The sequence below is a fragment of the Streptomyces sp. NPDC001507 genome (genome assembly GCF_042894765.1).
GTDB lineage: Bacteria > Actinomycetota > Actinomycetes > Streptomycetales > Streptomycetaceae > Streptomyces.
In genome coordinates this window covers 1-43089 of the sequence record NZ_JBIAVV010000021.1, presented here as the reverse complement: position 1 = coordinate 43089, position 43089 = coordinate 1, and the positions used below count along the sequence as shown (strand labels likewise).

Sequence of the window (43089 nt, the reverse complement as noted above, 5' to 3'; positions counted from 1 at the left end):
CACCCCCCAGGTCATCCGCTCGACAGGGGGGAACAGTCATGCCGGGCCCGGAGGCCAGCGGCCCTCTTGCAGGACCGCGGAAAACATAACGGGGGCGGGACAACCTGGTGGCCAGTGGCCTGGGGGCGGCGAGATCGGCGACGACTCCGCGCTGGACCAGGTGATGGCGAGCCAGGGCCCGAGCCCGCCCACCTTCGCCGAGAACGAAGAGCAGATGCGACGCTGCGGGGCCGAGTTGCTGGACCGTATCGGACCGGCCGTGCTTCGGCTGCGCGAGGCGGGGGCGACGGGCTGCAGGACTGTCTCGTCCAGGACGAAGAGGCAGGCGCCGTGCGGTCCCTGCCAGGGCTCCAGGGCTTCCCGATCGCCGTGGTCGCGGCCCACGCCTCGCCGTTCGCGGCGTTCCAGCACGGTGTCGCCGACTACCTCGTCCAGGCCGGTGCCGACGTCGAGTTGCTGCGCCTGGCGGACCTGGGGCTCACGGGCAACGGTCACCTGCCCATGGGCGAGAAGAACTCCGACGACGTGGCCGAGGCACTGATGACCTGGCTGAACAAGCGACTGGCGGATGGGGAGGACACGTCCCGATGACAACCGTGCCGACCGTCGAGACCGATGTGCTCATCATGGGAAGCGGGCCCGCGGGAGCGAGCGCCGCACTGGCGCTGAGCACCTCTGGCGTGCCGAACGTCATGGTCACCCGCTACTCACGCCTCGCGCCACGCCGCCCGGGCGCACATCACCAACCAGCGCACCATGGAAGTGCTGCGTGACCTGGGTGTCGAAGAGGATGTGATCGCCCAGGCCACCCCGCAGCATCTGATGGGCAACACCGTCTTCTGCACCACCATCGCGGGCGAGGAGTTCGGCCGGCTGAGGTCCTGGGGCAACGAACCGCTCGTGCAGGCCGCGCACGAGCCGGCGAGCCCCACCCGCATGTGCGACATGCCTTCAGCGCCTCATGGAGCCGGTGCTCGTGAACGGGGCCATGGCACGCGGAAGCCAACTGCGTTTCGGCACCGAGTACCTGTCGCACGAGCAGGACGCCGAGGACGTGACCGCCCTGGTCCGCGACCGGCTGCGCGGCGACACGTACACCATCCGCGCCAAGTACCAGATCGGCGCGGACGGCGGCCGCAGCAAGGTGGCCGAGGACGCCGGGCTGCCGATGGGCGGCCAGATGGGCGTGGCCGGCACCATCAACATCGTCTTCGACGCGGACCTCACCAAGTACGTGGCGCACCGACCCGCCGCCCTTTACTGGGTGCTGGCGCCCGGCGCGACCGTGGGCGGCATCGGCGCCGGCCTGGTGCGCTGCGTACGGACGTGGAACGAGTGGCTGATCGTGTGGGGCTACGACGCCGACGCCGGGCCGCCGGACCTCACCGAGGAGTACGCCCTGTCCGTCGTCCGCAAGCTGATCGGCGACGACGAGATCCCGGTGACCATCGAGTCGTCCTCCGCGTGGACGGTCAACGAGATGTACGCCGAGACGTGCTCCAGCGGCCGGGTGTTCTGCCAACGGGCTGGGCTCCAACACCTCCATCCAGGACTCCCACAACCTGGCGCGGAAGCTGAAGCTCGTCCTGGACGGCACCGCGTCCCCGTCCCTGCTGGACACCTGCAGTGACGAGCGGGCACCGGTCGGCGAGCAGGTCGTCACTCGGGCCAACCAGTCCATCGGTGAGACGGCACCCGTCTTCGAGGCGCTCGGCGGCCTGGCGCCGCAGACCCTCGAGCAGCTGTGGCGGAACATCGCCGCCCGCAAGGACGCCGCTACGGAGGCCGAGGAGCAGCGGGCGCGGCTGCGGGAGGCGATCGCCTTCAAGGCATACGAGTTCAACGCCCATGGCGTGGACCTCCAGCGCTACGCCTCCGCCGCGATCGTCCCGGACGGCACCGAGTACCCGGCTTCGCACGCGACCCCGAGCTGCACTTCCAGCCGAGCACCCGCCCCGGCGCCAAGCTCCCGCACGCCTGGCTCTCCGCGGGCACCCGCAATCCGTCCACCCTGGACCTGGCCTGGACCTGGGCGGAAACGGCCGGTTCACCCTGATCACCGGCGTCGGCGGTGAGCCCTGGACGGAGGCCGCCCGCATCCTCGGCAAGGAGTTCGGATCAGATGGGAGCCCGTACACGACTTCTCAGGACGCAACCCGGCGGCGTCGGTCAGGTACCGGGAACCCCGACGCGACCATCTCGCACGACGTGTCCCCAATCGTGCATCCCCCGAAGGAGCGAATGTGGTGTTCGGGGGATGCGGCCGGCTGGTGGTCCACCGATGTCAGCGTCAGGCCGACTGCGGCACTGGCTCCGCTGCGGTGGGCTGCCGTGCCGCGCGGCGGGCCGGGACGAGTAGCGCGACGAGCGTGGCCGCCAGGCAGGCACCGGTCAGCAGGGCGAAACCGTGGGTGTAGCCGGAGCCGTACGGCAGGCCGGAGGGCTGCAGCCGACCGGTCACGAGGCTGCTCATCACAGCGGCTCCGATGGCACCGCCGATGGTGCGGATGTTGGCGTTCATGCCGGTGGCCGCACGGTCTGCGCCGGGGGGACGCGCTTCGGACGTCCGCCCCGGGCCGTGCAACCAGGCCTGAGGCCAGAACCGGCAGCACCGCGCGGATGACTGTCACCCCGCCCCTGTCATGTCAGAGCCATGCCGCCGGTATGCGATCCGGTTGTCCGCCTATTGCCGGAACCTGTGCGAAGTAGTCGCCCGCAGGAGACGGCGAGTTTGGTCTGTGTGGGCGAGAGCGCGTGCATCTGTGCCGCCAGGGCGTCCGGAACCGCTCGTTGGCTTCAACGACCCCGAGCTACCGCGGGGTTGTGCGCCGACTCGCGATTACCTGGGCTGTCACACGGTGACGGCCCTGTCGTCGGGGCCGCCCCTGTCGTCGTCGGCCAGTCCCGGTCCTCTTCCCGCCACACTTGCAACCGGAACCAGTTCCGCTTATGGTTCAACCGGAACTGGTTCCGGATGGCAGGGTACTGCGACATCGGGCTTCTCCGCGAGCGGCCGCACTCCGGCCCGTCCGGCGGTGTCATGCATGACCGGCTCCTTGCCGCCATCGGAACCCGAAGCAACCACCACAGGGGCGCGGGCGACGCCCACCGGCAGGTCTCCCGCGACGTGATCGAGGTCACCCGGGACGATCCCGCCGACGCGCTCCCCGGCTCCGGCCTCACTGAAGAGCTACGCCACCCGAACAGGATCAGGCAGGGAAGACAGGAAAGAGATCATGGACAAATCTTTCGAGGGCACCACGGCGCTGGTCACCGGCGGCGGCACCGGTATCGGCCGGGCCTCGGCACTCGCCCTGGCCGCGGCCGGCTGCACCGTGACGGTCGCCGGACGCACGGTGGCCACTCTGGAGGAGACCGTTCGGATGATCACCGAAGCCGGTGGCACCGCCCGCCACGTGGCGTGTGATGTCAGCGACGAGCAGTCGGTCGCGCAAGCGGTCGAGGTGGCTGTCGGAGACTCCGAGCGGCTGGATTTCGGTGTCAACAGCGCCGGGATCAGCGGCGGAGACGATCTGCGGAAGTTGGCTGACTACCCCAGCGAGACCTTCGACCGCATGATTGCCACCGATCTGCGGGGGACGTTCCTGTCGATGAAGTACCAGCTGCGTCAGATGCAGGCGCAGGGCTTCGGCTCCATTGTCAATGTCGGCTCCGGGGCGAGCGTGGTGGGAGTGGCGGGCTTCGCCGGATACACCGCGGCCAAGCACGGCGTCATCGGGCTGACCCGAACCGCCGCACTCGACTACGGGCCGAGCGGCATCCGGGTCAATGCCCTCGTCGTCGGCCTGGTCAACACGCCGCTGATCGTCGAAGGACGCTCGCCGGAGGTGATGGCGGCCCGGGTGGCAGCCCATCCGATCGGCAGGATCGCCGAACCCGAAGAGATCGCCGACGCCGTCCTGTGGCTGTGCTCCGACCGGTCCACCTTCGTCACCGGCGCGGCCCTCCCGGTCGACGGCGGATACACGGCGCGCTGACCGGTAAGGCATTACAACTGGCCATGTCCACGGTCTCCTTTGATCACATCGGGCTGTCGGTCGCCGACCTCGACCGGCAACGCCGCTTCTACATCGAGGCGTTCGGCTTCCACGACAGGTACCGGACCGAGTTTCCCGAGGCCGGTATCCGCATCGTGCTCCTCATCGGCCCCGGCGGCGCCTCGGTCGAACTGACCGAGCGCGTCGGCTCGGCACCGCAGCACTTCGCCGATCTGGTCGAGGGCGCAGGCGTCCAGGGCTACTTCCACTGGGCCCTGACCGTGGACGACCTGGAGGCGGCGGTTTCCAACGCGGTCGCCTGCGGCGCCCGCACTATCTCCCCGCCGGCACCGGCCCGGCGGCCCGGGATCCGCTTCGCCTACATCGCCGACCCCGAGGGCAACCTCGTCGAACTGCTGCAACACACCCACTGAACCGCCACCACCCACAAGCCCTCGCCCGCACATCGGCGGCCGCAACTGGACCACGGGCAGCCTCTTGCGCGCCCAGGCCGCCCCGCACGGGGGCCGAGATCGAGGGGTCGGAGCGGCGGCACTTCCCACCGCACTCGGTACGGCGACAACGCGGGCCCGCGCTTGGGCCCCGCCCAAACGTCCGTCGGCCGCGGCCCGCTACAACCTGCGGCCTGTCAGGCCGCGATCACCACACATGGAGGAAGACATCATGACTGGACGACTGCAGAACACGGTGGCGCTGGTGACCGGCGCCAGCAGTGGCATCGGCGAGGCGACGGCGCGCAGCCTCGCCGCTGAGGGCACGGCCGTCGCCGTCCTCGGACGGCGGCGCGAGCGGCTGGAGGAACTCGCGGACAAGGTCCGCGCCGATGGCGGGCGGGCCTTCGTGGTCACCGCGGACATCACCGACCAGCAGCAGGCCGCGGCGGCAGTGGAGGCTGTGGTGGCCGAGTTCGGGCGCCTGGACACGGTCGTCAACAACGCCGGAACCATGGGCGTCGGGCAGGCGGTGGACTCCCCGCTCGAGGAGTGGGAGCGCATGCTGGAGATCAATGTCCAGGGCCTGCTGTATGTCACCCACGCTGCGCTGCCGCACCTCCTGCGAGCGGCAGAGGACTCCCCGCGCCGGGTGGCGGACCTGGTCAACATCAGTTCCACCGCGGGCCGGGTGGCCCGGCCCGGGACTGCCGTCTACAACCTGACCAAGTTCGGCGTCAACGGATTCACCGAGGCGCTGCGGCAGGAGGTCATGCAAAAGCGCGTGCGGGTGAGCGTGGTCGAGCCCGGCACCGTGGCCACGGAGCTCAGCTCGCACCTGCGCGACGGGGTGCGGCAGACGATCGAGAAGCAGGTTGAGGGCATGGAGATGCTGCGCCCCGAGGACATCGCCGACGCGGTGTCCTACATCGTCACCCGGGACCGCCGGGTCGCCGTCAACGAGATCCTCGTCCGCGCCGGCGACCAGACCTGGTAACAGACCACGGACGAAACCGCTGGACGGGCCCTCCCTCCGGCAATCCCCTTGCGAGGCCCCTGTGCCGGCGCCGACGATCCCGCGCCGGTACGGGGCCCGCAGCACGCCGCCCCCCGCAGCCTCGCAGCTGAGGCGACATCAGAACGTTAGGGCCGGTGGCATTCCATTGCCTGTGATACCCAGAGAGTGACATCAACATGGAATATGTGAAGCTCGGTCATACCGGTCTCGACATCTCACCCATCTGCCTGGGCTGTATGACCTTCGGTGAACCGGAACGCGGTTACCCGTCGTGGAGCATGCCCGAGGAGGAGAGCCGGTCGATCCTCAAGCAGGCGATCGAGGCGGGTATCAATTTCTTCGACACGGCGAACGTCTACTCGGATGGCTCGAGCGAGGAGATCCTGGGGCGCGCCGTCAGGGATTTCGCCCGCCGCGACGAGGTCGTTGTCGCGACCAAGGTCTGTGGCGTCATGCGTCCGGGGCCGAACGGCAGCGGACTGTCCCGTAAGGCGATCTTCACCGAGGTCGACGCCAGCCTCACCCGTCTGGGCACCGACTACATCGACCTCTACCAGATCCACCGTCTGGACCCGAAGGTGCCGATGGAGGAAACCCTCGAGGCACTGCACGACGTGGTGAAGGCCGGCAAGGTCCGCTACATCGGCGCCTCGTCCATGTACGCCTGGCAGTTCAGCAAGGCCTTGTACCTGCAGAAGATGAACGGGTGGGCGCGCTTTGTGTCCATGCAGGACCACTACAACCTGCTGAACCGCGAGGAAGAGCGCGAGATGCTGCCCCTGTGCGCCGACCAGGGGGTCGGTGTCATCCCGTGGAGTCCGCTGGCCCGTGGGCGCCTCACCCGGGACTGGGACACGGTGACCGACCGGTCCTCGGCCGACGCCTTCGGCGACACCCTGTACAACGCCACCGAAACCGCCGACAGGGCGGTCGTCGAGCAGGTCGCCAAGATCGCCGCCGCGCGGAGCATTCCTCGGGCGCAGGTCGCGCTCGCGTGGCTGCTGCGCAACCCGGTGATATCCGCCCCGATCGTGGGTGCGGGCAAGCCCGGCCACCTCAACGACGCACTGGCCGCGCTGGAAGTCAGCCTGACCGACGACGAGGTGGCCCAACTCGAGGCACCCTACGTCCCGCACCCTGTGGTAGGGAACTTCTAACCGACGCGCCTCCGGCCCCGGGGATGCGCGAGTCCTGGCGCACCCCCGCGCCAGGACCACACCGGCGCAGGCGCGCTGCCCATCGAGTCCGGAACCAGGCGCGCGCCTGGCCGATATCAGCGTCGACCCTGCCCGAGCCCGCCGTCGCGCAGCGGCGATCGGTGCCCGCCCCGTATCTCGCTGCTCCACCGCACGCAGGGCACTACCGCGGTGCCTGACTGCCAGTCGCGACGGCGACTGAACTCGGAACGCGCCGTCGCGCTGGCCCGCGCGGTGCTATTCGCATGATCGCACAAACACTTGCCATGGAGGACAGTTGAGCACGTCAGCTACGGAGACCCCCCAAGCGGACGCGGCGGTGGACGCCGCCGGGCCGCCCCCGATCCACGTCCCGCACCGGGTCAGCGGGCCGAGACGCTGGTGGGACTGGGTGCTCGCCGCAGACCCCGGGCTACTCCAGCTCCAAGCGGGCTGGCGTGCACTGGTGTCCATGTCGGTCGCCTTGACGGCTGGCTACGAGCTGTCCGACCCGCTGGGCGTGCCCGTGTTCTTGAGCATGCTTCTGGGCGGCCTCACGGGATTTCTGAGTTGCTTCCTGGTTGCCGAGAAGACCCCGCTGCGTCTGGCCCGCGCCATCTTGTGGATGCCGCTGCCGTTCTCCGCGGTATTGCCGCTTGTCCTGTGGCTGCATCCCCACCGGATACTCAGCATGTGCCTGATAGGGCTGCTGGCGGCCGTGATCTTCGTGCTGGCGCGCTTCGGTCCGATCTGGCTGACCGCCGGCACCATGATGTTCGCCGCCAGCATGTTCGGCATGGTAGCGCCGATCCCGTTGGCCCTGTGGTGGCGGATCCTCATCCTCGGCATCGCCACCACGGTTGCCATGCTGGTCGCCTGGCTCGTGCTGTGCTATCCCATGCCGCGCGAGGACTTGCTGCGCATCCAGCGCGCCTTTCTGGTCGAGGCGCGGCGGGTCACCGAAACCGCATCGGTCGCCCTGACTCCGGACGCCAACCGGGCCAGGGCGGTGAGGCGTATGCGGCGCACGCTGCGGCGGCTGAACATCACCACGCTGACCATCGACGGCCACCTCGACCAACCCGCGGTGGCGGCCGATCCGCACACCGCCGAGCTCCTGCACCAGTACCTCTTCGACGCTGAGCTCGCCCTGCAGGGCATCGGAAAAGCCGTGCAGCAGCTGGCGTCCCGTCACGTGCCCACCCGGTTGCGCGAGGCGATGGTTGTCAGCCTGGTCATCGCTCGGGACACGCACCTGGGCCGGGCCGACGCGCTGCGCCCGGCCGCCGACCTGATCCGGCAGCAAGCCGGTGCCGGTCAGGAAGGCATGAGCGCCGAGGAGGCCGAGGTCCGCGCGCTGGCCCGCCGGGTCGGCGATCTGCTCGATGCCTTCGCCGACGCACTCGCGTGCTGGCTGAACCTGGGAGAGAACTCACCCACGGAGCGCGCCAGGGTCCCGTTCCGAAAGACCGTGGTGCTGGTGCAAAACCGCCCGGCCGGAACCGCGCTGGTCGCACAGCGTGCGGGGATGGTCCACGGCGCCAGGGGCTGGCGGGGTGCCGTGCCCTCTCTGCGCACACCGCTGCAGACCGCGATCGCCATCGCCATCGTCTGCCCGATCACCGACGCGATCGACCCGGGCCACTTCTACTGGGGCGTCAGCGGGGTGATGCTGTCCTTGTTCGGTGTCAGCACCACACCGGACCGGCTGCGCAAACTCGCGCACCGGCTGCTCGGAACGGTCGTCGGGGCGGTGCTGGGGATCGGCGCGCTCCATCTGATCGGTCCGGGCCACCTGTACCAGACCACGGCGTTCATCGCGGTTGCGATGTCCCTGTGCGTATGGGGGATGCAGCGGCAATACGCCTACTTCGTCGTCGGGCTCGTCGCCGCGCTGACCCAGCTGTACGGCCTGAGCATGCCGTACTCCGACATGAACTGGCTGTTGACAAAGCGGCTGATCGACAACGGCGTGGGCATCGTGATCGCCACCGTGTGCGCCGCCGTCATCTTCCCTGTGTCGAACAGGAAGATCGACCGCGAGGCCAAGCGTGGCTACCTCTCCGCACTGGAGCAGCTCATCGCTCAGGTCGCCGAGCGCTGGCGGGACCCCGAGGCACCGACCCGGCTGCGTGGTGCGGCCCGCGGCGTGGATGCCGCCCTCTTTCAACTGCGAGACGCGCTAAAGCCGCTGGTCCGCATGCCGCTGGGGGTGCGCGGGCGCCGCAACGAGAACCTCCTCGCCCTGTTCGGCACCGCAACCCAGCACGCACACGCCCTGGCCACCGCCGCCGACATCGACCTCGCCGCCCCACTGCGTGCCCGAGCGGAGCAGATCACCGAGGTCTTCACCGATTCCCTGCACGCCCTGCAGGAGCAGATCACGACGGGGCGGCGCAGCGGTGGGTGGACCCGGGTCGGTCCGATGATCCGCGAAACCGAATCCCTCCTGTTGAACGCCCCTACCGGGCGGGAAGCTGAGCGGCTCGGTGTCGCCCTTCGGGAACTGTCCGCCCTGGATGAGGTGCTGGCGAACCTGGCAGACACCGTCGGCCTGAGCGTGACCATCGCGCCGCAGTCGGCGGCTGCCGACCCCACCGCCGCCGGCCACTCGGACGTGGCATCCCCCACCCCCCGGGTGGCCGCACAGGGACACGGCCGCCATCGGGCCGGAGGGGCCGCCGGCCCGTCCCGTCCCGCCGACAGGGCCGACGCACCAGAACGAGCCGCCCACGCGCTGGACCCGGCGCACACCGCTGACACGGTCACTGTCAGCGGCACGTTGCGCTGCCCGTTGCACCCCGGCGGCTGCGAGGCGTGGATCACCGTGGTGACCGGCCAGGGCAAGCGCTGGACGCAAGGCAGGACGGTGCACGGCCGCTACCAGATCACCGGGCTTCCCCCGGGGGCATACACCCTGATCGCCTCCTCCTCACAGCACGCACCGTATGCCCAGTTCCTGCTCGTGGACCGGGCCGGCCAGCAGCTCGGACACGACATCGCACTCGGCCCCGCCCACTGACAGCCCCTGCTGTCCTTCTTGATCAGGTAGCAGGCTCTCCCGGGCGGTGCATGAGCGCGATGCGGGTCGCCGATATGGGGTCGCGGAACGCGGTCTCGTCCGACCGCCAGGCCGCACAGCTGCGGATCAGCTGCGTGCGGGTCGGATTGCGCACCAGTCGGAAGGCCTCACGTAGCCGGTCGACTTCAGCCTCGACGCTGCGCTGGCGGCCGGCCTTCATAAGGAGCGGCCGCAGCGGCCAGGACCACACGCGCGAGCGGGGAGCACAGTCCCTCGCATGAGGACTGGAAGGCGGTGAGGAAGCCGGTGAAGTATTCGCACAGGTGGGAGCGGAGATAGTTGGCTGCCTGAGTGCGGTCCCAGACGGCGTCTTGCTGTGCTCTGGCCAAGACCGCGACGGCCTCGGCGAGTTCATCGTTGTGAGGCAGCGGCCGGTGGGCGGCCATGTCGGGCGCGAAGGATGTTTGCTAGGACCATCGCGTCGAGGTGGTCGGACTTGTTGCGGGCGACCGCGTGTCGGTCGCGGTAGCGGGCGGCGGCCATGGGGTTGATTGCGTAGACGGGGCGCTGGGTGGCTCGGAGGCAGGCTACGAGCAGGCCGCCGGAGGTTTCGATCGCGACCGCGGGCGGGGTGCCTGCAGCGTCGCCGTGCTCGCCGAGCAGCAGCTGCAGACCAACAGCGTCGTCGGTGATCCGGGCCCGGGCTAACAGGGCTCCGCGGTGTCGACCAGGGCGACATCGTGGTGGTCGCCGGCCCACTTGGTCCCGCAGAACAGACTCCGCACTCGCCCACCTGCCCTCGGGCAAGTTCACCGCGAACGCCGCCTGGCTCACCCTCGCCGCCACCGTCTACAACCCCACCCGCGCCGCCAGCCACCTCGCCTCCGCCTTCCACGCCAAGGCACGGACCGGCACCATCCGCCGCCACCTGGTCGACATCCCCGCCCGGACCGCCACCGGCGCCCGCCGCCTCACACTCCACCTGCCCGAACACTGGCGCCGGGAAGCCGACTTCACCGACCTGTGGACAGCGACCGGACAACGCATGCTCACCTGACAGCGCAACCCCTCCGCCCGCCCATGACTCGAAAGACCTTGGAGACCCCGCGCCGGACGGCCACCCGACAACCGCCGCTGCCCACACCCCGAAAGATCACCCTGAACAAACCCGAAGGCGACGATCGGAATTCATGGGGTGGATCGAGGGTCAGGCGGGGAGATCGTGTCAGTTCTTCACGATGCCGTGCAGGAGTAGGTCGATGAGTCGGGTGGCCAGGTCGCGCTGGTTCTCGTTGCCGGCCATGAGGCTGATCCCGCCGAGGGCCATCAGGATGTCCTGGGCCTTGATTTCCGGCCGTGCCACCGACGGGCCCCCTGCCGGTGTGAGCAGGTGGTCGATGGCTTCGGCGAGCATGGCCCGGGTCTGCAGCTTCTCACTGTCGTCGGTCAGCACCACGCGGAGCGCGTCGGCCATCCCCTGCTTGGCGGCCATGAAGTCGATGAAGCGTTCCATCCAAGTCCGCAGCGCGTCCACGGGTGCCTGTGTGGTCGCCAGGTGCGGCGCCGCTTCGCACAGGCGCTGTACCTCGAGTCGGTAGATCGCCGCGACCAGTAGTTCCTTGGACGGGAACCGGCGGTAGAGAGTGCCGACGCCGACTCCGGCCGCTTTGGCGATGTCCTTGACCGAGGCGCCCGCCCCCTCGCGGGCGAAGGCGGCCGCTGCCGCTTCCAGCAGTCGGTCCTCGTTGCGTTGTGCGTCGGCCCGCAGCGGTCGGCGGGAGCGTGCCGTGTCCCCCTTGTTGCCGGTCAATGCCGACTCCCTTCGTGCAACTGGCAACCGGAACCAGTTCCGGATAAGAGTACGACAGCCTGCCGCCTTCGCGCCACTGGCTGCGCATTCACCGTCCCGTTCCGCCACCTTCCCGGAGAGGATGTATCAGGCTGCGCTGCGCGCAGAGAGACGCCGCGGGCGAACGTCCGTGCTTTCTCCCGCTCGCCGACATCGATCACCGCCGCCGCCACACCCAGGACGGCCCCTTGCCGGTCCCGAAGGCGGAATGCCGAGAGCCCCACTACCCGAACGCTTGGGGAGGCATCCGCAGGGCGCACACGCAACTCGCGCTCGGGGGCAGACATGCCGCTGTCCAGCACACCGCGCAGCATCGCTTCTACCTCGCCGGGACAGATAAAACCGTACTTGCCTTCGGCGACGTCCGAGCGGAGCTTGAACAGGACGTCAGTGAAGCGGATGCGGACGGGGCAGACGTCGTTGCAGGCGCCGCACAGTGTGGAGGCGTACGGCAGTGAGGCGGTCTGGGGGTCGTCGGGCCCCTTGAGCAGGGGATTGAGGATCGCGCCGATGGGTCCGGGTTAGACCGAACGTAGGAGTGGCCGCCGGTGCGTTCGTAGACGGGACAGACGTTCGTGCAGGCACCGCAGCGGATGCAGCGCAGCCCTGCCGTCCGACCGGGTCGGCCAGCGCGCGGGTGCGGCCATTGTCGACCAGGACCATGTGGAAGGTGCGCAGCCCGTCGCCGTCCGTGACTCCGGTCCAGCTGCTGGTGTAGGGGACCATCGGCTCACCGGTGGCGTTGCGCGCCAGCAGTTGCACGAAGACTTCCAGGTCGCGCCAGATCGGGACCGGGCTCACCTGGCAAAAACCGACTCAGCGGGCGCCCACCTACGCAGAGGACGGTCGGCGTGCCACGGCCCCCCGCACCGGCGCCGCATCCGCGGCGCTGGCCGGGGTGGGCAGTGGTGAAAGCTGATCCAGGACGAGGTGGCCGACGCGTTCGGCCCGGGCGTCGCGTCGAAGTCGGTGTACAGCGCCCGGCGGGGCGGTTGCCGACACACGCCACCGCCGAAGCCCTCACCGGCTGCCCCGGCGCCGGCACCTGGCAGGTCGACGAGCTGATCGCCGGCGGCGCCGGCCTCGACGGCCCCTGCGACCGCCAGATCGGCATGCGCCTCCCGTGCCCCCGGTTTCCTGCGACGGACCTGCCCTCCGGCCGCGTAGAGCAGACGACGGATTCGCCACGGAGGGGACGGAGGGGACTGCACAGTGACAGCGCGTGCACTCAAGGGGGCACTGAGGGGTGCCAGGGGTACGGCGATCGCGGCGGCGGCGATGGCCGTGCTGGCCGCGTCGCAGGCGCCGAGGGCGGTCTCGGCCGAGGCCGTGGAGCCCGCGCGTGCGGCGGCTCCCGCCGAACACGGCCTCAGCGTGTCCGGCGACACCCCGTACCGCCCCGGCCTTCCTCCGCTGCGGACGCGGAAGAAGGGCTCGGCACAGGGAGTGACGGGCGGCGGTGCCCTGCCCGCGAGCGTCTTCGCCGCGTACCGGCGTGCCGAGGAGGAGCTGGCGCGCAGCGCGCCGCGCTGCGGACTGCGCTGGCAGCTGCTGGCCGCGATCGGCCAGGTGGAGTCCGGGCAGGCACGGGGCGGCCGGGTGACCCCGGACGGGACGACCGTTACGCCCATTCTCGGCCCGCGGCTGACCGGCGGCGCCTTCGCCGTCGTGGCGGACACCGACGGCGGCGCGTACGACGGGGACAGGCTGTACGACCGCGCGGTCGGCCCGATGCAGTTCATCCCGTCCACCTGGGCCCGCTGGGGAGCGGACGGCAACGGCGACGGACGGACCGACCCGAACAACGTCTACGATGCGGCGCTCGCCGCCGGCCGCTATCTGTGCGCGGGCGGCCGGGACCTGTCGAACCCCGCCGACCTGGGCCGGGCGATCCTGGGCTACAACCACTCCGACGCCTATCTGCGCACCGTCAAGGCGTGGTACGCGTACTACCTGACCGGACACCGCGTGGTGCCGGACGCGTCCGGCGGATCCCGGTCAGACCGGCCGAAGCCCGACCGCCCGAAGAACCCGAAGAGTCCGAAGCCGTCGGACGACCGGAAGCCGGGCCCTGGTCCTTCGCACACGCCGTCGGCCCCGCCCGCCTCGCTCACCCCCAGCCCGTCCCCCAAGGCCGGCGTCCCCACGGAGTCCGGGCCGCCGCTGGTTCCCGTCCCCGAACCGACCCTCACGCTGCCCGGCGGCGGTGTGCTGCCCGACGCGGGGCCGCTGACCACCGGCAACGGCTGGAACACGATGGACGTCTCCCCCTCCACAACTGCCACTACTCGGGGGTAATGTCGCGACCCGCCGGAAGCACAGGATCGGCGGGTGAGTGCGAAGGGGCTCTCATGGCGACGGACATGCCTGCGGACACAGCGGCCGACGACGAGCGTTGGCTGCGCATGTGGAGCCAACGCGAGCAGCTGCTCAGGGTGGCCAGGCGGCGGTCGGTGAGCCAGGAGGACGCCGAGGACGCCGTGCACGAGGCGATGCTGCGGGCCGCGGAGCGCCCGGACCTCGACGACGAGCGGCTCGGGGCCTGGCTGACGACGGTGACGATGCGGCTGTGCGTCGACCGGCACCGGCAGGTCAACCGCGAGGCCGAGGTGGGCAGCCGCCCCACACTCGTCGCGCCGAGCCCGGTACCCGTCGAGGATGCGGTGTGCGACCGGGCCGAGGCGAAGTGGCTCGCCGTGCGCAGCGGCGAGCTGCCCGCCCGGCAGGCGGAGGCGCTGCGGCTGAAGTCGGAGGGCCTGGACGTCGGCCAGGTCGCCGTGCGTATGGGGCTGAGCTACCGGACCGTCGAGTCCCTGCTGGCCCGCGCCCGGCGAACGCTGCGCGCCTCGCTGGCCGGGACGCTCGGGCTCGTGCTGTTCCTGCTGGGACGCGGCCGGCCGCACGCGGGCGGCAAGGCGCAGGCGGTGGCCATGGCCTCGGCGGCGGCGACGCTGGTGGTGGCGGGCTTCGCGCTGCCGTACGCGCTGGGCGGCGGCGGGAAGGGGCCGGCGCCCCGGCCGGCGGTGTCCGCCGGTGCCGGGGCGATCCGGTCGGACAGCACGGCCCGGGTGCGGGTCCCCGGGACGCCCGAAGGCGCACGCGGGCCGGCGGGCCGTGTGCACCGGCCGGCCGCGTCCACTGCCGACGGGTCGTCGGCGAAGATGTCCCTGCCATCCGTGCCGGCCCTGCCTGCCCTGCCTGCCGTCCCGGCGGCCTCGCTTCCGAGCGTGTCGGTTCCCGCGGTCCCGCGGGTTCCGGACCTTCCGGTTGCGTCGGCCGTCCCCTCGCCGCCGTCGGTCGCGCCGGTCCCGGCCCCTGACGCCGTGCCGTCCGCCCCGCGCTTCGTGCCCACCGCGAGTACGCCTCCCGTGAAGCTGCCGTAGGGCCCGCGAAACCAGTCCGAAAAAAATCCGGGTCCGCCGCGACGGACGCCCCGCCCCTCCCCGTAGAGCAGTCGTCGGAGCTGTTCACGGGCGAGGGCACGGGCGAAGGGCGGGACCGGATGGGTGTCGAGATCTGTGTGGAAGGGCTGACCAAGTCCTTCGGTCACCAGGTCATCTGGCAGGACGTCTCACTGACGCTGCCCGCCGGGGAGGTCTCGGTCATGCTCGGCCCATCCGGGACGGGCAAGTCGGTGTTCCTCAAGACGCTCGTCGGCCTGCTCAAGCCGGACCGCGGCTCGGTCACGGTGGCCGGGCGGGACATCACCAAACTGCGTGAGCACGATCTGTACGAGGTGCGGAAGTTGTTCGGCGTGCTGTTCCAGGACGGCGCGCTGTTCGGCTCGATGAACCTGTACGACAACATCGCCTTCCCCCTGCACGAGCACACCCGCAAGTCGGACAGCGAGATCCGCCGGATCGTGCTCGAGAAGATGGAGATGGTCGGGCTGCTCGGTGCCGAGGCCAAGCTGCCCGGCGAGATCTCCGGCGGTATGCGCAAACGCGCCGGGCTCGCCCGGGCGCTGGTCCTGGACCCGGAGATCATCCTCTTCGACGAGCCGGACTCCGGCCTCGACCCGGTGCGCGTGGCCTACCTCAACCAGCTCATCGTCGACCTCAACGCGCAGATCGACGCGACCTTCCTCATCGTCACCCACGACATCGCCTCCGCCCGCCAGGTCCCCGACAACATCGGGCTGTTGTTCCGGCGCGAGCTGGTGATGTTCGGGCCCCGCGAACAGCTGCTGACCAGCGACGAGCCCGTCGTCCGCCAGTTCCTGAACGGCCGGATGCAGGGGCCGATCGGCATGGCGGAGGAGAAGGACGCGGCCCAGGTCGAACAGGAACTCGCCCAGATCCAGGAACCCACCAGCCCTCCCGGCGGCAGGCCCCTGACCCCCCGCCTGCTGCCGGGCCCCGGCATCACCCGACCGCCCCGCTGGGAGGCGATCGCGACACGGGAGGCCGAGCTGCAGCGCAGGGAGGTGGCCGACGCATGAGCCTGTCCCCCACCGGTGCGCTGCGGCGCTCGGGCAACCTGTTCGCGATGGCCCTGGACGTCGTCCGGACCCTGCCCAGACGGCCTTTCCAGGCACGGGAGTTCATCCAGCAGGCGTGGTTCGTCGCGAGTGTCACGATCCTGCCCACCGCCCTCGTGTCCATCCCCTTCGGCGCCGTCATCGCGCTCCAGATCGGCAGCCTGACCCGGCAGCTCGGCGCCCAGTCGTTCTCCGGGGCCGCGTCCGTGCTCGCGGTGCTGCGCGAGGCCTCGCCGATCGTCACGGCGCTGCTGATCGCGGGCGCGGGAGGCACGGCGATCTGCGCGGACCTCGGGGCGCGCAAGATCCGGGACGAGATCGACGCGATGCAGGTGCTCGGCATCGACCCGATCCACCGGCTGGTGGTGCCGCGCGTGCTGGCCTCGATGGTGGTGGCCGTGCTGCTCAACGGTCTGGTGTCGGTCGTCGGCGTCGCGGGCGGTTATTTCTTCAACGTCATCCTGCAGAACGGCACACCCGGCGCCTACCTGGCCTCCTTCACCACCCTCGCCCAGCTGGACGACCTGTGGGCGGCCGAGCTGAAGGCGCTGGTGTTCGGGGCGATCGCCGCGATCGTCGCCTCCTACAAGGGGCTGACCGCGCAGGGCGGGCCGAAGGGCGTGGGCGACGCGGTCAACCAGTCGGTCGTGATCACCTTCATGTTGCTGTTCGTGACCAACTTCGTGATGACCGCGGTGTACTTCCAGGTCGTCCCGCAGAGGGGTTAGCCAATGCGACTTCTCAGCCGTCCACTGGACGCTCTCGAAGAGCTCGGATCCCAGCTCTCCTTCTACGGGCGCTCACTGGCCTGGACGGGCCGCACCGTCCGCCGCTACAAGAAGGAGATCCTGCGGCTGCTCGCCGAGGTGAGCTTCGGCCGGGGCGCCCTCGCCGTCGTCGGCGGCACGGTCGGCGTGATCGCCTTCCTCTCCTTCTTCACCGGAACCGAGGTCGGCCTCCAGGGCTACGCGGCCCTCAACCAGCTCGGCACCTCCAACTTCGTCGCGTTCCTGTCGGCGTACTTCAACACCCGGGAGATCGCCCCGCTGGTGGCCGGACTCGCCCTGTCCGCGACGGTCGGCGCCGGGTTCACCGCGCAGCTCGGTGCGATGCGGATCAGCGAGGAGACCGACGCGCTGGAGGTGATGGGCGTCCCGTCGCTGCCGTTCCTGGTGACGACGCGGATGATCGCCGGCTTCGTCGCGGTGATCCCGCTGTACGTGATCGGGCTGTTGTCCTCGTACCTCGCCGCCCGCACCATCACGACCGGTTACTACGGGCAGTCGACGGGCACCTACGACCACTACTTCCACCAGTACCTGCCACCGGTGGACGTCTTCTGGTCCTTCGGCAAGGTGATCGTCTTCGCCGTCCTGATCATCCTGGTGCACTGCTACTACGGCTACCACGCGAGCGGCGGCCCGGCGGGCGTCGGCGTCGCGGTCGGCCGTGCGGTGCGGACCTCGATCGTCGCCATCAACGTCCTGGACTTCTTCCTGAGCCTCGCGATCTGGGGCGCCAACACGACTGTACGGATCGCGGGGTGAGGCCGATGAGAGCACTGAGACTCAGGTTGTACGGCGTCGCGTTCATCGCCGTGCTCGCGCTGCTGCTGTCGCTCGCCGTGGCCGTCTACGAGCAGGCGTTCACGCCGGTCGTGCACATCACGCTGGAGGCCGACGCGCTCGGCAACCAGCTGGAGCCGCGCGCCGACGTCAAGCTGCGCGGGCTGCTGGTCGGCGAGGTCCGGGCGGCGCACGCGGACGGGACGAAGGCCACGCTCGACATCGCGCTCAAGCCGGAGTACGTCGCGTACATCCCCTCGGACGTACACGCGCGGCTGCTGCCCAAGACACTCTTCGGCGAGAAGTACGTCGATCTCGTGCCGCCCGCCGGGTCGGCGGTCCGGCCCATCCGCGCCGGGGACGTCATCACTCAGGACCGGACCACGGTCGGCATCGAGGTACAGCAGCTGATGAACGACCTGCTGCCGCTGCTGCGGACGGTCCAGCCGGGCGAACTCAACGCCACGCTCTCGGCGTTCGCCACCGCTCTGGAGGGCCGCGGCGACCGGATCGGCGACAACCTCGTCCGGGTCGAGGGCTATCTGCGCCGCCTCAACCCGCACATGCCCTCCCTCAAGGAGGACATCACACGGTTCGCGGACGTCGCCGAGGTGTACGGCGACGCCGCCCCCGACCTGATGCGGATCCTGCGCAACACGGTCACCACCAGCCGGACGATCGTCGAGAAGAGGGACCGGTTGGCCTCGGCTCTGCGCGCGACCGCCTCCGTGGCGGGCACGGCGAACGACTTCCTGTCCGAGAACGGCGACCGGCTGATCACCCTGGGCCGGGTCTCCCGCCCCACGCTGGAGCTGTTCGCCCGCTACTCCCCCGAGTACCCGTGCCTGTTCCAGGGCCTGGTCCGGCAGGAGAAGGCGTCGGAGGACGCGTTCCGGGGCGGCGAGATGCGGATCACCCTTGAGGTGGTCCGGCCGCAGGGGGCGTACCGGCCCGGTGAGGAGCCGGTGTACGGCGAACGGTCCGGTCCGAACTGCCGCGGTCTGCCGCATCCGCAGGTACCCGGGCCGAAGCCGCACCTCGACGACGGTACGTCGGCCGGAGGTTCCGGCGCCGGCGCCCTCCCCGGAGATGTCGGCGTGTCCGCCACCCGGGCCGAGCAGCGGGCCGTCGGCTCGCTCGTGGCCCCCGTCATGGGCGTCCCCGCGGACCAGGTGCCGCCCGTGGCGACCCTGCTGTTCGGGCCGCTCGCGCGCGGAACGGCGGTGAGTGTCGGATGAGCAGGTCAGGAGCCCGGCAGACCGCCGCCCCGCTGGTCAAGTTCAGCCTCTTCGCGCTGGTCACGATCGCGGCGACGGCGCTGCTCGCCGCCACCATCGTCAACGTCTCCTTCACCCCCAAGGACACCTATCACGCGGTGTTCACCGACGTCACCGGGCTGGAGACCGGCGACGACATCCGGGTGGCCGGAGTGCGGGTGGGGGAGGTCGACGGCATCCGGATCAAGGACCGGACCCTGGCGGAGGTCACGTTCACCGTCAGCGCGGACCGGCCGCTGCTCGCCGGGACCCGTGCGGTCGTCCGCTACCGCAACCTGGTCGGGCAGCGGTACATCGCGCTCACCGAGGGCACGGGGGACGTCACCGCGCGGCTGCGGCCGGGCGGCACGATCCCGTTGTCCCGGACCCAGCCGGCGCTGGACCTCAACGCCCTGCTGAACGGCTTCAAGCCGCTGTTCGCCGCGCTCAGCCCGAGCGACGTCAACCAACTGGCCACCGAGATCGTCCAGACCCTCCAGGGCGAGGGCGGCACGGTGAACAGCCTGCTCGCGCACACCGCCTCGCTCACCAGCACCCTCGCCGACCGCGACAAGCTGATCGGATCGGTGATCGACAACCTCAACACCGTCCTGGAGACGCTCGACAAGCGCGGCTCCCGCTTCTCCGGGCTGCTCACGCAGCTGCGCCGGGTGGTCTCGGGGCTGTCCGCCGACCGCAAGCCCATCGGGGAGTCGCTGGTGAGCATCGGCGACCTCACGGACGTCACGTCGGGGCTGCTGAAGGACGCGCGTCCACCGCTGAAGGACGACATCGCCGGGCTCGGCGATCTCGCCGGAACGCTGAACAAGAACGAGAACACCGTGGAGGGCGTCCTGAAGCGGCTGCCGAACAAGCTCGACAAGCTGACGGGGACCGCCTCGTACGGCTCGTGGTTCAACTTCTACCTCTGCGACTTCGACGGCCGGATCGTGCTGCCGAAGACCAAGCAGGTGATCAGCCCGGAGCTGCACGTGGCGCAGGCGAGGTGCGGCGGATGAGCATGCGCATCAGGCGGCGCAAGGTCCGCCGCCCCGAGCCGCTGGTGAAGGTACGCGTCCTGCCGCCCAAGCTGCCGCGACTCCCCAGACTGCTGCCCAAACGCAAACCCCGCCCCGAACCCCTCGTGAAAGTCCGGGTCCTGCCGCCCAAGCTGCCCAGGATCCGGCTCAGGCGCCCACGCCTCAAGCCGTTCCGCGAGCAGAACCCGGTTGTCGTGGGTGCCGTCGGCCTCACCGTCCTCGCGCTGCTCACCGTTGCCGCCTTCAACGCCGACAGCCTGCCGCTGATCGGCGGCGGCGACACCTACAGCGCGGCCTTCTCCGAGGCCGGCGGGCTCAAGCCGGGCGACGAGGTACGGATCGCCGGGGTCAAGGTCGGCAAGGTCGAGGGCGTCGACCTGGAGGGCGACCACGTCAAGGTGACCTTCAAAGTGAAGGGCCATCCGGCATTCGGTACCGACACGGGTGCGTCGATCCGTGTCAAGACGATCCTCGGCGCGAAGTACCTGGCCCTGTACCCGAAGGGGCCAGGCCAGTTGAGGCCGGACCGCGAGATCCCACTCCGGCGGACCGTGTCGGCGTACGACGTCGTCCAGGCCTTCAGTGACCTGACGACCACCACCGAGGAGATCGACACGGACCGGCTCGCGAAGGCACTGGACACGATCTCCGTCACCTTCCAGGACTCCCCCGAGGAAGTGCGGGCGTCGATCAAGGGGCTGTCGCGGATCTCCCGGACCGTCGCCGCCCGTGACCAGGCACTGCGCGGGCTCCTCGACCATGCGAACGGAGTCACCAAGGTGCTGGCCGGTCACACGAAGGACTTCTCCGCGCTGGTGAAGGACGGTGACGCCCTGTTCAAGGAGATCGACGAGCGGCGTGCGGCGATCCACAAGCTGCTCAAGAGCTCCGCGCTGCTCGGCATCGAGCTGTCCGGCCTGGTCGACGACAACAGCAAGGAGATCGGGCCCGCACTGAAGAACCTCAACACCTTCGTGACGATGCTCGAACGCAACCAGGCCAGCCTCGACCGCAGCGTCCGGCTCCTCGCCCCCTACGTACGGCTCTTCACCAACACCCTCGGCAACGGCCGCTGGTTCGACTCCTACATCCAGAACCTGGTCGCCGCCCCGGTCACGCCACGGACGGGAGGCACCCGATGACCCGCAGACTCCTGGCCCTGTTCACCGCGCTCGCGATCGTCATCGGCCTCGCCGTCGTCCTCTGGCCGGGCCCCGCCCCCGTCCGCGTCACGGCGTACTTCCCGCGCACCGTCGGCATCTACCCCGGCTCCGACGTCCGCGTCCTCGGCGTCCGCATCGGCGAGGTCAAGAAGATCACGCCGGAGGGCGACCGGGTACGGGTGGAGCTGGAATACGACCGGAGCCGCAAGGTCCCCGCCGACGCACAGGCCGCCATCATCAACTCCTCGGTGGTCAGCGACCGTTACGTGCAGTTGCTGCCGGTGTACCGCAAGGGCGCGGTGCTGCGGGACGGAGGCGTCATCCCCGAGTCCCGTACGGCCGTCCCCGTCGAGCTGGACCGGATCTTCGACAGCCTGCACACCACCGCCGAGGCACTCGGCCCGAACGGCGCCAACAAGAAGGGAGCGCTGTCCCGGCTGCTCGGGGTGAGCGCGGACAACCTCCAGGGGCAGGGCGAGAACCTCAACCAGACGGTGGAGGACCTGTCCCAGGCGGTCACCACGCTGTCCGACGGGCGGGGCGACCTGTTCGGGACCGTGCGGAACCTTCAGGTGTTCACGGCCGCACTGGCGGCGGACGACACCAGCGTGCGGTCGTTCAACACCGACCTCGCCGACGTGGCCGGGCAGCTCGCCGGGGAGCGCAAGGATCTCGCGGCCGCGCTGAAGTACCTGGCCGCCGCACTCGGCGACGTGTCCGGCTTCGTGAAGGGCAACAAGAAGGCGCTGACCTCGGACGTGCAGGGCCTGGCCAAGGTCACCAAGGTCCTCGTCACCCAACGGGACGCTCTGGAGGAGCTGTTGACCGTCGCCCCCACGGGCCTGTCGAACCTGCAGAACGCCTACGACCCCGCCGCCGGCACCCTCGACACCCGCAACAACGCGCAGACCTCGCAGGATCCGTCCTCCGTTCTCTGCTCGATCCTGAAGACGACCGGCGACGACCACGACAACTGTGCCGGGCTGAAGAAGCTCTTCGACTCCCTGCCCGAGGTTCCGTCGGCCCCGCCGTCGACGGGCACGGTCGACAAGACCCTCGGCGGGATTCTGGGGGCACCGGCATGAGCGTGCGGCGCAAGGGGCGGGTGGCCGCCTGGGCGGCGGTCGGCACGCTGCTGCTGACCGGCTGCGAGTTCAACGGCTGGTACGACGTTCCGCTCCCCGGCGGCGCCGCCTCGGACGGTCACGCCTACCACGTCACCGTCGACTTCCGGGACGTCCTGGATCTGGTGCCGCAGTCGGCGGTCAAGGTCGACGACGTCACCGTCGGCGCGGTGGAGAAGGTGGAACTGGACGGCTGGCACGCGCGGGTACGGCTACGCATCGCCGACTCGGTGAAGCTGCCCGGCAACGCCGTCGCCGATCTGAGGCAGACCAGCATGCTCGGCGAGAAGTACGTCGCCCTGTCCGCACCGACCGGCACGCGACCCGTCGGACGGCTCCACGACGGCGACCGCATCCCGCTGTCCCGCAGCGGCCGCAACCCGGAGGTCGAGGAGGTGCTGTCGGCCCTGTCCGCGCTGCTCAACGGCGGCGGGGTGGCCCAGCTGAAGACGATCACCGTCGAGCTGAACAAGGCCCTCAGCGGCCGCGAGGACCGGGTCAGGTCCCTGCTGAAGCAACTCGACACGTTCCTCGGCGGCCTCGACGACCAGCGGGCGGAGATCGTGCGCGCGCTCAAGGGCGTCGACCGGCTGGCGAAGCGGCTGAAGGCCGAGAAGAAGACGATCGCCCTGGCCGTCGACACCATTCCGCCCGCCCTGAAGGCCCTCGCCGACCAGCGCAAGGACCTGACGAAGATGCTCACCGCGCTGTCGGCACTGGGCAAGACCGGCACCAGGGTGGTGAACGCCTCCCACGACGACACCGTCGCCAACCTGAAGAAGCTCCAGCCCATCCTGCAGCAGCTGAACAAGGCGGGCGACGACCTGCCCGACTCCCTTGAGCTCCTGACCACTTACCCGTTCCCGCGCAACGCGACGGACGCCGTCAAGGGCGACTACGTCAACCTCGGGATCACCGCCGACCTCGACCTGGCGGACCTGTACGGCAACGTGACCGGCAAGCCGGGCAACGGCGGGAAGCCTCCGGCACCCGGGACACCGCATCTTCCCGTTCTCCCCACTCCCACCCCTCTCCCGTCCGTCCCGTCCCTGCCGGGCACCCCGTCCGTGCCCCCCGTCCCCTCCGCGCCCGCCGTACCCTCGACGCCCTCCGACGGCAGCACCCTGCTGTGCCCGCCGGTGTGCACGGCTGCGTACGGCACCGGGGACGGCTCGCGTCGCCTCCCGCCGGGGGTCGATCTCGGCCTCGCCGAGCTGATGCTGAAGGGGATACTGCCGTGATCACACGTACGGTCAGGGCCCAGTTGCTCGCCTTCGCCACCGTCACCGCCCTCGGGGTGTCCTACGTCGGCGCCCGGTACACGGGCCTGGTGGACGACGTCCTGCACCGCGGCTACACCGTGCGCGCCGACTTCGCCGAGTCCGGGGGCGTCTTCCCCGGCGCCGAGGTCACCTACCGGGGCGTGCCGGTGGGCCGCGTGGGCGATCTGCGGCTGACCGGGTCCGGGGTCTCGGTGGCACTGAAGATCGAGGACGGCGCCCCGAGGATCCCCGCCGACACACTCGCGGTGGTCGCCGACCGTTCGGCGGTGGGCGAGCAGTACGTCGACCTCCAGCCACGGCGGCCGGGCGGGCCGTACCTCATGGACGGCAGCCCGATCCCGCGCAACCGCACCCGGACCCCGCTGCCGGTCACCGACCTGGTCCTCAGCCTGGACCGGCTGGTCAACTCGGTCGGCAAGGACGATCTGCGGGTCACCGTGGACGAGTTGGGCAAGGCCTTCGCCGGCACCGGACCGAACCTGAGCCGGCTGGTGGACTCCGGCAACGCGCTGGTGGAGTCGGCGTCCGAGTCGCTCCCCCAGACGGTCTCACTGATCGAGGATTCGCGGAAGGTGCTCAAGACCCAGGCCGACCAGGGCTCGGCCATCAGGTCGTTCTCCCGCGACCTGGCCACGCTCACCGAGCAGCTGAAGTCGAGCGACGGCGATCTGCGCAGGCTCATCGACAACACCGCGCCCGCCGCACAGCAGTTGGACTCCCTGCTGAAGTCCACCCGGCCGCAGGTGCCGGTCCTGCTGGCCAACCTCATCAGCGGCGGCCAGATCACCCTGGCCCGGCTGCCCGGCGTCGAACAGGCCCTGGTCACACTCCCGCTCACGGTCGCGGGCAGCTACACGGTCATCCCCGGCGACGGCACCACCCACTTCGGGATGACCGTGAACGCCGACGACCCTCCCGCATGCACCCAGGGCTACGGCACCCAGCGGCGCGACCCCGCCGACACCGGCACGCGCCCGGCGAACACCGACGCGCGCTGCACGGTGCCGCGCGGCAGCAAGAGCTCGGTGCGCGGAGCGCAGAACGCGCCCGGCGCGACGACGGGTCGGTACAGCGCCGGCCAGAGCGCGTTCGTGGCCCCGTACGACCCGGAGACCGGCACCGTGACCGGCCCGGACGGAACGCCCTTCGAGATCGGCTCGACGGGCGGGGAACAGACCGTGTTCGGAAAGGAGTCGTGGCAATGGCTGCTCGTGGGACCGATGGCATGAGAGGCGGACACATGAGGCTGCTGTCGGCGGGGCTCGTCGCCGCGACCGTGCTGACGACCGTGCTGTGTGTCTGGCTGGGCCTGAAGCTGTCCGACCAGCGCGCGGCGGAACAGCGCCGTCAGGACATCCTGGCGGCGGCCCGCCAGTCGGCGCTGAACTTCACCTCGCTCGACTACCGGCACTACGACCGGGACAGCGGCGATGTGCTCAAGGGCGCCACCGGCGAGTTCAAGAAGGAGTTCGCCGCGCAGACCGCACAGCTGACGAAGCTGGTTGCGCAGAACAAGTCGGTGTCCGAGGGACAGGTCCTGGACGCGGGCATCGTGCGGTCCGACGCGCGCTCGGCCCGGGTCCTGGTCGTGGCCGACAGCAAGGTGACCAACAGCGCCGCGCCCGAGGGGCAGGCGCGCACCTACCGGCTCCAGCTCGACCTCTCGCGCGTGGACGGCCGCTGGCTGACCTCCGACGTCGCGTTCGTGGGCTGACCCGCCCGTGAGGCCATCGATGAGAAGAGACACCATGGCGAAACCGACCTCCCGCACCGGCTCACCGGCCCGCCGCACCATGACCGCGGCCGCCCGCGCGGCGGCCAAGCGCGCCGAGCGCGGTGCCTGCCAGGAAGAGCAGACTCTCTCCGGGCGCACCCTGCTCATCGAACCTCCGGCGAACGGCTGGGAGGACCCGCCGGAGCCCGAGTCGCCCGAGTCGCCCGAGGTGGAGCAGCCGGAGGACGGCGCGCCCCCGCGCAAGGCCGGGCGGAACGTGCTCACCGCGGTGCTGGGCGTCGTCCTCGTGGCGGCCCTGGTCGCGGCCGCCGTACTCGGGTGGCAGTACCGGCAGGGGCGGCAGGCGGAACAGGCCCGCGGCGAGGCCCTCGCGGCCGCTCGGCAGGCGGCGCCGGTCGTGCTGTCGTACGACTACCGGCACCTGGACCGGGACTTCTCCCGGGCCCGCGCCCTGCTGACCGGGCACTTCCGCGACCAGTACGGCAAGACCACGAAGGCGGTGGTCGCGCCGACCGCGACGAAGTACCACGGCGTGGTGAAGGCGACCGTCGCCACACCCGCCGACGGCGGCGCCCCGGCGGTCTCCGTCGTGTCGGCCACACCGGACCGGGCCGTCGTCCTGCTCTTCGTCAACCAGGTCACCAGCAGCACCCAGGTCCCGGAGCCCCGGCTGGACCTGAACCGGGTGCGTATGACGCTCACCCGCACCTCCGACGGTTGGAAGGTGAGCGGCGTCGACGCCCTCTGACCGCGGTGCGCGGAAAGGATCGACCGGTGGTACGGCGGGGCTGCCACGGCCGCCGCGAGGGCAGATGCAGCGGTTGTTCGAGTGGACAGGCGGATGGCCCCTCGTTGGGTGACGGCTGCGGCAGTGCTGGTGGCGGCGGGAACGGCCTGCCTGCCGAAACAGGACCGGCCGCGGCCACCGACCATGACACCGTGGTCGACTGCGAGCACAACCCCAACGCCCTGCAGCTCGCGCTCTTCAATCCGCAGGCTGGGGCGACGCTGCAGATCAAAGGTGTCTGCTTCGGCAACTTCGTCATCAACACCGACCTGAAATTGATCGGCCTGGGCAACGCCGTTCTCGACGGCCATGATGCGGGCACTACGGTGACGTTCAACAACGCCCGCGTCGAGCTGAGGAACCTGACCATCCTCCACGGCAGGGCCGGCAGCGATGCGGTTCCTGCTGGACGGCGTGTTCCGACGCAGCTCTTGACACAGTCCGGGCTCCCCTCCATCCGTCTCACCGACCACGAGGCCGACCTCAACGCATCGACAGCTCCACCATCACCGGCCTCCGCCGTCGAGTACCGACGCACCGAATCAATTTCCATGATCTTCGACCCGCCCGCCCGGACCCTGACCGCAGACACCCCACGACGAGAAAGGAGCGCCATCGGCTGACCGGCGCCGCAGCGGCACACACAAGCGCATGTGCCAGGAAGTCATAGGCCGCCGATACGACAGAACACCCGCGCCCGGCCGGGAGCCGGAGGCGGGTGTCGGTCTGCCCTGCCCGTGAAACGGGACTCGGGGGGCAATGGTGTCCGAGGGGGGAGTTGACCGTTGACGGTACGGCCGTGGTGACGCAAGGCAAGCGCTGCTTCTGAAACCGACGTGCGCCGAGAAGCAGAGGTGGTCGGGCAGTGACCGATCAGGTCAGGACGAGTTCCAGTACGGTGACCGAGAGCGGCGGCACGGTGCTGGTGAAGGACGCTGCCGCGCCGGTCACGGTGCTCGTCCTGGGCACCAACGTGTCGGGGTCTGTGAGCGTGTTGGTCGTGGCGCGCGAGGGGCCGGTCAGGACCGTTGCGGTGGCACGCCTCTTGACCCCCTTCAGCAGCCCCTTCAGCTCGACCGGCACGTTCACCTTCTCCGTCCCGGAGTTGACGACCGCCAGGTAAAGGCGGTTCCTGGAACGGGTGGCCACAGTGGCCAGGCCGGGCAGCGCCCGCGCGGTGGCCGGCAGCACCGTGTTGCCGACCCTGCTCGTCAGCATGTGCTGTGCCCAGTAGCTGGGCGACACGTAGCTGGTCAGGTTGTCGTAGGCGATCAGGTTGGTGGCCCAGACGTTGTTCTCGACGTGGGAGAAGAGCGGCGCGTAGCACTCCATGAGGACCTGGTCCGAGTTGCGGATCAGGCCGGCCAGCCAAGCGGCGTCGCCGAGCGCCGCGTTGAGGTCGGGTGTGGGGCGGCCCTCCTGCGCGGCCCACTCTCCGACGAATACCTTGGTCGAATTGCGGTCCCGGTTGTCGTACTTGTGGGTGGAGGCCTGGGCAGCGGACGGCGCGAGGTAGTAGTGCTCGTCGATCAGGTCCGGGGTGCGGCTCGTCACGGACGTCGTGGCGATCAGCTTCAGCTGCGGGTACTTCGCCTTGATCGCGTCGTAGAAGGCAGCGAACCGCTCGTTGTAGGACCCGGAGGAGTCGAACCAGTCCTCGTTGCCGATCTCCACGAACTCCAGCGGGAACGGCTCCGGATGTCCGTCGGCGGCACGTTGTGCGCCCCAGGCGCTGGTGACAGGACCGGTGACGTACTCGATCTCGTCGAGTGCGTCCTGGACGAACGGCCCCAGCGCGTCGCCGGTGACGTGTTCGCCCTTGAGCGAGTAGCCGGCGTAGACGGCGAGGACCGGCTGGGCGTGCATGTCCTCGACCCATTGCAGGTATTCGAGGAGTCCGAGGCCGTCCGTGGACCAGTAGCCCCAGGCGTCGTCCATGTGGCCGGGGCGCTCCCAGGCCGGACCGATGGTGTTCTTCCAGTTGAACCGTGTCGCAACGGTGTTGCCTTCGACGAAGTTTCCGCCGGGGAAGCGCAGGAACTTCGGCTTCAGAGCGACCAGTTTGTCCATCAGGTCGATACGCAGGCCGTTGGGCCGGTTGTTGTACGTGGGCGGGAAGAGGGACACGTGCTGGAGCCACAGGGTCTCGCCCGCCGCCTCGGCGTCGGCCGTGGTGACGGTCAGCCTTGCGTCACCGACCACGGGGGTACGCGAACTGGTGCGCAGGGTCAACTCGAACGGGCGATCTGGGAAGACGGTGCCGATGTGGGGCACGTGGGCGGATGCGTACACCGTCGCGCCGTCCGCCGACTCGATGGCCACCGTGAGCGGACCGATGCGTCGCGAAGCCTTGGCGAACAGACGGGCGGTGTAAGTGGTTCTGGGCCGCACGGGTATCCCCCAGAAGCCGTCGTTGGCGACACCGGCCCGGTTTCCGGCGCCGGTGCTGCCGGCCAGCACCACCTTGAGGGAACGGTCGAGTGCGGCGTTGAGCGGGGCGGCGGTGTCGAGGGCGAGGGTCGTTCCGCCGACGGCGGACCAGTGGACGGGCGACGTGTCGCTGGCCATCATCGAGCGGTTCTGCACCAGCTCCGCGTAGATGCCGCCCTCGCCGGAGTGGTTGATTTCCTCGAACATCAGGCCCGGAAGGATCGGCGACACGGCATGCGCGGGGGTGCCGACGTCCACGCTCAGCAGCGGCGTCGTGGTCTCCACCGGGACGCCGGCCAGTGCCGCGATCTGGGCGGAGGTGAGGACGGACGGGAACATCCACACGTCGTCGATCAGGCCGTGCCACTGGTCGACCTGCCCACCGCCGTAGAGCGCACGGCCGATGGCGGTGTCTCCGCTGCCGGCCCAGCCCGCGGCATAGGCGGTCTCCCCCTCCAGAACGCCGTTGACGTAGAGGCGAATGACACCGGCGGTCGGGTCGCTGACGCCGACCAGGTGGGTCCAGGTGCCGGTGGTGGGCGCTGAAGCGGCGGCCGCCACCGCGGCACTCTGAGTGGCGTCCGAGTCGAGCCGGGCGAAGGCGAAGGTGCCGGTGTCGTCGCGCAGCCCCAGGTAGAAGGCGCTGACGACCTTGCCGTCGATGCTGACGGCGGTCTGGTAACCGCCGAGTTGAGCGAGGTTGACCCAGGCGCCCACCGAGAACGCCTGGGAGGTGTCGAGGGCCGGCCCGGACGCCGTGGCGTTGCCGCCCGCCTTGAGGCTCAGGCTGTGGGGGCCGACCTTGCCGGTGTCCCAGCCGGCCGCGCCCTGGATCGCCGCGGTGCGACCGTTGCCGGAGGAGTCTGCGGCCAAGGTGCCGGAGCCTTCGTCGAAGGTCCAGTGGGCGGCTGCGGCGGGGAGGTCCGCGGCAGTGGCGCTCGGGGCTGTGCCGGTGAGTTCGGCGGCCCCGGCGGGACCGGCGGCGAAGGTCCCGGCGAGGGAGGCGGCGCCCAGGACGGTGAGGACAGTTCTGCGCGGCACTCCGGATTCTGCAGGCATGCGGCTCATTCCTTTGTGACAGACCGTTGCGTTGCGTACCGGCCGGAACAGGGCAGCCCGTCGAAGCCGCCAACCGACCTTGTTCGGTATCTCGTACAGCGATCGGTACTTCGAGCAGCAGTGATCTTAAGGTGTCGTCGAGGTCCGTCAATACCCCTCGTACGACTTGCGGGGACACGGGAGCTTGAAGCCGTCGACGCACTTCCCCGCTGCGTCGGCATTGCCGCTCATCGGCGACCTGCCGCGTCCGCCGGCTCCTCAGGCACTCACCTCGCAGCTCACCGACGGTAGCCCCCACAGCTCCAGCCTGCCGCTGACCAGGTCCGCCATGAACTGGGCCACCCCGCCGTCGTAGTGCCACCAGGCACCGTTGCGTGAGGCAACCGTGACCGTCCACTCCTCCGGCCCTTCCCCACCGGTGCTCCACAGGAAGATGTCACCCTCGTTCGGCGTCGACCACGGCAGCAGGCCGCCCGGCGCGGGATACGTGTGCATGGGGACGGTCAGGTTGGCGTACCCGAGCCACTCGTCGATGATGTCGAGCTCCTCGTGTGCGCCTTTCGGCCAGAGATGCTCATGGCCGGGGTCAGGCCCTCCGAAGGCCATGAAGTTGCCGAGTTCGAGCGCCGGAAACAACTCGCATAGCAGTGCTTGTAGTCGGCCGGCAAGGCCAGACCCAAGTTCGCTTCCAGCAGTACCCCGTGCCCCGCAGACTTCCAGAACTCGGGGTCGAGCGAGCCTCGTCCGTGCCTCGAGATGCAGGGTGTACCTCCTGCCCGGACCAGCGCACGGCGAGGTTGCCGGCGGGGCATATCCTCTCGCGCAGGCGCACCACCCCGCCTCGGCCGGTCTCCAAGCAGCCCTGACCCTTCACCTGGCCACGTCAGCCTGAGGATGAAAGCGGTTCACGGTCGGCGAAGGCGCGCAGCAGTTGCCGTTCGGCGTCGACGAGGTAGACCGACAGCAGGAGTTCTGCCTGCTGGGCGTCCCGGGCCTCCAGGGCTGCCGAGAGTTCACGGTTGCGGATGAGGCAGGGCGCGTGGAAGCGCCGCAGGTCGCCCATGGCATGGAAGGCCAGGCGCAGTTCGGCGTGGATGCGGAGCATGAAGTCCGCCAGTCGTGGTGATTCGGCCAGCCGTACGATGCCGTGGTGGAAATGCAGATCGGCGGTGGCGACATGGGGCCGGCGCTGCTCGGCTGCCGCCCGCTCGCCCTCCTCCACGGATGCGCGGATCTCCTCGATCACCCGGTCGGGGGCGCCGGCCACCTCCCGCACGGCCGCGCCCTCCACGAGTCGGCGCAGCCGGTACAGCTGTGCCACGTCGTCGCCGTCCAAGGTGCGTACGAATACGCCGCGGTTCAACTCGTGAACCAGCAGCCGCTCATGGGTCAGCAGCCAAAAGGCCTCACGCAAGGTGTTGCGGGACACGCCCAAGGCCGCCCCCACGACTTCCTCGGACAACCGTGTTCCGGGCGGGATATCACCCTCGGTCTCTCGTCGGCGTAGCACACCGGCCACCCGCTCAGCGGTGCTGCCGCGACCGAGCTGGTCTTGGTCCCTCTCCAGTCCGGCAACCCACGAGCCGAGTGCGCTGTGCCCATCCGTCTTCCTCGACCGTCACCGGATCCGCTGAGTGCCTCGAATGCTCGTTGAACAAAACCTGCCCCCATCTGCCCAGTTGGGGATTCCAGGGCGGAGGGATGCCTACGTCCGCAGGGATGACCTCTTGTAGGATCGTTGAACGATCTCTACTTTGTGGAGTCGAAGCCTCGTGCGGTGGCTGCCGGGGACCATGCGGGTTGCGTGGAGGACGGGTATGGGCACGGACGAAGAGGACGCCGTACGAAGCCCGTCGGGCCCACGGCTCCCCACGGCAGGAGCGTTCATCCGACGGCTGGGTCCCGCTGCGGCAAGCGTCGGGGGCGCGTGCGGGTTGTGGGCGATCGTGCGCCTGATCGCACGTACCTCCTTCTTCAGCCAGGCCGAGTGGATGGACCTCCTGGGCGTGCTGGTGCTCCTGGGTGCCTGCTTGCTTCCTGGCGTCTGCCGCTTGGGCCTGCGGTGGGTCCTGGGCGTGCTGTGTCTGCTGGCGGCTTTGGTCCTGCAGAGGTCCGAGCTGGACCAGCAGGAGTTGCACCAGCACGGGCGCACCGAACACGTCACGGTCCTGGGGGTCCAGGCAGCCGAGGACGGCATGAGCGGTGGGAGTACCGAGACCTACACCGTCTCCGTCCTCGACGGCCCACCGTTGGCCCCGATCCAGGGGGGCACCCTCGTCGGCTGGCACTGGGTGGTGGGTGGCACCTACATGGTGACCGTCGACACCCGGGGGTTGGCCCCGGCCGAGCGGGGAAGCGCCCCCGGCCCCGCGGTGGTCCAGCAGGTTCTCCAGGTCCCGCTCGTGCTCGGTCTGGCGTGGGCCCTGTGGCGAGGGGTGCGTCTTCGCCTGCGCCGCAGCCGCCCGGCTGAGCCGCGCCTTGAGGGGCTGATGCGCTGATGGGGGGCGATGGCATGCACGGCTGGTCCGATGGCCTGGGCGTCGAGGGCGCTGACGCCGAATCCGCCGGTGCGGAAGCCAAGTTCCTCGATCCGGCATTCCTGGTACACGCCGACCCCGAGGCGGTGCTCGAACTGTTGGCAGCAGCCACTGGGCCCGCCGGGCGGTTGGCGGCAGCGGTGTACCGGGCATCGGCGCATCTGCACCGGCAGGCGGGTCCGGGGGTGCGTCGGCAGATGCTGGCGCTGGACGCCGCCCGCTACGGGGCTCCGGGCCTGTCGGCGCGGATCAGCGCCGTGCCGGTCGACGACGGTGCGGACAGACGATGGGAGGTGGCCTGGGCCACCGGCAGCACGGTCGACCACCGGTTCCGTCAGGCTCTGATCGGCCACACCGAGCGCGTGCGCGGGGTGGCGACGGGGATCGTCGGGGGGCGCCCGATCGCCGTCACCTGCAGCAGCTACGACCGCACGGTGCGGGTGTGGGACCTGGCCGCCGGGAGTCCCGTCGGCGAACTCCTCACCGGCCTGGACGGCGAGGTGTGCGCGGTGGCGACGGCTGTGGTGCGGGACTGCCCGGTTGTCTTCGGAGGCAGCCGGGACGGGACCGTACGGCTCTGGGACCTGACCACCGGACGCCCCGTCAGCACACCCCTCACCGGCCACACCGCAGTCGTCACAGCGGTGGCGACGGTGGTGTCCGACGGGTGCCCGCTCGGCATGAGCAGCAGCCGGGACGGGACCGTGCGGGTGTGGGACCTGACCAACGGCCGGCCCGTCGGCAAGCCCCTCAGCGGCCGCGACGGCCCGGTGGAGGCGCTGGCGGCGGGGGGCGTGGACGGCCGCCCGGTCGCCGTCGCCGGCACCTGGGAGGGGACGGTGCGGGTGTGGGACCCGGCCACCGGCCACCCGGTCGGCGAACCGCTCACCGGTCACAGCTCAGGGGTGCGGGCCCTGGCCACCGCGGTGGTGGACGGTCGTCCGGTGGCTGTCAGCGGCAGCCATGACGGGACGGTGCGGGTGTGGGACCTGACCACCGGGCGCCTGCGCGGCGAACCCCTCACCGGCGCCCCCGACGGGGTGCAGGCACTGGCCACCGGGACGGTGCAGGGCCGTCCTGTCGCGGTCGGCGGTGGCCAGGCCGGGATGGTGCGGGTGTGGGACCTGACCACCGGCCGCCCCATCGGCAGACCGCTGGCCGGCCATGTCGACGGGGTGTGGGCGGCGGCCACCGCGGAGGTGAACGGTCGTCAGGTCGCTCTCACCGGCGGCAACGAGGACGGAGAAGTGCGCGTCTGGGACCTGTCACCCGGCCGCCCCGTCGGCGCCCCCCGCATCGGCCACACCGACCACGGGCGAGCCGTGGCCGAGGCGGTGGTGGACGGCCGCCCGGTCGCGGTCACCAGCAGCCGGGACGCGACCGTGCGGGTCTGGGACCTGGCCACCGGTCGGCCCGCCGCCGCACCCGTCACCGGCTCCTTCATCGTGGAGGCGCTGGCCACCGCCGTGGTGGACGACCGCACGGTCGTCCTCACCAGTGGCTGGGAAGGAACGGTGCGGGTGTGGGACCTGGCCACCGGCGCGCCCTTGGGGCAACCCCTCGTCGGCCACACCGGGCCGGTGTGGTCACTGGCGACGGCGGTGCTGGCCGGGACCCCGGTGGCCGTCGCCGGCGGACACGACGGAACGATCTGGGTGTGGGACCTGACCACCACCCGCCCCGTCGGCGAGCCCCTCACCGGCCACTACGGCCTGGTGGGGTCGGTGGCGACCGCAGTGGTGCGAGGTCGCCCGGTCGCGGTCACCGGAAGTTGGGACACGACGGTGCGGGTCTGGGACCTGACCACTGGACGCCCGGTCGGCGATCCGCTGACCGGCCGCATCGGCTTGGTCAGGGCGATGGGAACGGCGGTGGCGACCGCGGTGGTGGACAGTGGCCCGGTCGCCGTTACCGGAAGCAGGGACGGGACGGTGCGCGTGTGGGACCTGACTACCGGGCGCCCCGTCGGCGCCCCCCACATCAGCCACACCGAAGAGGTGCGGGCGGTGGCGACGGGAGTGGCGGACGGCCGTCCGATCGCCGCCAGCGGCAGCCGGAACGGGACGGTGCGGGTGTGGGACCTGACCACCGGCCGCCCGACCGGACATCCCTTGGTGTTCCCCGCGCCCGTCCATGCGGTGAAACTCACCCCGGACGGCCGACTGCTGGTGGGCTTCGGCTGGGAGGTCGCGGTCCTGACCCCGGTCACGCGGCCCCGCAGCGGGACGACGACCTGAACGCGATGCACCGCCGGATACATCGCCGCACCGCAGGTGCCCGAGCGTGAGCAGGGCCTGGCGGCCTGTGGACAGGCGTCACCATCGACTGCCGATCTCACGACGGCGCCGGCGCAGGTGACGCGCGAGGAGCCGCAGGCTCGAACCGGACAGGTCGATCCCGGACGGGCAGACAAGCACGAAGGCTCCTGGTCGCCAACGGGTGATCTTGGTCGTGAACCCGTCTGCCAGGAGCTTCACTTCGTTGTACCGCCCTCCGCGTCCAACCCGGCGTACACCTCACGAGGTTGGAAAGGCTCCTTGTACAGCATGGACGCGATCACCCGGCCATGCTCCAAGCTGACCGGCCGTCACGGCGCCGACCTGCGGCACGAAGAACAAGACACCTCCGGATCCCTCCCGTGTCGTACGGTCTGACGTCGAGGTCGCCCACCGTCCGCACCGGATCTCACCGAGCCCGGCGGTGCCGCCGGTACGGCTGAAAGATCTGAACCAGTCCCGGGATCAGGCCGCGACGAGCTCCTGTTCCCGGTCCGGCGTCTTGACCTCGGGCTTCTTGTTCGGCAGCGAGAGCCGAAAGACCTTGCGCCACGCGGAGAACACCTGCTTGGGCAGCGGCCCGGTGACGTACTCCAGCTCGTACTTTTCGAACAGCGCGCGCACCTTCACCGCGACCTCGGCGTACCGGTTGCTCGGCAGGTCCGGGAACAGGTGGTGCTCGATCTGGTGCGACAGGTTGCCGGTCATGAAGTGCATGGCCCTGCTGCCGCTGATGTTCGCCGAGCCCATCATCTGGCGCAGGTACCACTGGCCGCGCGTCTCGCCCTTGATCGACCTGCGTTCGAAGACCTGCACGCCCTCCGGGAAATGCCCGCACATGATCACCGAGTGGGACCAGATGTTGCGGACCAGGTTCGCGGTGAACGTGGCGGCGAGCGTGGTGAGGCACGACGGGCCCGACAGCAGCGGGTGGATCACGTAGTCCTTGAGCACCTGCTTGCGGATCTTGCGGCCCACGGCCCTGGCCCGCGCGCGGAACTCCGGGTCCTTGCGGCGGCGCTTGTGCAGGTTCTTGCCGAGCTCCAGGTCGTACGCCGCGATGCCGTACTCGAAGAAGCAGGCGTTGACGAAGTTCCACAGCGGCTGGCCGAGGTGGAACGGGTGCCACTTCTGGTCCTCGTCGACGCGCATGATGCCGTAGCCGAGGTCGTTGTCCTTGCCGATCACGTTGGTGTAGGTGTGGTGCAGCTCGTTGTGCGAGTGCTTCCACTGGTCGGCCGGTGAGACGTGGTCCCACTCCCAGGTGGTGGAGTGGATCTTCGGGTCCCGCATCCAGTCCCACTGGCCGTGCAGGACGTTGTGGCCGATCTCCATGTTGTCCATGATCTTCGCCACGGACAGCCCGGCGGTGCCGAGCAGCCACGCGGGCGGGAAGATCGAGAACAGCAGCACGCCCCTGCTGACCAGCTCGAGCTTGCGCTGCGCCGAGATGACCTTACGGATGTAGGCGGCGTCCTTCTCGCCGCGGCCGGCGATCACCTCGTCGCGGATCGAGTCCAGCTCGCGGCCGAGCTCCTCGATCTGCTCCGCGGTCAGGTGGGCGGTGGGGTCGATGGCGGTCAAGGTGCTCCTACCGTTCGATGTCGCAGGGGCCCGCCGCGGCGGACACGCAGGTCTGGATGAGGACGCCCGGCTCGGCCTCGGTGATCTCACCGGTGCGCAGGTCGCGGACGGCGCCCGACTTGAGCGGCGTGACGCAGCCGAAGCAGATGCCCATGCGGCACCCGGAGGGCATGAGCACGCCGGCCTCCTCGCCGATGTCCAGCAACGGCGTGGCGCCGTCCGCGTCGACTGTCTTGCCGGTGGCGCTGAACGTGACCTCGCCGCCGTCGCCGGCGACGACGATGCCGGGGCGGAAGCGTTCGGTGTGCAGGCGCTCTTGGACTCCGTGCTCGGTCCAGTGCTCTTCGGCGGCGTCGAGCAGGCCCGCGGGCCCGCAGGCCCAGGTCTCGCGCTCGGCCCAGTCGGGCACGAGTTCGTCGAGACGGGCGATGTCGAGCATGCCGTCCGTGTCGGTATGCACCTCGGTGAGCCGCAGCTTCTTGTCCGCGACCAGGTCGTGCAGTTCGTTGCGGAAGATCACGTCTTGTGGCCGTGGCGCGCAGTGGACCATGACGACGTCGTCGAACTCGGTGTCGCGCAGCATGCCCATCACGGGCGTGATGCCGCTGCCGGCCGTCAGATAGAGCACCTTGGCCGGCTTGGCCTGCGGCAGCACGAAGTCACCGGTCGCCTGGTCGAGCTGGATCAGTGTGCCCGGAGTCGCCCTGAGGACCAGGTGGTTGCTGACCTTGCCGTCCGGGATCGCCTTCACGGTGATCGTGACGCGGCCGTCCTGGCGGTTCGTCGGCGAGGTGATGGAGTAGGCGCGCCACAGGCGCACCCCGTCGACGTCAACCCCGATCCGCACGTACTGACCGGCTGTGTGGCCGCGCCATCCCCGTCCCGGTCTGATCACGATGGTCGCGGCGTCACCCGTCTCGGGGTGCACGGCCTCGATGCGCCCGCGCAGGTCGGCGCCCGCACGCAGCGGACTGACCAGGTCGAGGTAGTCCGACGGCAGCAGCGGCGTCGTGGCCATCTCCAGCAGTTTCCACGCCCTGCTGCGGAGGGCTGTACTCGTCATGGCTCCAGCTTGCTGTGCCTCAGGGCGTAAGGTCCTGACCGCAGGACGTAAATCTGTACGGCAGAATTGTTCGCAGGGAATAAAACGTGAACCATGTGATCCGGAGGGTCAGCGAACTGGCTCTGGATGAGACGACGGTCACCGTTCTTCGGGCTGGGCTGAAGGCCACCGCCGACGAGGTCGTCCAGGCGATCATCGACGAGGTCCCTCCCTATGCCAACGCCCTTACGGGCCACATGGGCGCCACCATCCGCCGAGCCGTCCGCACCGCCCTGGGGCACTATCTGGACCTCGCCAGCGGGAACGCCACGGGCGGCGACGGCGGTGACGCGGCCTACGAGCTGGGCCGCGGCGAGGTGCGCGACGGCCGTTCGATGGACGCCCTGCTCAGCGCCTACCGCGTCGGCGCCCGTGTGGCCTGGCGCTGCCTGGCTGCGGGTGCCGTACCCGCAGGCCTGCCCGCCGCCGAGGTCGCCAAGTTCGCCGAACTGACCTTCGCCTACATCGACGAGCTCTCCGCGGCGAGCGCCGCGGGCCACGCCGACGAACTGGCCGCCCGGGGCAGGGATCACGAGCGTCACCTGGAGCACCTGGCCCGCGACCTCCTCGCCGGAGCGAGCCCGGACGTGCTGCTGGCCTCTGCTCAACGGGCCGGGTGGCAGCCTCCGGTTTCGCTGACGGCGGTCCTGCTGCCGGGCGCCCAGGCCCGGCCCGCCTACCGCGCGTTCGACCCCAGCACCCTCGTCCTCGACGATCTGCCGGACGCCACCGGTGTGCTGCTCGTCCCCGATGCCGACCGGTCACATCTCTTGCGGCAGCTGACCGACCGCACCGCCGTGGTCGGCCCGGCCCGGCCATGGACTCGCGCGTCCGCCTCGTACGCACGAGCCCTACGCGCGCGCTCCCTCTCCTCTGATATTCGCGACACCGAGGACCACCTGCCCGAGCTGGTGCTGAGCGCCGACGTGGGCGCGTTCGCAGACCTGCGTGCCCGAGCCCTCACACCGTTGCGGACCCTGCCTGTCGCGACCGCACGGCGACTGGAGGAGACGTTGCGGGCGTGGCTGCTGCACCAGGGCAGACGGGACGAGGTGGCGGCGGCGTTGTTCGTCCATCCCCAGACGGTCCGGTACCGGATGTCGCAGCTGCGGGAGCTGTTTCCGGATCTCGCATCACCGCACCGGGTCCTTGAACTGACGCTGGCGGTCGGTCTCCAGGTCAGCTGACGCGTACGTCGGACCATCAGGACCCGCACACCTCACGGGCCTGGCAACTGCTCGGCGCTCAGGCTCTGGTCTCCGGACATGGACGGATCGTCGCCGAGTTCTTCGACACCGGGCGCAGCCGTACCGTTCCCTGGGCCCGTCGCCCCGAGGCGGCGGCCCTGCTGGCGGCGATGGCCGACCCTGACCGGATTTTCGATGCGGTCGTCATCGGCTCCAGTGAACGTGCCTTCTACGGTAACCAGTTCGCGACCATGGCTCCGCTCTTCGACCACTACGGCATTGAGGTGTGGGTGCCGGAGCTGGGCGGTGCGGTGGATCCGCAGACCGCCGGGCAGGAGGAGCTGATGATCCTGCTCGGCATCCTGTCCAAGCGGGAGATCGCCCGTGCCCGGATCCGGGTGCGGGCCGCGATGACCGTGCAGACCCGCGACCAAGGCCGCTACCTCGGCGGCCGCCCACCCTACGGCTACCGCCTCGTCGATGCCGGCCCGCACCCCAACCGGGCGCTGGCCCGTCGCGGTGTACGCATGCAGCGTCTGGACGTCGACCCCGAGTGCGGGCCGATCGTGTCCTGGATCTTCGCCCAGCGCCTGGCCGGGCACAGCATCGCCCGCACCACACGCGCTCTTAACGACGCCGGTATCCCGTGCCCGGCAGCTGCCGACCCCGTCCGAAACCCGCACCGCAACGGTCAGCGCTGGGTGCTGAACACGGTGCGGTCCATCCTCGCCAATCCCCGCTACACCGGCCGCCAGGTCTGGAACCGCCAGCGCACCGACCACGACCTCGTCGACCCCGCCAACACCACCCTCGGCCACCGCGACGTCCTGCGCTGGAACACCGTGTCTGCGGCCGCCGCATGGAGTCCCACTGGACTCACCACCGGCCTGGCTACCGGTGCCGCCACGGCCACACCAGCGCCACCCGGCCCGACCCCGGTCGCGTTCCCAACGCCTACCTGCGCGAAGACCAGGTCCTGCCGCATCTGCAGGCCCTGCACCTCCGCCTCACCAGCCGCCTGGATCCTCCAGGGCCGGCACCCGTGAGCCGTGACCCGGCGCCGCCGACACCGGCCCAGGCAATAGCCCACCTGCGCAACGAGGAGATCACCCTGACCTACGATCCCGCGACCAGAACCCTGACCGCGGAGACACCCGACACAGAGAGGATCGCCATAAGCGGACCGAAGCCGCCGAAACGCCGATCGAAGGGAGAGTCCAACCCGAGACACCGAAACGACGAACACCCGCCCCGACCGGAGGTCGCAAGCGGGTGCCAATGTCCCCTGCCCCGAAACCGGGCTACGTGGGGCAACTCTGTGTCCGAGGGCGAGTCGACCACTGACGATACGGTCGTGGTGGCGCAGGGGCGGCTCCAGCCACAGGATCTGTCGAAGGGCCCTGTCCCGTCTCACTAAATCAAGTCGCTTTCTCAACGAACCGAGTCGTTCGGGCTTCTACCTCAGCGAACCTAGTCGCGCAGTTCAGCGTGCTGGGCCCCGCCTCAAGCCGTGTCGGCGACGAGGACGATTCCAGATACGCTGGTGTCCGACCCGATCTGCCGGGGATCAAGGCTCGATTCCGCAGCGACGGTCGGCGCGTCGCAGTCGCCCCAAGTAGCTGCCCAACTGCTGGCCAGGTCATCTTCGGGGTCGAGGTCTTCGGGCTTACCTGGGATGCCGAACGCATCCAGAAGGCGGCGTTCGACGCCAAAAGGCTCGCCCAGTGCCAGCTCAGGATATTCGGCGATCCACCGCCTGAGGATGGTGCCGCCTTCGGTGATCAGCCACGCCTCGCCGTCGTTCTGCTCGCTATGGAAGTAGGCCTGAGCTCGTCCAAATTCCGAGCTCAGCTGTTGGCACAGGTCCGTGACGAGGTCGGTGCGCGTCAGATAGGGAAGCCCGCACCACGCCCCGACGATCAAGGTCCATCCCTCGATTGATGGGGTGATCACGACTGTTGAAAATCGCTCCTCGCCGCTGTGCGCAACCTCGTCGATGAGATCGACACCGTCCGCCCAGGTTGTCTCGCGCACGTTCCTGAGGCCAAGTTGCGCGACAAGATCAGCTTGGCTGGCGCCGTGGACCGCGATCCACGAGAGCCAGCATGCACGTATGGCCAAGGGAAAGTGAGAGGTCTCCACGACCGTCACCATAGTCAGGCTGCAAGCAGAACCAGAGAGCCGGACGCCTGGCCCTACAAGATCATCTGAGGCAGGAACCAGGTCGCCTGAGACGGGACAGCCGGGAACCCGTCACACCCCGAATCCTGTCGGCCTGTCTCAACAAACCCAGTCCACGCTTAGCGTTCGGCCGTGCGACGCGCGCCGCTGACCCTGCTGTGCATGAAGTCGGCTTGCAGCTGTGCGCCTGCTTACGCCGACGCAACCCTTGGATTTACTCCTTGACTTCAATCCAAGGGTTGATACCTTGGATTCATGCCAAGCAGTGAGAAGCCTCGCCTCATCCCGACCGGCAAGTGCTGGTGCGGCTGCGGGAAGGACGTCGGCCTGGGCAAGTTCTTCGCCGCCGGCCACGACAAGATCGCCGAAGCAGCGCTCATGGCCCTCAAGTACGACGGATCCGTCGCTCAGCTGCTCCACGCCCACGGCTTCGGCTCGCACCATTCTGTCCGCCACGCCGCCGTTGCCGATCCGGACTGCTCGTGGGAGAAGTGTGCCGACTGCAACTACAGCGGTGCCCCTGCCAGCATCTCCAACCACCGCAAGAAGGATCATCCCGACCGGCATGTCCTCGCCCAGGCGATTCGCGCCCTCGGCGGCACCTGGGATCCGCAGCGTGCCATCAAGGCTCTGGGCGACCACGGTCACGCGTGGGAAGATCAACGAGCAGCGGAGAAACGGGTCCGGCAGATCCTGCGCGACCTGTGCACGGACGGGCTCATCGTCAAAACCGACCCTCAACGGGCTGTCTACGACCTCGTTCAGGAGTAGAGCCAGGCACCCGACGGTACCCATCAGACACAGATTGCCTGGCGCTATGGCAGTCGGCAGACCACCCCTTGGGGCCCCGAAGAGCTCGGCTCAAGGGGGTCAAGGTCTTCGGGTCCCCCTGCGCGTTGTCTGACCGTCAGGCCAGGCGCCCACGCGGGCCCGGGTAGATCCGCATCACGGACTGTCCAGCACCCTTGTGGTACCCACACCGACGACCACCCCTGGACGGGCTGGACGTTCAGCACCGGGTCACTGCTGCGGCGGCTCCGGCGGGCTCGCCGGCGGGTTCTGGGCCGCGGCAATCATGGCGCGAGAGGTCTCGCCGTCCTGGCGGAGCTGCTCGCGCCGGGTCTCCGCCCGCTGGGTCACCAGGTTGTCCAGCGACTGCAGACCGTACTTGACGCCGGCCGCGATGGCGGCCGGCGTCCCGACAGCCGCAGCGATGTCCGCGGCGAGGTTCTTCTCGATGACGGCGGGGGCGCCGCCGGGGTCCACTTCGTTGACGGGTGGCCGGTGCTGCCTGGGGGTGTCCCCGTGGGCATTTGAAGTTGTCATGCCCGGTAAGGGTACCTGCGCCTCCGACACCGCCAGCGTCTCCTACGCATCACTTGGACGCGCTGACGCTCCCCGCTCGCCGCCGCGGCGGCGAAGCCGAGCAGCCGGCCGGTGGGGAACGTGGCGGACAGTCAGATGAACGCTACAGCTGCGGTGTCGTGCCGAGCTGCTCGGCGTCGGCCGACAGCGGATCCGGGCCTGCTGGCAGTGCGGCGCGGGCGTCGGCCGAGGCAACCTGCTCGGCGAGAGCGGTGCCGAGGAGCAGGGCCGGCGGGGGCCCGTCGTCACGGAGGAAGGCTCGCAAGTGAGAGATGAACTCGTCCGGGGACGCCTCGACGTACGTCCCAAGCGCGTCGAAGTCGACCCCCCTCTGCCACTGGCGGAGGAAGTCAAGCAAGTCGTCCGGCTCGGCGGCGGCGGCCTCTGCCGGACCTGACGCGGCAACGGCGTTGGTACGGCGGGCAGACGCGATCACGTCGTCCACCAGCTGTTCGAGGTGGGCTGGCACCTCATCGCCGCCCACGGCCAAGACCAAGTGCGCGAACTCAGCCTTGGTCTGGTGATTGGTGAACGCCTTGGTGAAGTCGGGGCGGAATTCCCCGCGTACCGCGGGGGGCATGGCGAGCATCGTCATGCACAAAGTCGCCTTGCCGACCTCTTCAAGGGCCAGGGCAGCTATGGAGAAGGACGTCGGCCACTGACGCTGATCCAGGACGGCCTGGGCGCTGGTGAGCAGGCCGCGCGCATTTTTGAAAGCCGCGGCCGCGAGTTCGACGACCGTGCGCTCCAACTGGAGGGGGTCGATGGGGAGCTTCGCCATCTGAGAACTGTCGCAGGTGGTGACCCGTCGCAGCACTACCTTTGTTCGCTCGGGCCGCGGGACCTACAACTGCGGGGCTGTGCCGAACCCGGCGCCAGCGTCACTCTGCTCGCGACGATCGTGCTTGGCCTGTTCCACCCATAACACGGCGGATGGCCGCCCGGAAGAGTCGAGCGTTCGCTCCGGTGTCGCGGCTATCGGCATAACTGTGTGGGCTTGATTCGCTTTGACGGACATCAGAGATCAGGGGCTTCGGTCCCGGAAGGATGATGTCCATCATGGAGAGCATGGGGAAGAAGAAGCCTCGCCCTCGCCGCTCGTTCACGCCGGAGTTCAAGGCCGAGATAGTCGAGCTGTGCCGGCGGGGTGACCGCTCGGTCGGTCAGATCGCCAAGGACTTCGACCTGACCGAGACCGCGGTGCGGGACTGGGTCAAGCAGGCAGAGGTCGACGCCGGCGAGCGGGACGGTCTGACCAGCGGCGAACGCGAGGAACTGGCCGCACTGCGGCGGGAGAACCGCAGGCTGCGGGAGGACGTGGAGATCCTCAAGCGGGCCACGGCTTTCTTCGCGTCAATGTCAGGCTGTTGGCGATCGGCGGGTGGACACGGGCCGAAGTCGCCTTTGGTGGTTGGTCCTTG

35 protein-coding genes and 4 pseudogenes are annotated in these 43089 nt (G+C 69.8%); 27 read left to right on the top strand and 12 right to left on the bottom strand.

Features of this window, described 5'->3' with window-relative positions:
* The first annotated feature begins 330 nt into the window (after positions 1–330).
* Both ACFY0K_RS44300 and ACFY0K_RS44295 read left to right on the top strand, forming a co-directional pair.
* Entirely contained in the window at positions 331–591 is a 261-nt protein-coding gene (locus ACFY0K_RS44300) for a hypothetical protein (RefSeq protein ID WP_390644708.1), read from the top strand.
* Positions 588–2094: pseudogene (locus ACFY0K_RS44295) on the top strand (FAD-dependent monooxygenase); the annotation flags it as partial. The gene ACFY0K_RS44300 and the pseudogene ACFY0K_RS44295, both read left to right, overlap by 4 nt.
* A 196-nt stretch (positions 2095–2290) precedes the next feature.
* On the opposite strand, the pseudogene ACFY0K_RS44290 reads toward ACFY0K_RS44295, so the two are convergent.
* A pseudogene (locus ACFY0K_RS44290) lies at positions 2291–2536 on the bottom strand (MFS transporter); the annotation flags it as partial.
* Between the two features lie 700 nt (positions 2537–3236).
* Here ACFY0K_RS44290 and ACFY0K_RS44285 point away from each other — a divergent pair.
* The 5 genes from ACFY0K_RS44285 to ACFY0K_RS44265 all read left to right on the top strand — a co-directional run bounded on the left by ACFY0K_RS44285 (position 3237) and on the right by ACFY0K_RS44265 (position 9665).
* Entirely contained in the window at positions 3237–3998 is a 762-nt protein-coding gene (locus tag ACFY0K_RS44285; protein ID WP_390644707.1) for an SDR family NAD(P)-dependent oxidoreductase, read from the top strand.
* 23 nt (positions 3999–4021) lie between these two features.
* Positions 4022–4432: a VOC family protein gene (locus ACFY0K_RS44280; RefSeq protein WP_390644706.1), complete on the top strand. Its 411-nt coding sequence runs from the start codon at positions 4022–4024 to the stop codon at positions 4430–4432.
* A 250-nt stretch (positions 4433–4682) separates the two neighbouring features.
* Positions 4683–5447, top strand: a complete 765-nt coding sequence (locus ACFY0K_RS44275; RefSeq protein ID WP_390644705.1) for an SDR family NAD(P)-dependent oxidoreductase — start codon at positions 4683–4685, stop codon at positions 5445–5447.
* A gap of 197 nt (positions 5448–5644) precedes the next feature.
* On the top strand, positions 5645–6625 hold the full coding sequence (locus ACFY0K_RS44270) for an aldo/keto reductase (protein ID WP_390644704.1): 981 nt from the start codon (positions 5645–5647) through the stop codon (positions 6623–6625).
* Positions 6626–7115: 490 nt separating this feature from the next.
* Entirely contained in the window at positions 7116–9665 is a 2550-nt protein-coding gene (locus ACFY0K_RS44265) for an FUSC family protein (RefSeq protein WP_390644703.1), read from the top strand.
* Between the two features lie 157 nt (positions 9666–9822).
* Here ACFY0K_RS44265 and ACFY0K_RS44260 read toward each other — a convergent pair.
* The 3 genes and pseudogenes from ACFY0K_RS44260 to ACFY0K_RS44250 all read right to left on the bottom strand — a co-directional run.
* Positions 9823–10450 (bottom strand): annotated as a pseudogene (locus tag ACFY0K_RS44260) (IS110 family transposase); the annotation flags it as partial.
* Between the two features lie 440 nt (positions 10451–10890).
* Positions 10891–11475 carry a TetR/AcrR family transcriptional regulator gene (locus ACFY0K_RS44255; RefSeq protein WP_390644702.1) on the bottom strand — a complete coding sequence of 195 codons (585 nt, stop codon included), beginning with the start codon at positions 11473–11475 and terminating at the stop codon, positions 10891–10893.
* A 389-nt stretch (positions 11476–11864) separates the two neighbouring features.
* Positions 11865–12306, bottom strand: a pseudogene (locus ACFY0K_RS44250) (4Fe-4S dicluster domain-containing protein); the annotation flags it as partial.
* Positions 12307–12726: 420 nt separating this feature from the next.
* Between ACFY0K_RS44250 and ACFY0K_RS44245 the strand changes: the two are divergent.
* The 14 genes from ACFY0K_RS44245 (at position 12727) to ACFY0K_RS44180 (ending at position 26570) form a co-directional block, all read left to right on the top strand.
* Positions 12727–13812: a lytic murein transglycosylase gene (locus ACFY0K_RS44245; protein ID WP_390644701.1), complete on the top strand. Its 1086-nt coding sequence runs from the start codon at positions 12727–12729 to the stop codon at positions 13810–13812.
* A 53-nt stretch (positions 13813–13865) separates the two neighbouring features.
* Positions 13866–14897: a sigma-70 family RNA polymerase sigma factor gene (locus ACFY0K_RS44240; protein ID WP_390644700.1), complete on the top strand. Its 1032-nt coding sequence runs from the start codon at positions 13866–13868 to the stop codon at positions 14895–14897.
* Positions 14898–15016: 119 nt separating this feature from the next.
* Positions 15017–15955, top strand: a complete 939-nt coding sequence (locus ACFY0K_RS44235) for an ABC transporter ATP-binding protein (RefSeq protein ID WP_390644699.1) — start codon at positions 15017–15019, stop codon at positions 15953–15955.
* Complete coding sequence (locus ACFY0K_RS44230; RefSeq protein ID WP_390644698.1) at positions 15952–16722, top strand: MlaE family ABC transporter permease; 771 nt, start codon at positions 15952–15954, stop codon at positions 16720–16722. The genes ACFY0K_RS44235 and ACFY0K_RS44230 overlap by 4 nt, the downstream gene beginning before the upstream one ends.
* Positions 16723–16725: 3 nt before the next feature.
* The gene (locus tag ACFY0K_RS44225) at positions 16726–17541 is read left to right on the top strand and encodes an ABC transporter permease (RefSeq protein WP_316770464.1); all 816 of its coding nucleotides are present in this window, start codon (positions 16726–16728) and stop codon (positions 17539–17541) included.
* 5 nt (positions 17542–17546) lie between these two features.
* Positions 17547–18797 (top strand): MCE family protein, encoded by a 1251-nt coding sequence (locus ACFY0K_RS44220; RefSeq protein ID WP_390644697.1) that lies wholly within the window; start codon positions 17547–17549, stop codon positions 18795–18797.
* Positions 18794–19834 carry an MCE family protein gene (locus ACFY0K_RS44215; RefSeq protein ID WP_316770468.1) on the top strand — a complete coding sequence of 347 codons (1041 nt, stop codon included), beginning with the start codon at positions 18794–18796 and terminating at the stop codon, positions 19832–19834. The genes ACFY0K_RS44220 and ACFY0K_RS44215 overlap by 4 nt, the downstream gene beginning before the upstream one ends.
* Positions 19831–20997, top strand: a complete 1167-nt coding sequence (locus tag ACFY0K_RS44210) for an MCE family protein (protein ID WP_390644696.1) — start codon at positions 19831–19833, stop codon at positions 20995–20997. Before ACFY0K_RS44215 ends, ACFY0K_RS44210 begins: the two co-directional genes overlap by 4 nt.
* Positions 20994–22103, top strand: a complete 1110-nt coding sequence (locus tag ACFY0K_RS44205) for an MCE family protein (RefSeq protein WP_390644695.1) — start codon at positions 20994–20996, stop codon at positions 22101–22103. The genes ACFY0K_RS44210 and ACFY0K_RS44205 overlap by 4 nt, the downstream gene beginning before the upstream one ends.
* On the top strand, positions 22100–23383 hold the full coding sequence (locus tag ACFY0K_RS44200) for an MCE family protein (RefSeq protein ID WP_390644694.1): 1284 nt from the start codon (positions 22100–22102) through the stop codon (positions 23381–23383). The genes ACFY0K_RS44205 and ACFY0K_RS44200 overlap by 4 nt, the downstream gene beginning before the upstream one ends.
* Positions 23380–24654, top strand: a complete 1275-nt coding sequence (locus ACFY0K_RS44195; RefSeq protein ID WP_390644693.1) for an MCE family protein — start codon at positions 23380–23382, stop codon at positions 24652–24654. Before ACFY0K_RS44200 ends, ACFY0K_RS44195 begins: the two co-directional genes overlap by 4 nt.
* Before the next feature lie 11 nt (positions 24655–24665).
* Positions 24666–25139: a hypothetical protein gene (locus ACFY0K_RS44190; RefSeq protein ID WP_390644692.1), complete on the top strand. Its 474-nt coding sequence runs from the start codon at positions 24666–24668 to the stop codon at positions 25137–25139.
* Between the two features lie 34 nt (positions 25140–25173).
* Positions 25174–25908, top strand: a complete 735-nt coding sequence (locus ACFY0K_RS44185) for a hypothetical protein (RefSeq protein WP_390644691.1) — start codon at positions 25174–25176, stop codon at positions 25906–25908.
* A gap of 191 nt (positions 25909–26099) precedes the next feature.
* A complete protein-coding gene (locus ACFY0K_RS44180; protein WP_390644690.1) occupies positions 26100–26570 on the top strand; it encodes a hypothetical protein in 471 nt (156 codons plus the stop codon).
* 250 nt (positions 26571–26820) lie between these two features.
* On the opposite strand, the gene ACFY0K_RS44175 is transcribed toward ACFY0K_RS44180, so the two are convergent.
* The 3 genes from ACFY0K_RS44175 to ACFY0K_RS44165 all read right to left on the bottom strand — a co-directional run bounded on the left by ACFY0K_RS44175 (position 26821) and on the right by ACFY0K_RS44165 (position 30955).
* A complete protein-coding gene (locus ACFY0K_RS44175) occupies positions 26821–29436 on the bottom strand; it encodes a LamG-like jellyroll fold domain-containing protein (protein WP_390644689.1) in 2616 nt (871 codons plus the stop codon).
* 258 nt (positions 29437–29694) lie between these two features.
* Positions 29695–30072, bottom strand: coding sequence for a hypothetical protein (locus tag ACFY0K_RS44170; RefSeq protein WP_390644688.1), 378 nt, complete (start codon positions 30070–30072; stop codon positions 29695–29697).
* Positions 30073–30319: 247 nt separating this feature from the next.
* Complete coding sequence (locus tag ACFY0K_RS44165; protein WP_390644687.1) at positions 30320–30955, bottom strand: GntR family transcriptional regulator; 636 nt, start codon at positions 30953–30955, stop codon at positions 30320–30322.
* 427 nt (positions 30956–31382) lie between these two features.
* Here ACFY0K_RS44165 and ACFY0K_RS44160 point away from each other — a divergent pair, with 427 nt between their 5' ends.
* Together ACFY0K_RS44160 and ACFY0K_RS44155 are read left to right on the top strand one after the other, a co-directional pair.
* Complete coding sequence (locus ACFY0K_RS44160; protein ID WP_351961666.1) at positions 31383–31934, top strand: hypothetical protein; 552 nt, start codon at positions 31383–31385, stop codon at positions 31932–31934.
* A gap of 14 nt (positions 31935–31948) precedes the next feature.
* Entirely contained in the window at positions 31949–34210 is a 2262-nt protein-coding gene (locus ACFY0K_RS44155; RefSeq protein WP_390644686.1) for a WD40 repeat domain-containing protein, read from the top strand.
* A gap of 504 nt (positions 34211–34714) precedes the next feature.
* On the opposite strand, the gene ACFY0K_RS44150 is transcribed toward ACFY0K_RS44155, so the two are convergent.
* Together ACFY0K_RS44150 and ACFY0K_RS44145 are read right to left on the bottom strand one after the other, a co-directional pair.
* The gene (locus ACFY0K_RS44150; protein ID WP_390644685.1) at positions 34715–35833 is read right to left on the bottom strand and encodes a fatty acid desaturase family protein; all 1119 of its coding nucleotides are present in this window, start codon (positions 35831–35833) and stop codon (positions 34715–34717) included.
* A gap of 7 nt (positions 35834–35840) precedes the next feature.
* A complete protein-coding gene (locus ACFY0K_RS44145; RefSeq protein ID WP_390644684.1) occupies positions 35841–36896 on the bottom strand; it encodes a ferredoxin reductase in 1056 nt (351 codons plus the stop codon).
* 86 nt (positions 36897–36982) lie between these two features.
* Here ACFY0K_RS44145 and ACFY0K_RS44140 point away from each other — a divergent pair, with 86 nt between their 5' ends.
* The gene (locus ACFY0K_RS44140; protein WP_390644683.1) at positions 36983–38122 is read left to right on the top strand and encodes a PucR family transcriptional regulator; all 1140 of its coding nucleotides are present in this window, start codon (positions 36983–36985) and stop codon (positions 38120–38122) included.
* A gap of 170 nt (positions 38123–38292) precedes the next feature.
* Positions 38293–39168: a recombinase family protein gene (locus ACFY0K_RS44135; protein ID WP_390644682.1), complete on the top strand. Its 876-nt coding sequence runs from the start codon at positions 38293–38295 to the stop codon at positions 39166–39168.
* Positions 39169–39625: 457 nt separating this feature from the next.
* Here ACFY0K_RS44135 and ACFY0K_RS44130 read toward each other — a convergent pair whose 3' ends face one another.
* On the bottom strand, positions 39626–40264 hold the full coding sequence (locus ACFY0K_RS44130) for a hypothetical protein (RefSeq protein ID WP_390644681.1): 639 nt from the start codon (positions 40262–40264) through the stop codon (positions 39626–39628).
* A gap of 294 nt (positions 40265–40558) precedes the next feature.
* Here ACFY0K_RS44130 and ACFY0K_RS44125 point away from each other — a divergent pair, with 294 nt between their 5' ends.
* Entirely contained in the window at positions 40559–41074 is a 516-nt protein-coding gene (locus ACFY0K_RS44125; RefSeq protein WP_390644680.1) for a hypothetical protein, read from the top strand.
* Positions 41075–41323: 249 nt separating this feature from the next.
* On the opposite strand, the gene ACFY0K_RS44120 is transcribed toward ACFY0K_RS44125, so the two are convergent.
* Both ACFY0K_RS44120 and ACFY0K_RS44115 read right to left on the bottom strand, forming a co-directional pair.
* The gene (locus ACFY0K_RS44120) at positions 41324–41629 is read right to left on the bottom strand and encodes a hypothetical protein (RefSeq protein WP_390644679.1); all 306 of its coding nucleotides are present in this window, start codon (positions 41627–41629) and stop codon (positions 41324–41326) included.
* Between the two features lie 142 nt (positions 41630–41771).
* Positions 41772–42449: an AbiV family abortive infection protein gene (locus ACFY0K_RS44115; protein WP_390644678.1), complete on the bottom strand. Its 678-nt coding sequence runs from the start codon at positions 42447–42449 to the stop codon at positions 41772–41774.
* A gap of 287 nt (positions 42450–42736) precedes the next feature.
* Here ACFY0K_RS44115 and ACFY0K_RS44110 point away from each other — a divergent pair.
* Positions 42737–43089, top strand: a 353-nt coding sequence (locus ACFY0K_RS44110; RefSeq protein WP_390644677.1) for a transposase, incomplete at its 3' end; no start/stop codon positions are given.

What these genes read in the sequence shown, in the direction of transcription:
- ACFY0K_RS44285 (WP_390644707.1), top strand. Translation starts at nt 3,237, where the DNA reads ATGGACAAATCTTTCGAGGGCACCACGGCGCTGGTCACCGGCGGCGGC.
- ACFY0K_RS44280 (WP_390644706.1), top strand. Translation starts at nt 4,022, where the DNA reads ATGTCCACGGTCTCCTTTGATCACATCGGGCTGTCGGTCGCCGACCTC.
- ACFY0K_RS44275 (WP_390644705.1), top strand. Translation starts at nt 4,683, where the DNA reads ATGACTGGACGACTGCAGAACACGGTGGCGCTGGTGACCGGCGCCAGC.
- ACFY0K_RS44270 (WP_390644704.1), top strand. Translation starts at nt 5,645, where the DNA reads ATGGAATATGTGAAGCTCGGTCATACCGGTCTCGACATCTCACCCATC.
- ACFY0K_RS44265 (WP_390644703.1), top strand. Translation starts at nt 7,116, where the DNA reads ATGTCGGTCGCCTTGACGGCTGGCTACGAGCTGTCCGACCCGCTGGGC.
- ACFY0K_RS44240 (WP_390644700.1), top strand. Translation starts at nt 13,866, where the DNA reads ATGGCGACGGACATGCCTGCGGACACAGCGGCCGACGACGAGCGTTGG.
- ACFY0K_RS44235 (WP_390644699.1), top strand. Translation starts at nt 15,017, where the DNA reads ATGGGTGTCGAGATCTGTGTGGAAGGGCTGACCAAGTCCTTCGGTCAC.
- ACFY0K_RS44230 (WP_390644698.1), top strand. Translation starts at nt 15,952, where the DNA reads ATGAGCCTGTCCCCCACCGGTGCGCTGCGGCGCTCGGGCAACCTGTTC.
- ACFY0K_RS44225 (WP_316770464.1), top strand. Translation starts at nt 16,726, where the DNA reads ATGCGACTTCTCAGCCGTCCACTGGACGCTCTCGAAGAGCTCGGATCC.
- ACFY0K_RS44220 (WP_390644697.1), top strand. Translation starts at nt 17,547, where the DNA reads ATGAGAGCACTGAGACTCAGGTTGTACGGCGTCGCGTTCATCGCCGTG.
- ACFY0K_RS44215 (WP_316770468.1), top strand. Translation starts at nt 18,794, where the DNA reads ATGAGCAGGTCAGGAGCCCGGCAGACCGCCGCCCCGCTGGTCAAGTTC.
- ACFY0K_RS44210 (WP_390644696.1), top strand. Translation starts at nt 19,831, where the DNA reads ATGAGCATGCGCATCAGGCGGCGCAAGGTCCGCCGCCCCGAGCCGCTG.
- ACFY0K_RS44205 (WP_390644695.1), top strand. Translation starts at nt 20,994, where the DNA reads ATGACCCGCAGACTCCTGGCCCTGTTCACCGCGCTCGCGATCGTCATC.
- ACFY0K_RS44200 (WP_390644694.1), top strand. Translation starts at nt 22,100, where the DNA reads ATGAGCGTGCGGCGCAAGGGGCGGGTGGCCGCCTGGGCGGCGGTCGGC.
- ACFY0K_RS44190 (WP_390644692.1), top strand. Translation starts at nt 24,666, where the DNA reads ATGAGGCTGCTGTCGGCGGGGCTCGTCGCCGCGACCGTGCTGACGACC.
- ACFY0K_RS44185 (WP_390644691.1), top strand. Translation starts at nt 25,174, where the DNA reads ATGGCGAAACCGACCTCCCGCACCGGCTCACCGGCCCGCCGCACCATG.
- ACFY0K_RS44175 (WP_390644689.1), bottom strand. Translation starts at nt 29,436, where the DNA reads ATGCCTGCAGAATCCGGAGTGCCGCGCAGAACTGTCCTCACCGTCCTG.
- ACFY0K_RS44155 (WP_390644686.1), top strand. Translation starts at nt 31,949, where the DNA reads ATGCACGGCTGGTCCGATGGCCTGGGCGTCGAGGGCGCTGACGCCGAA.
- ACFY0K_RS44145 (WP_390644684.1), bottom strand. Translation starts at nt 36,896, where the DNA reads ATGACGAGTACAGCCCTCCGCAGCAGGGCGTGGAAACTGCTGGAGATG.
- ACFY0K_RS44135 (WP_390644682.1), top strand. Translation starts at nt 38,293, where the DNA reads ATGGCCGACCCTGACCGGATTTTCGATGCGGTCGTCATCGGCTCCAGT.
- ACFY0K_RS44125 (WP_390644680.1), top strand. Translation starts at nt 40,559, where the DNA reads ATGCCAAGCAGTGAGAAGCCTCGCCTCATCCCGACCGGCAAGTGCTGG.
- ACFY0K_RS44120 (WP_390644679.1), bottom strand. Translation starts at nt 41,629, where the DNA reads ATGACAACTTCAAATGCCCACGGGGACACCCCCAGGCAGCACCGGCCA.
- ACFY0K_RS44115 (WP_390644678.1), bottom strand. Translation starts at nt 42,449, where the DNA reads ATGGCGAAGCTCCCCATCGACCCCCTCCAGTTGGAGCGCACGGTCGTC.